We start from the raw sequence: 55,149 nt of genomic DNA, 5'->3' as shown, positions 1-55,149 counted from the left end.
TGGGCGCGCGATGTACCGCTGATGGTGCCGCAGGGTCCGGACGCGACAGCAAGCGCGCTGGATGACCCGTTTCTGTGGCTGGGCATGCTGGCTGCCGCGACCGGACGCATCGTGGTCGGCAGCGCGGCCATCGTGCTGCCATTGCGGCAGCCGCTGCAGGTGGCGAAGTCGGCCTTGAGCCTGGACCGGATCAGCGGCGGACGGTTCGTGCTGGGCCTGGGTTCGGGGGACCGCCCGGAAGAGTTCGCCGCATTCGGCGAGGATCTGGAGGGCAGGGCGGCGACCTTCCGTGCGCGTTGGACCTTGTTGCGCGCGGCGCTGTCACCGGAGGCCGATGAGCGGACGGCCGTACTGCAGGCGACGGGTGGTTTTGACGTGCTGCCGGCGCCGGCAACCCGCATCCCGATGCTGGTGGTGGGTACCGCGCGGCAGAGCCTGCAGTGGATCGCGCGCGAGGCCGAAGGCTGGGCCACCTATCACCGCGAGGAGGCCGCGCAGGAAGGACGCATCGGCCTGTGGCAGCAGGCGCTGGTGCAGCGTGGTGGGCCAGCCAAGCCGTTCGTGCAGTCGATGCTGCTGGATCTGCAGGCCGATCCGCAGGCGCCAGCCGAGCCGCTGCCGCTGGGCCTGAAGGTCGGCCGCGATGGCCTGCGTGACTATCTGCTGCGCGTGCATGCGCAGGGCGTGGCGCACGTGATGTTCAACCTGGTCGACAACGGGCGGCCGATGGACGCGGTGTTGCGTGAGATCGGGGAGCAGGTTCTGCCGAATATGCCCCGGTAGGTGTCCACCTGGGTGCACGCGCTTCATCGTTGCCAACGCTGCGCTCGCCGGTGTGCTGGAAGTCCGCATCTGCGTACCATTCGCATTTGATACCCCGCTGCCGGAGCCCCGTGTGACCCAACGTTCCCCCATGCACCCGAGCGGACGCCTGTTCGCCGCGGTCGCTTTCATCGAGGCCGTGACCTGGGCCGGCCTGCTCATCGGCATGTGGATGAAGTACGGCCCCATGGCCAACGTGGCGCTGGTGAAGCTGTTCGGACCCCTGCACGGCGTGGCGTTCCTGCTCTATGTGGCGGTGACGCTGTTCGCGGCGCTGCGCCTGCGCTGGCCGTGGTGGGCCAGTGCGCTGGCGCTACTGGCAGCCATCCCGCCGCTGGTGACGCTGCCATTGGAATGGTGGTTCAAGCGCCGTGGCCTGTTGGGCCTGCGCGCGGTGCGCTGAAGTCGCTGTTGCGTGCCCGTTCAAGAGAATGGGTATCAAATGCAAATACGAGCCGTTATCATTTGAGGATGGCGTCCGGTCCTGAGCAGGGCCGGCGCCGGGCGGGGCGCAGGTGCGCCCGGCGATCCCTTCCTGTTACGGCTGGTGTTCCATGCACGCACGTCCCGTCGTTCCCGGCTTGCCGGCGCTGGTAGTGGCCGCCCTGATCGGCACCATGGCGATGATGTCCTTCGTCGCCGTGATCGGTCCGGTGGTCCGCATGCTCGGGCTGTCCGAGTGGCATGCCGGACTGTCGGTCACCGCCGCGGGCGCGTTGTGGATGCTGGCCGCGCGCCCATGGGGCCAGCTCAGCGACCGCATCGGCCGCAAGCGCGTGCTGATGCTGGCGATGAGCGCCTACACCGTGGTCTACATCGCGCTGGCAGTGTTCATCGACGTTGCCCTGCAGGCGGTGCCGCCGGTACTGGTATCGGTGCTGGTGCTGGTCGGTGCGCGAGGCCTGATCGGCCTGTTCTACGCGGCGGTGCCGCCTTCCGCAGCCGCGCTCATCGCCGACAAGGCACCGACCGGCCAACGTGCGAAATTCCTCGCCCGCCTGGGCAGCGCCAATGCGCTGGGCATGGTGCTCGGGCCGGCCGCTGCCGGCTGGCTTGCCTATACCAACCTTTCGCTGGCGCTGTACGTGGCCGCGTTGCTGCCGCTGCTGGCACTGGCATTGCTGGCCTGGCGGCTGCCGGCTACACCGCCGGTGGTTGGCGCGTCCGCACAGCGCCGCGCGCCGATGAGCCGCCTCGACCCGCGCCTGCGCCTGCCGCAGCTGGCGGCGCTCATCGCCATGGTCTCGGTGACCATCGCGCAGGTGACGGTGGGCTTTTTCGCGATTGATCGCCTGGGCCTGGATGCTGCCGCTGGTGCAGGCATGGCCGGCATCGCGCTGACCGCGGTCGGCATCGGACTGATCCTGGCGCAGGCGCTGGTGATGAAGCTGGAGGTGCATCCGCGCCGCTGGATCATCCTCGGCGCGCTGATTTCCGGCATTGGCTTTGCTTCGGTGGCGGGCGTGCAGCAGGGCTGGCAGTTGCCGGCGGCGTACGCGCTGGCCGCGTTCGGCATGGGCTTCGTATTCCCCTCGTTCCAGGCGCTGGCCGCCGACGCGGTGGAAGCGCACGAGCAGGGTGCCGCAGCGGGCACGGTCTCTGCCGCGCAGGGGCTGGGCATGGTGGCCGGGCCGATGCTCGGCACGCTGTTGTATCGCGGCGGGCCCAGCCTGCCATATCTGCTGGTCGGCGCGCTGCTGCTGTTGCTGTGCGCGCTGGCTGCAGCGCATCGGATGAAGGAGACCCCATGAACGATTCCCTGATGCAGGGCGCGTGGCCGGAGGCTGCGCCCGCGCCGCTCGAGAGCACTGACGACGCGTCGTTGTTCCTGCTGCAGCATGCCGGCCAGCATGTGCACGCACGCGGTTGCCGCCTCGCGCTGCCGGGTGGCGCGCTGGCAACCCTGGCGGAGCGCGTTGCGGCCTTCTTCGCCCAGCAGCGTGGCGGTCCGGGCCTGCTGGTCGGTGCGGTGCCATTCGAACCGCGTGCCGACGACGCGTTGTACCAGCCCGAGCGCCTGCTGCCGGCCCTGCCGTTGCAACCACGGGCGGCGCCGGCGCTGCAGGGCCCGCTGCAGGCGGAGCCCGCAGCGCAGGACTATGCAGCCGCGGTTGCCGAGGCAGTGAAGGCGCTGCGCGCGCCCGACCAGGACCTGCACAAGGTGGTGCTGGCGCGCAGCCTGCTGGCGCACAGCCGCCATGCGCTGTCTCCAGAGGTGCTGCTGGCGCGGTTGGGCGCGGATCCCTCGGTGGCGACCTATGCGGTGCCGCTTCCGGTTGAACCGGGGCACGCACCGGCCTGGCTGGTCGGCGCAACACCGGAGCTGCTGCTGCGCAAGCGTGGCGCCGAGCTGTTGTCGCACCCGCTGGCCGGGTCCGCGCGCCGCAGTGCCGATGCCGCCGAGGACGAGCGCGCCGCGCAGGCGCTGCTGGCTTCGAACAAGGACCATGACGAGCACCGCCACGTGGTCGAGGCCATCATCGAGGGCCTGGCGCCGTACTGCAGCCACATCGATGCGCAGCCGCGCCCGGTGCTGCATGCCACCGCCAGCATGTGGCATCTCGGCACCCGCATCCACGCCACCCTGAAGGATCCGCAGACATCGGCGGCCGAGCTGCTGGCGCAGTTGCATCCAACGCCGGCGGTCTGCGGTACACCCCGGCTGGCGGCACTGCAGCGTATCCGCGAGCTTGAGCCGGTGCCGCGTGGCTTCTACGCCGGTGCGGTCGGCTGGCTGGATGCGCAAGGGGATGGTGACTGGTATGTGGCGATCCGCTGCGCACGCCTGCAGGGCACGCAGCTGCGCCTGTACGCCGGCGCCGGCATCGTTGCCCAGTCGCAGCCCGAGGCCGAGGTCGCCGAAACCGCGGCGAAGTTTGCCGCCCTGTTGAACGCGTTGGGCGTCCACGACGCCGCGCCCGTCATCGAGCCTGCTGCATGAACACGCCCACTGTTTCTTCCCGCCTGCCACTGCAGCAGGCATGGCCCGATGCGCTGGTGGCGCGATATCGCGAGGCGGGCTACTGGCGCGGCGAGACCTTCCCGGCGTTCCTGCGTGAGCGTGCGGAACGCTACGCTGATGACATCGCCGTGGTCGCTGGCGATGTGCGCCTGAGCTACGCGCAGCTGTGGCACGAGGCCGGTCGCATCGGTGCCGGACTGCTGGCACTCGGCCTGCAACCCGGTGAGCGGGTGCTGGTACAGCTGGGCAACACCGCCGGGTTCATCGCCACCGTATGCGGGCTGTTCCGCGCCGGCCTGGTGCCGGTGTACGCGCTGCCGGCGCACCGCATCACCGAGCTGGTGCACTTCGCCAACAAGGCCGAAGCCAGTGCCTACATCACTGCCGACCTGCACGATGGCTTTGATCATCGCGGGCTGGCGCGGGCGCTGCAGGCCGAGGTGCCGGCGCTGCGCCACGTGGTCATCGATGGCGATGCAGCAGAGTTCACCGCGCTCGAGGCGCTGCAGGGAGACCGCAACCAGCTGCCGGCCGACCCGGACCCGCAGTCGGTGGCGTTCCTGCAGATCTCCGGCGGCAGCACCGGGCTGTCCAAGCTGATTCCACGCACCCACGACGACTACATCTACTCGTTCCGTGCCAGCAATGACCTCTGCGGCATCGACCGCGACAGCGTGTACCTGGTCGCGCTGCCGGCCGCGCACAACTTCCCGATGAGCTCGCCCGGTTTCTTCGGCGCGCTGTATGCAGGTGCCCGCGTGGTGCTCAGCCCCGGTCCGGGGCCGGACGTGGCCTTCCCGCTGATCGCGCGTGAGCAAGTGACCTGCTGTGGGCTGGTGCCGCCGCTGGCGCTGTTGTGGGCACAGGCCGCCGCCACCAGCAAGCACGACCTGTCCAGCCTGCAGGTACTGCAGGTAGGCGGGGCCAAACTGGTGCCGGAAGCCGCACGGCGGGTGATTGACGGCCTGGGCTGCACCCTGCAGCAGGTGTTCGGCATGGCCGAAGGCCTGGTGAACTACACACGGCTGGATGATCCGGAAGAACTGATCGTAGCCTGCCAGGGCCGGCCGATCAGCCCGGACGACGAGGTGCGCGTGGTCGATGACCATGACCAGCCGGTGCCGGAAGGCGAGGTAGGGCATCTGCTGACCCGCGGCCCTTACACCATCCGTGGCTACCACAACGATGCGGTGGCCAATGCGCGTTCGTTCACCGACGACGGCTTCTACCGCACCGGCGACCGCGTGCAGCAGCTGCCCGGAGGCTACCTGGTGGTGCAGGGCCGTGCCGGTGACCACATCAACCGGGCGGGCGAGAAAATCTCCGCCGAGGAGATCGAAGATCACCTTCTGGCCCACCCCGGCGTGTTCGACGCCGCCGTGGTCTCCATTCCTGACGAGTATCTCGGTGAGCGCAGCTGCGCGTTCGTGATCCAGCAGGGTGAGCCGATCAAGGCCCCGGCACTGAAGGCCTGGATGCGCGGGCGCGGCCTGGCCGCGTTCAAGGTGCCCGACCAGGTCGTGTTCGTCGACAGTTTCGATACCACCGCGGTCGGCAAGATCAGCCGCCGCGAACTGCGCGCGCAGCTGCGTGCGCGTCATCTGCAACAGACAGGAGGAACGCGCTGATGGCGCTGCCCCGTATCACCGATTACCCCTTGCCGACTGCCGCCGAACTGCCGCAGGCGCGCGGCCCGTGGCGCCCGCAGCGTGATCGTGTCGCGCTGCTGGTGCACGACATGCAGCGCTATTTCCTGGCCGCATTCGAGGCCGGCAACGCACCGCTGCGGCCGGCAGTGGACAACATCGCACGGCTGCTGGCGCATTGCCGCGCGCACGGCATTCCGGTGTTCTACACCGCCCAGCATGGCGACCAGGACCGCCGTGACCGTGGCCTGCAGGCCGACCTGTGGGGACCAGGCATGCGTCGCAGCGCCGACCATGAACCAATCATCGAGGCACTGGCACCGCAGCCTGGCGAGCACGTGCTGGTGAAGCACCGCTACAGCGCGTTCCAGCGCAGCAACCTGGAGACGCTGATGCGGGTGCGTGGACGCGACCAGCTGCTGGTCACTGGCGTGTATGCGCATATAGGCTGCACGGCCACCGTGGTCGAAGCCTTCCAGCGCGACATCGAGGCGTTCATCGCGGCCGATGCGGTAGCGGATTTCTCGCGTGCTGACCACGATCAGGCCCTGCACTGGATTGCCCGCACCTGTGGCGTACCGATGACCACCGACCAGTTGCTGGAGGTGCTGTGATGGCCGCCACGGGTGAGGTGCTGGATCTGGAGCGGATGCGTGCCGACGTGGCGCGCGTGCTGGAATGTGCCCCGGCCGAGATCGGTGACGACGACAACCTGATCGACCTGGACCTGGACTCGATGCGCATGCTCGGCCTGGTCCTGGCCTGGGGCAACACCGGCCTGCCGCTGGAGTTCTCGCAGTTGGCCGAGCACACCACGCTGCGCCAGTGGTGGGCTGTGGTGCAGCAACTGCAGGCCGCGCAGAACGCATGAACGCCGCTGCGCTGGCCACACCGGTGGCATTGACCGAGGCCCAGGCCGGACTGTGGTTCGCACAGCGGCTGGCACCGGACAATCCGTCATTCAATACCGCGCACGCGGTGTGGATCGACGGCCCGTTGGACGTGGCCGCGTTCATTGCAGCGGCAGACCAGGCTGCAGGCGAGGCCCAGGCCTTCGCATTGCGCTTTGCCGAAGGGGCCGATGGCCAGCCGCTGCAGTGGCATGACCCGGCACACGTGCCGCTGCTTTCGGTGCGCGATGTTTCCACCGCGGCGGATCCCGCCGCTGCGGCACGCAACCTGATGCACACCGACCGTCTGAGCCCGGTCGATCCCACCCGTGACCGGATCAGTCAGCAGGTGTTGTTTGACCTGGGCGGGCAGCGCTGGGTCTGGTACCTGCGCGTGCATCATCTGGCCGCCGATGGCTACGGCATGGCGCTGTTCACCGATCGCGTGTGCGCGTTGCATGCCGGTCGCATGGCTGAACCGCTGCCAGGGCTGGCGGGCGTGCTGGCGGATGACGCCGCCTATCGTGCCGACCCGCGTCGTGCGCAGGCCGGGCACTGGTGGCGCGAGCAGTTGCAGGGGGCGCCGGCGGGCGTGGGCCTGGCGGGTACCGTGGCGGCCAGCGACGATGCGCTGCGCTGGGTGCAGCCGCTCGATGCGGCCTTCCGTGAGCAGCTGCTGCAGGCCTCGGCACGTTGGCTGCAGCCCTGGCCGGATGTGCTGGCCGCGCTGGCGGCCGAGTACCTGCGGCGGATGAGCGCCGCCGATGAAGTGGTGCTGGGCGTGCCCTACATGGGCCGGCTCGGCAACGCGTCGGCGCGGGTGCCGGCGATGGTGATGAACGTGTTGCCGCTGCGCGTAGCGGCCGGCGAGGGCAGCGTCGAGGCCTTCACCCGCGGCCTGGGCCGGCAGCTCAGCCAGGGTCGCAAGCATGGCCGTTACCGCAGTGAGCAGCTGCGCCGGGACCTGGGGCTGGTCGGCGCGCAGCAGCGCCTGCACGGTCCGCTGGTGAATGTGCAGCCGTTCTACAAGCCGCTGGCGCTGGCCGGCGCGCAGGCAACGCTGGAGGTGCTGTGCACCGGGCCGGTGGATGATCTGACACTGGGCTTCCGTGGCGATGGCCAGCACCTTCTCGATCTGGAGATCGAGGCCAATCCCGCGATGTACAGTCGCGAGGATGTCGAGGCGCATGCAGCGCGGTTGCTGCATTTCGTGTCGGCAGCATTGCAGGCTGACGATATCGCAGCCGTGCCTCTGGCGACGCTTGAGGAGGCGCAGCAGGTGCTGCACGGTTTCAATGCCACCGCGCATGCGCTTCCCGAGACTACCCTGGTTGAACTGCTGCAGCAGGGCATGGATCGGGATCCGCACGCGCCGGCGCTGGTGTTCGGCGACACTACGCTCGACTATGCAACGCTGGAAGCACGCAGTTTTGCGCTTGCCGCACAACTGCGCGGCATGGGCGTCGGCCCGGGCAGCGTAGTCGCGGTGGCATTGCCGCGCTCGCTGGAACTGGTGCTCGCGCTGGTCGCGGTGCTACGCACAGGCGCGGCCTATCTTCCGCTGGACCTTGCCCATCCCGATGAGCGGTTGGCACGTATTCTTGCGTCGGCGCAGCCGGTGTGCGTACTGGCTGCGCCAGACGTATCGGTGCGCATGGCCGGTGTGCCGGTGCTCGCGCCGGAGCAGTGGACCGCGCTGAGTTTTGCAGCGCCATGGGCGGATCCTGCGCCCAGCGATGCCGCCTATGTGATCTATACCTCCGGTTCGACCGGCGAGCCCAAGGGCGTGGTCGTCGAACACCGCGCGATCGTCAATCGCCTGCTGTGGATGCGCGAGCACTACGGCATCGGCGCCGATGACCGCGTGCTGCAGAAGACCCCGGCCACCTTCGATGTCTCGGTCTGGGAATTCTTCCTGCCGCTGCTGTGCGGGGCAACGCTGGTGGTTGCCAGGCCCGATGCGCATCGCGATCCCACTGAACTGGCGCGCTTGATCCGGGGCCATGGCATCACCACCGCGCATTTCGTGCCGTCGATGCTCGACGCCTTCCTCGCTGCGCCGGCCTCCGAAGGTTTGCAGCTGCGCCGCGTATTCACCAGTGGCGAGGCGCTGGACGCTGCGTTGCGCGACCGCTTCCATGCGCGCGTGCGCGCAGAACTGCACAACCTGTACGGCCCGACCGAGGCCGCAGTAGATGTCAGCTATTGGCCGGCGTCAGCGCAGGATCGCTCGCGGCCGGTGCCGATCGGCTTCCCGGTCTGGAACACCCGCCTGTACGTGCTGGACGCCCGGATGCAGGCGGTGCCGGTCGGTGTGGCCGGTGACCTGTACCTGGGCGGCGTGCAGCTGGCACGCGGCTATCTCGGTCGCGACGATCTGACCGCCGAACGCTTCCTTGCCGATCCTTTCCTGGCGGGCGAGCGCATCTACCGCACCGGCGACGTGGCGCGCTGGCGCCGCGATGGTGCGGTGGAGTACCTGGGCCGCAGCGACCATCAGGTGAAACTGCGCGGCCTGCGCATCGAACTGGGCGAGATCGAGGCGGCTTTGCGCGAACTGCCGGGCATGGAGCGGGTGGAAGTGCTGCTACGCCAGGATGCTCCCGGCGAAGCGCGTCTGGTGGCCTATGTGCCGACCGCGCTTGCCGATGCCGTAATGCTGCGCAGCCACCTCGCCACGCGTGTGCCGGACTACATGGTGCCCTCGGCCATCGTTGGTGTGGACCACTGGCCGGTGACCGCCAACGGCAAGCTCGACCGCAATGCGTTGCCGAAGCCACCGCAACGTGAAGTTGCCGGCTTGGCGCCGCGCACGCCGTTGGAACAGGAGCTGGCGTTGCTGTTCGCACAGGCGCTTGGGCGTGAGGCGCCGGTGGCGGTGGATGCGGACTTCTTCAGTCTCGGCGGTGACTCGCTGTCGGCGGTGCACCTGCTGCTGGCGATCGAGCAGCGCTGGCGCTGCGATCTGGGTTTGGGCGCCTTGTTTGCCCAGCCCACCGTGGCCGCGCTGGCGGTTCGTATTGCCGCGCCACCCACGCTGGCCGATCACGCGCTGGGGCCGGTGATCGCGCTGGCCGCAACCGACGCTGCCGGGCCCACGCCGCTGTTCGTGCTGCACCCGGCCGGTGGCATCGCCTGGAACTACCGCACGCTCGCCCGGGCACTGCAACCAGCCCGCCCGGTGTATGGCCTGCAGTCGCCGGCACTGGACGCGCGGCTGCCACTGCCGAGCAGCATCGAGGCGATGGCCAACGACTACGTACAGCGCGTGGTCGCACTGCAGCCGAAGGGGCCGGTGCATCTGCTGGGCTGGTCGGTGGGCGGCATCCTCGCCCAGGCGATGGCGGTGCGGCTGCATGAGATCGGCCGCGACGTCGGCGAACTGGTGTTGCTGGACGCCTATCCCAGCGAGTGCTGGCGGGCCGAGCCTGAACCGGACGCCATCGCCGCACTGCGGGCACTACTGGCGATTGCCGGCCACGACCCGGATGCGCATCCGGTACTGGACAGCCGGGAACGCATACTCGCGTTCCTGCGTCGCGGCGGGAGTGCACTGGGCAGCCTGCCGGATGTGGTGCTTGACGGCGTGGTGCGCGCGGTGACCGGTACCAATCGGCTGATCCGTGAACATATCCACCGGCCGTTCGAGGGCACGCTGGTGCACGTCCGCGCTGGCCGGGATCACCAGGCGCGGCCACAGCTGCAGTCGGCGTTGTGGCGGAGCCACGCGCGCAAGGTGCAGGCACTGGAACTGCCGTTCCTGCACGCCGAACTGACCGGCCGCGATGCGGTGGCGCAGCTGGCACCGTGGTTGTCGGCGCGGTTGCGCCACTGGGACGAGCAACAGGAGACCGCAACATGCAATTGACCGGTTTTGAAGGTCGTGTGGCGCTGGTGACCGGTGCCGCCGGGGGCATCGGTGAGGCACTGGTACGGCTGTTGGCCGCGGCCGGTTGCACCGTGGTGGCGACCGATCGCGAGGCACCCATGTTCGCGGATGCACGTGTGCAGGCGTTTGCTCTTGACGTGACCGACAGTGCGGCCGTCGACGCCTTGGTGGATCGGGTCGAGTCCAGCATCGGGCCGATCATGCTGGCCGCCAGCGTGGCCGGTGTGCTGCATGTGGGCGGCGTGACCGAGACCGGCGATGACGACTGGCGCCGGGTGTTCGCGGTGAACACCGACGGCGTGTTCCATGTCGGGCGTGCCCTGGCGCGGGTGATGTCGCCGCGCGGGCAGGGCGCGATGGTTACCGTCAGCTCGAATGCGGCCGGTGTGCCGCGACACGGGATGGCCGCCTATGCGGCATCCAAGGCCGCCGCCACCATGTTCACCCGCTGCCTCGGGCTGGAGCTGGCGCCGCTGGGAATCCGCTGCAACATCGTCGCCCCGGGATCGACGTTGACCCCGATGCAGACCGGCATGTGGCAGGACGAGCACGGTGCCGAGCGGGTGATCGCCGGCAGCCTGGAGACCTACAAGGCCGGCATTCCACTGCGCAAGCTGGCCACCCCCGAGGACATCGCGCACTCGGTGATGTTCCTGCTCTCCGATCAGGCCGGGCACGTGGCCATGAGCGACCTGTACGTCGACGGCGGCGCCACCCTGCGCGGTTGAACCCCGACGGCCGCCTGCCGGCAATGGTAGTGCCGGCCGCTGGCCGGCAACCTACGGCCCCCGGTAGTGCCGGCCGCTGGCCGGCAACCTCATTCACCTTCAGACATCTCCCAACCCCCGTCGAGGCATGGCCCGACAGCCAACGCCCAATGATCGACCCGCCATGGGGCATGAGCAGCCATCGCCTCCGCCTGGGCCGTCACTCGATCATCGGCCAGGTCTACGTTCTGACAACTACCACGCATCAGCGCCGCCGGCTCTTTGAAAGCGAAGCTGCAGCAGCATGTGTGATCGACCAGTTCGATTACATCGAGCAGCGCGGGCTCGTACGGTCACACGCATGGGTCGTCATGCCGGATCACGTCCACTGGATGTTCGAGCTGCGCGCAGCCCACCTTCCAGACATCGCACGCCGGATGAAATCGTCGAGCGCGCTTGCCCTGAATCGCTTGGCGGGCCGTCGAAGTACGGTGTGGCAGCCCGGCTACTTCGATCATGCCGTGAGGGCCGAGGAGTCGATGGCGCGGCAAGCGCTGTACATCCTGGGGAATCCGGTACGCGCCGGTCTTGCTGGGCAGATTGGCGAGTATCCGCATGCGTGGTCGGACTGGGTGTGATGCCGGCCAGCGGCCGGCACTACCACGGCAGAACCGAAGCGCAGCGCAGATCGCGCTACGGCGCAGAGAGCACCCTCGATGGTAGTGCCGGCCGTTGGCCGGCAACCCCATGGACCTGCGGCCATCAATCAATTGCCGGCCAGCGGCCGGCAGTACCAAGGCAGAACCGAAGCGCAGCGCAGATCGTGTTCCCGCGCACAGAGCACCCGCGATGGTAGTGCCGGCCGCTGGCCGGCAACCCCATGACCCGCGCGGAGACGCGTAGCTGCCGGCCAGCGGCCGGCAGTACCACGGCAGAACCGAAGCGCAGCGCAGATCGTGTTCCGGCGCACAGAGCACCCGCGATGGTAGTGCCGGCCGCTGGCCGGCAACCCCATGACCCGCGCGGAGATGCGTAGCTGCCGGCCAGCGGCCGGCGCTACTCCTTCGGCGTCTGGCGCGGCTTGCGCGTGCGCTTCGGCTTTGCGCTATCCGCACCGCTGGCGGCGCCATCCTGCAGTGCCTGCAGCCAGGACAAGATGTCCACGTAGTCGATGAAGTGGCGCAGGTAGCCGGGGCTGGTGGCCTGCATCGTGTCCAGCATGCGCTGCACCAGCACCGCCGAGTTCAGCGGGCCGCCGTCAGCCGGGGCCTCTGTGCGCAGGGAGCGGCGCACCTGCAGTTCGCTGCGCAGCTCCGTCCACTCGCGCTGCACCTGCTGCAGCATCGGCACCTGCGGGTAATGCGGCAGCGAGCGCGACCCTGCATCAAGGTCGCGCACCAGTGCGCGCAGGCCTTCGAGCGCTGGCGACTTACTTGGCATCCGGGGCCTTGGGCTTGGGAATCGGCGCGATCTCGACGCGACGGTTGCGTGCGCGGCCTTCCTCATCGGCATTGGAACTGACCGGCTGCTCGCTGCCGAACGCAGCGGCGAACACGGCGTCAGCCGGTACGCCATCGGCGATCAGGGTGCGGGTCACGGTCAGCGAGCGCTGCGCCGACAGCTCCCAGTTGTCGGCGAAACGCCGGTTGCCTTCGCGTACCGGCGCGTCATCGGTGAAGCCGCTGACCATCAGGATCTCTTCGCGGCTGCCCAGGTAGGCGGCCAGCGGTGCGGCCAGGCTGCGCAGCAGCTCCTGGCCTTCCGGCTGCAGCTGGTCGGAGTTCAGCGCGAACAGCACGCTGCCGCTGATGCCGATGCGGCCATCCACCAGCGTCACGCGGCCGGCCGCCAGCGGTCCAGCCAACGCTTGCTCCAGCGTCTGCAGGCGCTTGGCTTCGGCCTGGCGCTGTTTCACTTCCTGGTCCAGTCGCTGCGACAGCTCCAGCTGCACGGCGACCACACCGACCAGTATCAGCACGAACGCGCCCAGCAGCACCGACATCAGGTCGCCGAAGGCTGCCCAGATCGGGGCATGCGAACCGCCGTCGACCTCCAGCTCGTCGCTCATGCGCTGCCGGCCTTGCCGCGGCGCGCGGCCAGTTGCTGCAGTTCTTCCATCACCTGCTTCTGCGACAGCAGGCTGAGGTCGACCACCTCGCGCGCCTGGGCTACGTAGTAGGCCAGCTGCTCGTCGCTGCGGGCCAGCGAGGCATCCAGTGCGCCGCCGATCTGTTCCAGGCGGCCGGACAGCTCGGTGGCGGCACTGCCGAACTGCGCGACCGCTTCGCCGAACGTGCCGGCCAGCTGGCCCACTTCGGCAGCGCTGCCGTTGAGCGCTGCGGCAATGCCATCCAGCTTGCCGGTCTCTGCGGCGATATGGTCGGTGAAGCGATTGCCAACGCGCTCCAGCAGCTCGGCCGAGCCACCGACCAGTGCGTCCACAGCGGTGCGCTGCTCGTGCGAAGCGTGATTGATCGCATCCAGCAGGGTCTGCACGGTGGCCAGCAGGCGGCCGCGCTCTTCCAGCATCGCGTTGTCACGCACCAGGCTCTCGGACAGCGTGCTGCGCAGCTCGTTGATGACGTCGGCAGCAGCCTTCGGAGCGGCCGCGGCGGTCTGCAGCAGGGTAGACACTTCAGCCAGCGTGGCGCTGGCCTGCGCGCGACCGTTCTCGCCGATCTGCTGTGCGGTGGCCGCCAGGGTGTCGCAGACCTGCTGCTGCTGCGCGGCCAGGTGTTCGCCGTTGGCCTGCAGGCGCTCGGTCAGGTCGCTGGAAACGTGCTGCAAGGCTTCGCTCCAGCGCTGCAGGCGCTGTTCGTCGCCGGCCTGCAGCTGCGCCTGCAGCGCGGCGTGGGCCTGCTGCAGCTCGGCGTTGATCGCGTCCCAGCGCGCCTGGCGCTGCTGCTCGCGGCTGTCCAGGCCAGCCTGCAGTTCGGCGTGCGCGGCCGCGGCAGCGGCCTGCGCGGCCTGCCACTGCTGCGAACGCTGCAGTTCGTGGTCCTGCAGCAGCGCCTGGCTGGTGCTGTGGTGCTGCTCCAGCGCCTGTAGCAGCGCCTGCGCGCGCGCGTCCAGATGCTCGCTGGAGGCCAGCAACGCCTGCTGCTGGCGTTCGACCAGCGCGCTGTTCAGTGCCTGCTGCTGTTCGGCGGCGGCGCGCCATGCCTCGGCATTGCCGCGGGCATCGGCCTGCAGGCGCTCGCCGAGACGCGCGACCAGTGCTTCGGCGTGCGTGCCCTGGCCATCGCTGAAGGCCTGCAGGTGCTGGCGCAGATCACTGACCAGCGCCTGTTGTGCCTGGGTCTGCTCGCTCACCACCTTGGCCCAGCTGGCCTCGGTGGCGACGCGGCTGCGCTCGAAACCCTCGCTCAGGCCGGCCAGCTGCTGCTGCACGGCCTGCTCGACGCGGGCATGCAGTGCTTCGCCGTGATGGGCCAGGCCAGCCAGGGTGGTTTCGGCCATCGGCTGCAGCGCACCACCGATGGCGGCGGCGCTGGCTTCGGCCCCTTCGCGCAGCGACTGCTGCAGCGAGACGGCCAGGCGTTCCTGCAGGGCCTGGCTCTGGGTCAGGAACTCGACCTGGCCGGCCAGCAGGCGCTCATTGGCGGCCGCACTGTGCTGTTCAAAAATGCTGGTCATCGCCTGCAGGCGGTCGACCAGCGCCGGCAGCGCCGCAGACTGTGCCTGCAGCAGGCGCAGCGATTCGGCGCGCTGCCAGGCCTGCGAGTACGGATGCAGCTCGCCGGCAATGGCGCGGTCCAGCTGCTGCACGGCCTGCAGGCGGTCACGACGCAGCAGTGCCGCCAGCAGGCCGAGCATGGCCGAGCTGGCCACACCGGCGATCGAGGTACCGAATGCCACCGCCAGGCCCTGCACCGGCGAGGCCAGCGAGCCGCGGATCGCGGCCATGTCGGTCGCACTCTGCAGCGCCAGGCCGGTGCCACGCAGCGTGTCCATCATGCCCAGCAGGGTGCCGAGCATGCCCAGCAGCACCAGCAGGCCAACCAGGTATGGGGTCAGCACCGGTGCGGGCAGGGCGGTGCGCTCGCCTTCCACGCGCAGGCGCACGGCGTTGCGCAGGCCCAGCGGCACGCGTTCCAGCCAGGCGGCGAGGCTTTCCTTCGCGCTGGACAGGTCGTTCAGCGCGCTGCGCAGGCCGTTGCTGGCCTGGCGGTAGCGATACAGCTCCACGCCACCGGCGATGTAGCAGGCCGCGATGATCGCCGCCACCGCTGCACCCAGCGGATGCACCGAAACGTAGCCAATGCCGATCCAGCACACGGCCAGCAGGCCGACAAGGAAAACAACGACATGGAAAGCAGTTCTGGACATGGTGTTCCGGTCAGTGGGAGCGCAGGGCGTCTTGCAGCCCTTCGATCGGGTGGAAGCGCAGCTGCAGCTCGGCGAGCAGCAGGGTGCGCATGTCATGGCGGAAGGCCGCGCGCCAGCCGGGCTGGCCGTGCACGCGTTCAAACCGGGCGCCGAGCACCGCCGGCGCCGTGGCCAGCAGGCTGTGCTCGCGCGGGGTGAGGGTCTGTTCCATCACCGCATCGACCTCGGCCAGCCGCGCCAGCTCGGGTGAAACCTGCACCAGCTGGTCGCGCAGGCGGCCGCGCAGGCGCCCGGTGGCCGTCTGGATGGCCTGCTGCAGCACCCGATAGCGCTGGCGCAGCGAGGCGAAGTTGGGTACAGCGGCGGCTTCGGCCAGGTCCAGCAGGCGCTCGGCTTCGGCATCCTCACTGATCGAGGCCAGCAGGCTGGCGTGCGCCTGCGCGCAGTCGGCCAGCACATCCTCGAGCGCTTCGGCGGCTTCACCGGGCTCGGGCAGGCGTCCGCCGAGCGCCCCGGACAGGGCCACGGCGCGGCTCCAGTCCACCCACTGGCCGAGGCGATCGGTCAGGGCGGGACTGGTGGCCGGCATCGCGCCGTCGCTGAGACGGGCGAGCAGGCGGAGGAACTCCGGTCCACCCAGGACCGGCTGCGCTGCGTTCGCCATCAAGGGGTGAGGGGCCAAAAACCGTTGATTTTACAACCAGATGACCCGGCCTGGATGAAGGCGGGGCCGGGGGGAGGGGCCCGCAGGCGCGACAAGGCTTAGAATGTCCGGCTGCACCCATCCGTTCGACCCCTGGAGTTCCCCAATGACTGTTGCGCAGTTCTACCCGATCGGCACCCCCGGACAGCCCTGGGGCGACGCGGAACGCGCACAGTGGCGGGCCCGCCAGCAGCGCCAGCGCAGCTACCACGACGATGTGGTGGCCGCGCTTGAACGCCTGGACGACAGCTTCGATGTGATCCAGTACGGTCAGCTGGACTACGCGCCGGACCATTACCCGCTGTTCGCCGTGGTCAACCACGACTGGAACCCGGCGCTGCCGACCGCGCTGGTCACCGGCGGCGTGCACGGCTATGAGACCAGTGGCGTGCATGGCGCCCTGCAGTTCCTGGAACAGCAGGCCGAGCGCTACCTGGGCCGGCTGAACCTGATCGTGGCGCCGTGCGTCAGCCCATGGGGCTACGAGCGCATCCAGCGCTGGAACCCGGATGCCATCGACCCGAACCGCAGCTTCCGTGACGGCGGCCAGATCGAGGAAGCCGCCGCGCTGATGCGCTGGGTGGCCGAGCGCAAGCCGAACCTGCTGGTGCACCTGGACCTGCACGAGACCACCGACAGCGACCTGCACGAGTTCGATCCGGCCCGCTGCGCCCGCGACGGCAAGCCGTTCGAGCGCGACACGATTCCGGACGGCTTCTACGTGATCGGCAACAGCGAGGATCCGCAGGCCGAGTTCCAGAAGGCCCTGATCGCCGCCGTCGCCCCGGTCACCCATATCGCCCCGGCCGACGCCGAGGGCAACCTGGTCGGCCTGCCGTTGCAGTCGCCGGGCGTGGTCTGGGGCGAATCGCGTTCGATTGGTGCCTGCGCCGGCTTCACCGATGCACGCTTTGCCACCACCACCGAGGTCTACCCGGACAGCCCGCGCACCAACCCGCAGGAATGCAACGACGCCCAGGTGGCGGCGGTATGCGCCGGCCTGGATTTCGCCCTGGCCGCACAGTAACGCGCCACGTTCCGGGCGGTGACCGGCATCAGCCGGTGCCGCTTGGCCGGCGCGGTGGCGAGCGGCGCGCCGGTCGTCGCCCGGCAGCCGGCGAAGACATCCAGATCGCGCTGGTACACGCTGCTGCTGACACCGAACAGGCCCAGCAGGGAATGGAAGACATTGTCGTGGCTGTAGGCGCGGCGCAGCGCATTCCCACGCAGGCAGGCCATGTCCAGGCCCGCGTTGCGGCTGAACTCCGTTGAGAGCCACATCACCATCGGCACCTGGGTCTGTTCGCGCGGGGCGATGAAGTAGGGCGTGCCGTGAAGGTACATGCCGCGTTCGCCGAGCGACTCACCATGGTCGGAGACATAGATCAGCGCAACGTCGCGGTGGTCCGAATAGCCCTGCAGCAGGTCGATGGTCTCCGCCAGCACCTGGTCGGTATGCACCAGGGTGTTGTCATAGGTGTTGACCAGTGCCTCGTTGCTGCAGTGCTGGATCTGGTTGCTGTCGCAGGTCGGGCTGAAGGCCCGCGACGCTGCGGGATACCGTTCAAAGTAGGTCGGCCCATGGCTGCCGAGTTGATGCAGCACGACCAGGGCATCGCCATGGATGGCGTCGAGGCGTGCGCCGAGCCGATGCAGCAGCACGTCGTCATAGCAGGTGCCGTCGGCGTTGACGCACTGGCCGGCCACCTTGAGTGCGGGCATGTCCTCGGTCGGCACGCGCTCGCACACGCCCTTGCAGCCGCCATTGTTGTTGTTGCGCCAGAGCACGCCGACGCCGGTACGCTGCAGGATGTCCAGCACGTTCTCCTCGGTCGCCGCGCGGACGTCGTCGTATTGCTGGCGGGTCATCTGCGAGAACATGCACGGTACCGAAATCGCCGTTGCGGTTCCGCATGAGGAAACATCACTGAAGCTGATGACGCCATCCTTGCGCGAGAGCCGGGGATTGGTCGCGCGTGGGTAGCCGTTGAGCTGGACGTTCTGTGAACGCGCGGTCTCGCCGACGACCATGACCACCAGCTTCGGGCGCGGGCCCGGAACGCGCCGCGCGTCCGTGCCGATCGGGCGCAACGGTTGCTGGCGGGTGCTGTAGAGGCTTTTCAGGTAGCCGTGGGTATGGCGCACCACGTTCAACGGCAGTACCTGGTCGCGGATGTAGCGGTTGTTGCGCAGCAGCGAGGAGTAGTCCTTGTAGAACGAAAAGCCGATCACCAGCAGCACCACAAGCGACGCCAGGACGTTGGCCGGCCACACCAGCAGCGAACGTATCGAACCGGCCCCGCTGGTGGTGCGCACCAGGGCGAGCCCGGCAGCGGGCAGCACGCCCAGCGCCAGCAGGGTCAACAGCAGCGCCAGCGACAGATAGGCGTTCAGTTCGGCCTGATTGGTCTCGAACACGTTCTGCACCATGCTGCGGTCGATCAGCACGTTGTAGTGCAGCATGAAGTAGCTGCAGGCGGCGCTGACGACAACGAGCAGCACCAGCAGCGGCCTGCGCAGGAATGGCAGTGCCAGCAGTGGCGTCAGCAGCAGGTTGAACAGGCAGAACAGCAGCGGCGGCAGGCTGGCCAGGAACAACATGCGGCGCAGGCTGTTGAGATCGATCAGCCCCCAGAGCGTCTTCCAGAGGGCAATGTTTCCAATCGTGGCGAAGAACAGTGCGGCGGCCCAGACCAGAACGATTGGATGGGACCGCGGGAAACGGAGGCATTGACGCACGAGCAGGTTCCGCGGAACAGGAGTGCGCGCAGTATCGAAACGGCCTTATCAGGAAGTTGTCAGGATTGCCGGGCTAGCCCAGCAGGATCACGCCCCACACCGCACCCACCATCAACAACGCGGTGGTCTGCGCGGCGCTGCCCATGTCCTTGGCGTTCTTGGACAGCGGATGCTTCTCCAGCGAGATGCGATCAACCACGGCTTCAATCGCCGAGTTGAGCAGTTCCACCAGCAGGCTGATGAAGCAGACCGCCAGCACCAGTGCCCGCTCGACCGTGCTGATGTCCAGCACGAACGCAGCCGCCATCAGCAGCGCGTGCAGCAGCAACAACTGGCGGAACGCCGCCTCGCCGCGAAAGGTGGCGATGAAGCCATCGCGCGAATGGATGAGGGTGTGGAAGATGCGGCTCAATCCGGTCTTGCCGTGCGGGTACTTGCCGCTGTCCTTGGGGTGCTGCATGCCGTCTCCAGAGCGGGGGAGCAGCCCGGAGCATGTGCAGCCCGATGTCAGGAATCCGTCAGATGCGGGGGGCGGGGCCAGCGCAGGGTGAACCGGCACCCCTGCCCGGAGGATTGCACGGTCATCGTCCAGCCCAGGTGCTCGACGATGCGCTGCACGATCGACAACCCCAGCCCCTCGCCGCTGTGCGCGCCACCGGCCACGAAGCGCTGGAACTGCCGTGGGTCGATGCTGGACGGCAGGCCGGGTCCGGTGTCAGCGACGATGAGTGCGGTGTCGTGGAGGGTGATCCGCACTTCGCCGCTTTCGGTGTACTGGCAGGCATTGCGCAGCAGATTCCAGATGATGCTGTGCGCCAGATCCGCGTTGGTGACCAGCACGGCGTCATGCCGGGCATCAAACGCAACGGTCACCGGCTTGCCGGAAAGCCAGGGCTGGCAGCGTTCCATGCAGGATTCGAGCAGCGGACGCAGGGCCACCGCGTTGCGCGGCACGGCGCCGGGGGCGCGCGAGAGCAGCAGCAGGCAGGTCAGCTGGCGCTGCATCTCCTGGGTGGTACGCAGGATGCGTGCCGCGCTGGGAACCAGGTGGCTGTCGGCCGGAAGCTGGCAGGCCAGCGTTTCGGCAGCACCGCCGATGATGGCCAAGGGCGTGCGCAGCTCGTGGCTGGCATCGCCGCTGAAGCACTGCTCGCGATGCAGGAACCGTTCGAGCTCGTCACTATGGCGGGCAAAGGCGCGCGCGAGCACGCCGATCTCGTCGCGTGCGTCCTGGTAGGGAAAGGGCTTGTGGCCGTCCTGCACCGCGTCGGCCAATCGTGTGATGGGCGCGATGACGTGGGTAGCGACCTTGCGGCCGATGAGGAAGGCGCCGAGCACGCAGACCGAAATGACCAGTGCCGCAAAGGCATTGATCAGGTGTTCCAGATAGCCATAGGGTGCAGCGTCCTGCAGCAGGTAGTAACGTTGGCCACGACTGTCGAACACACGCAGGTGCCACTCGTTGGGCGCCTCTTCGCCGTGGTAGCCCGGGCCGTACTGGCGCAGTACGAATGGCACGTCCTGGGCATCGAACAGCTGGGTCCCTGGTGGCAGGGCGGGGTGTTGGCCACGATCCAGCGCGGCCTGCAGCCTTTGCACTTCGCCGTGCTGGGTCCGTGCGACGACAGCAGCCCGGACCTGGTCATAGTCGACCTGTTCGGCCAGTACGATGAAGCCCATGGCACAGGCCATCAACAGCACGAACGAGATCGTGATGCGGGTGCGCAGGCTCAGGCGGCGGTGGAGGGAGGCAGGGCTCACGCCTGCATGCGCCAGCCGACGCTGTGCACCGTGGTGATCAGCGCGGTGTCGAAGCTGCGGTCCACCTGCAGGCGCAGCTCATGGATGTGGGTTCGCAGCGCGCCGCTGTCCGGCGGCTCGTCGCCCCAGACCAGGTATTCCATTTCCTGCTTTCGCACCACCGCGGGAGCCGCACGCACCAGGCACATCAGCAGCTTGTGCGACGTGGGCGTCAGCGCAATGCAGCGGCCTTGCCGCCAGGCCTGTGGCGAGCGCGTGTCCACCTGCAGGTCCTTCCACGCCAGCACGCTCTGGACCTGGCGCCCCTGTGCCCTTCGTACGAGGGCCTTGATCCGTGCATCCAGTTCCGTCAGCGAGAACGGTTTGACCAGGTAGTCATCCGCGCCCAGGGCCAGGCCCTGCACGCGGTCTTCGACCGGATCGCGTGCGGTCAGCATCAGGATCGGCACCGGGTTCTGGAACTCCTGGCGCAGCTTCTGGCACAGCGTCATGCCGTCCAGGCGCGGCAGCATCAGGTCCAGCAGGATGGCGTCGTAGTCGTGCTGCGTGGCCCGGCGCAGGCCACTGGCGCCGTCGCGCGCGTCGTCCAGCACGTAGCCGAGCGGTTCAAAGAAGGCATACAGGTTGGCAACCAGCTCGGGGTTGTCTTCGATGATCAGCAGGCGGGTCATGGCATGCGTCCTTGCGCGTGGCCGAACTCTGCCCGATCGATGGCCGAATGCCAATGCCCTTGCTGAATGGATCGCGGCCTGGGTTCGGCCCGGTCAAGCGACGTTCAATCGCCCGGGCTGCGTGAATCGCGGATCGAGTAGATCACCGAGAAGATCTTCCAGCCCTGCTCGGTGCGGACCAGCTGCCACATTTCCTTGCCCCAGTTGGTCTTCACCCCATCGTCGTGGAAGCTGTAGTCAAACGAGACCGAGGCCACATCGCCGTCCGTTTCGATCTTCGTGTTGGAGAACTTCTCCTCCTTCGGCTTCGGCGAGGCCATCGCCCCGTCGATCAGCGCGATGAAGTTGTTGGCGGGAATCTGCCGTGCCTTGATCGCATCGGGCTTGGCCTTGCGGATGTCCTGCAGGCGCACATCCTCGGAAACGAACTGCCAGCCGATGTCTTCCGGTTTGTCAGAGAAGAACAGGCCCATGTAGGTCGGCTTGTCCTTGTTGATCAGCGAGGTCCGGAACGCTTCGACCACCTGTTCGATCGCCTTGACGTCGGCGGGGGCATTCTGCGTGGCGTAGGCCGGCAGCCACGCCGGGAGCAACAGGGCGAGGGCGACGAAGCGTGCACGTGCGTTGGGCATCATGGGGTCCTGGGGAGAAATAGGGTGGCGCGGGCGCATCACCGCGCGTAGGTTCGCCAGAAGAGCACGTGGTCTTCGGTCCTGTTGATGGCGACGAAGACTGATTTTCCGGATTCGGGCGCGCAGCGAAAGACGCGATACGACGACTCGAGCGTCCCGTCGCCCGGCCACCAGTATCGATCGAACGCAACAGGATCGCTGTGACTGAATGTCGTTGCCTGGCAATCCGCAGGCAGCCGCAGTGGTATCGCAGGAGGCTTGGTGAAGGCCAGCGCGCTGGTGTTCGAGTCGAGGTCGTGCACCTCGCGCAGGTCGGTCGCCTCGTGGGGCACCCAGCCGGGAATCCATCCCTTGTTCACCATGTCGGAGTCAAGCGCCTCGCGCAGCGTGTCGAACGAACTATCCATCACCAGGCCGCAGGCGCACAGTACACTGCAGAGCGTCACGAAGATGGCGCGCCGGATCACTCCTCCAGGGCTGATCATCGTTGTCGTCCCCGCCGGTAAGCATCCTGACCCGCTCTTCTGGCGCCAGACGCTTGAGCCGCTCTCGCAGTTCCAGTCGCAGGGCCGGTCGCTGGATTTGGAATGGCGCCGCCCTTGGGCCCGTACCGCTTCACGAACAGACCGTGCTCCTGCGTGATCCTGTCCTTCCGGCGCTTGCCTGCCATCGACGGGTGTCCCTGCGTTCATCCTGAATCATCGGTCGGCGCACGCTAGCACGGTTGCCGGGCGCTGCAACAGGTCCGCTTGTCGTTGAAGTTTGACGTCGAAGAGCGTCTGCGCGGATGATGCGCGGGCGCGCGGCGCAGGAGGGGATCTGTCAATGAGGACACTGATGTGGGGGCTGGTCGGGCTGTTCGTGGCGTACGTGGCCGGTTGCTCGGCGATCTCGGCGTGGCATTCCCACGCGCTTGCCTCGGTCCCGGTCGGGGCGAGCAGGGCCGAGGTACTGCGGGCGCTGGGGCACCCTGACGTGGTGGAGCACGCCGGTGCTCCCTTTACCCGCTATGCCAGCCGTGGATGCAGTGGTCGCTGTGCGCAGCGATGGTGGTATGAGAACCGGCTGCGCCTGGATACCCAAGCCTGGTCGGTAGAGCTGGATGCTTCCGATCGCGTGCTCGCAACGTCGCGCTGGACATCACCGTAGAAGACCGCGACGAGCGCATGCGTATCCATCGACCTTTCATCTTCATCGCAAGCCTGGCCCTGATGGCGTGGTGCGGGCTGATGGGCGTACTGGTGCTCATCCATGGCTTCAACGAGCAGGGCCTGCGCTGCGGCAGGCTGTGCTCACTGGAGATATCGATCCGCCTGCTCTTTGGTGATCGGGGATTCGAAATACTGGTGGCGATGGGGCTATTTGCCACAGCGCTGATGTGCGGGTATCTCGCGCTGCGGGAGGGCCTGCATGGCGGGCCGCGGAGGCGGGCGGGGCGCCGTGGGCGCAGACACCGTCGACCGGGGCGGCCCCGGTCGTAAGGTGTCTGCACCGAGGCAGATCGCCCCGCGTGGGACGTTGCAGGTCGCTTCAACGATGCAGGGCGTCGACGATCAAGCCGGTGGCGATCTCCACCAACAGGTACTCGTTGTCGGACTGGCGCACCCAGCGCCGGTCGCGGCCCGGCTCCCGCAGGTGATAGCGCGCGTAATCGTCTACCCAGTAGCGGCGGTCCACTTCGGCCCACGGCAGGCGCTCGCCACGTCGCCAGGCCTTCTTCTGCCAGCCCGGCGGCGGCGCATCGCGGTTATGCGGGCCGCCCGCATGCGGCGGCGGGCCGTTGCCGCGGGCGTGGTGCGGCGGATCGGCGAATGCGGGGGCCGCAGCGAAAGCGGTGGCGGTGGTCAAGGCGATGGCCAGCAAACGTGTTGTCTTCATGGATATGCCTCCGTCATGGCCGCAGCATGCGGCGCTGTGGCAGGAATATAGGGCAGTCAGAGTGAATGAATACGGGTGTAGGCGGTACGTTCCTGAACAGACGGCGCGGCGTGCAGTCGCTGCCCTGAACGGGTCACCGGGCACCGCCCGCGGCCGAATCCGTTGCGGCCCAGCCTCCGCCCAACGACAGGAAAAGATCCAGCTGGCGGTCGACCCGGTCCGCGCGTGATGCAGCCAATGCGGACTCCGCATCTGCCAGCGCGGCCTGGGCCGAAAGCACATCGAGGAAATCGATCCTGCCGTAACGGTACAGCTGCTGCGCCTGCCCGGCGGCCCGCGCTGCATCCCCACGCGCCTGCGCCAGGCTGCGCTCGCGTTCAAGCTCCTGCGTGCAGGCAGAAAGCGCGGTCTCGGTCTGCCGCAGAGCCTGCAGCACGACGCCGTCAAAGGACGCGAGAGCGGCATCTGCATTGGCGCCGGCCGCCGCGATGCGGGCCTTGGCTACGCGGCGGTTGGGCCAGTGCCATGACAGCACGGGACCGATGCTCGCACCGAAGCCGTCGGCCGACAGCAGATGCGCCGGTGTGCCGGCCACGCCCGAAGAGGCGCCCAAGGTGATCTGCGGATAGAGACCCGCCGTCTCTACGCCGATCATCGCCGTGGCTGCGGCAAGGCTGCGCTCGGCGGCACGTATGTCAGGGCGTCGTTGGAGCAGCTGCCAACCATCACCGACCGGCAGCGCCTGCTCCAGCTCCGGGGGGCGTGGGCAGGCTTCGGCCTCCCTGGGATAGTCCGCCGGGAGCCTGCCCATCAATGCGGCCAGTTCGAACAGTGCGGCCTGGCGTTCCGCCAGCAGGTGCGGTACCGCCGCCGCGCTGCGATTGATGGCGGCACCGGCACGGCTGACATCGAAGTCCGTTCCGCGCCCGCCTGCAGCCAGGCGTCGGGTTGCGTCCAGGGTGGCGCGCTGCACCGCCAGCACCTGCCGGGTTGCAGCGAGCGTGTGATTTCGGGTGCACACCTGGAGATAGGCACGGGTGACGGCCGCAGCGACGACCACGCGGACCTGGTCGCGTGCCGCAGCAACCGCCTCCGCGTCGGCGTTGGCGGCTTCGATGCCGCGGCGGATGCCACCTGCAAGATCCAGTGGATAGGAGAGGTGAAGGCCCAGCGCGTACGACTGCGGGGCGGCCGACGCCTGGGTGTAGCCACCGGCATGGGTGAGCGTGCCCGATGCATCCACGTCGGCCTGTACGGCACCGCGCGCGCGATACTCCAGCACGGTAGCGCTGGCGCGCCGAAGGTTGGCATCGGCGGCGCGCAGGTCGGTATTGGCCGCCAGTGCTTCGCGTACGTAGGCGTCAAGCTGAGGGTCGCCATACAGGTGCCACCATCGATCCGGTGGCGCGTCGTGGCTGAACGATGCGTCCTGGCCTGAGACGAACGCCCGCGCAGCCCGTTGTGAAGCTGCGACGGCGTTCGCAGGCAGGTGATAGTCGGGGCCGGATACGCAGGCCGTCAGGGGCAGCAACAGGGCAAGCAGCCCACCACGTACTGTCCGCACGCTCACTTGCAGGCTCCCGGTGCCGAGGGCGTGATGGTCACACTCGCAGTGCGACCCACGATCAGGCGCGTATCCGGCGGCGCATCATCGATACGGATGCGTACCGGGATGCGCTGTGCCAGCCTCACCCAGGTATAGGTCGGCGCTACGGCAGGCAGCAGGTTGTGCGTGCTGGAGCGCTGATCGTCGGCAATGCCGGCGGCGATGGTCTCCACGTGTCCGCGGACATCGCGGGTGTCGCCCATCAGCCGCGCCACGGCGGCATCGCCCTCGGTGATGCAGCCCAGCTTGGTTTCCTCGAAGTAGCCCTCGATACGCAGGCTGCCGGTGTCGATCAGCGCCAGCGCCTGCGCGCCCGGTTGCAGGTAATCGCCCGCATGCAGGTCCAGGTTGGTGACGATGCCGTCGGTGCTCGCGCGCACCTCGGTGCGTTGCACGTTGAGCTGGGCAACGCGCTGTTCGGCCCGTGCCTGCGCCAAGGCGGCCAGCTCGGTGTCGACCTTGGCCGCATTGCGTTCGCGTGTCTCCGAGGCGACCAGGTTGCCCAGTGCGTTGTCCCGCGTCGATTCGCGGCGGGCCAGCGCCAGCGTCGCGCGTGCGCTGCTGACCGCTGCGTCGGCCTTCTCAAGCGCGGCAGCCAGGCGTGGCTGATCCAGCACCAGCAGCAGTTGTCCGGCGCTGACCCGCTGGTTGTCGTGCACCAGCACCTGGGTGACCAGCCCCCCCATGTCCGACGCAACGCGCACCACATCGGCGCGGACCCGTCCATCCCGCGTCCACGGGCGTGTTTCGTAACGCTTCCAGATGGACAGCGCGGCGACGACAGCAATCGCGAATACAACCAGCGTAGCGCTCCAGCGCCCGATGACAGCAAGCAGGTGTTTCATTTCATTTCTCGAGCAGGGGCGAGAGCCGGATCATCAGCTCCGCCAGGATCACGAACAGGGACAGGCCCACCAGTGGTCGCGCGGCGAACAAGCGGTACAGACCGAGACTGGCGAGCAGGCGCGAGGTCAGCATCGACAGCGCCAGCGCGGCGGCGGCCACGGCGAGCAGGCCGGGGATCAGCACGCCATCAATGGAGAGATCAGAAAACATGAGGTCAGTGCCGAAGGGTGAGAGCAGGCGCCAGCAGGTCGCGGCGCAATCCGCAGAGCAGGTGCGACAGATGCTCACGATCATCCCCGCTACTGGCCACTGCTGCCTCGCGCATGCGGTCGAGCAGTTCCAGAAGATGGGCGTCGACGCTGCGTGGCGCGTGGGCACGAACCCTGAAATGTGCGGCGACGCGTTCGATCAGCGCCGCATGAAGCACCCGGACCTGCGGGTTTTCCTGGCACTTGTCCAGTGCGCGGAGTTGGTTGGATGCACGTACCGCACGCACGTCCGCAAACAATGCCCGCAGGTCGTCTGCGGCACTGGAACCGCCCCGCAACCGGGGAGCGAGCAGCCCGATTCGATCCAGCATGCGGCTGAGCCAGGCCCGGGCCACGCCACCTTGTCCGGCGGCGTGTCGTGCGATATCCCGACGGATCGAACGCTCCAGCCGTGCGCGGTTGCGGCCCGCATCGGCGGTCTGGAACAGCTGCATGCTGCACAGTGCCACTGTCGTACCCACGAACAACGCTACGCTGTTGTTGAGTGCGCCGACGATGTTGACCGTATTGGTCGCGCCCAGTCCCGCGATGAGCGGAAACGTCAGCACCACGCCCAGGGCAGCCATGATGAAGGGAGGCCGGGCCAGGAACGATCCGCACAGCAGCAGCGCAGGCGCCAGCGCGGCAGTCAGGCCGACGACATCGGACAGCGCGGGGAAGATCAGCAGACCGTAGAGCAGGCCGACGCCAACGCCGATCAACGATCCCACCAGATAGCGCATGACATGCGGCGCAGGCGCTTCGATCGTGCCGAACAGCACGCACGCCGTGCCGATGATGGACACCGCCGTGGCGCCGTCCGACCAGCCGGTAACGATCCACAACACGCAGCTCAGCAGGATGCCGACGAACGCGCCCAGCGCGCTGCGCAGGGCAAGCCGATGATCCCGGTGAAGTACCGCACCCTGCGCATGTCGCGCAAGGCGGGCAGGTACATGCCGGCGCCAGTCGGGCCGGGCAGTGCATAGTTGTGCCTGCAGCACGCGGCAGTCGGCGTGGGCGAGGTCGAGCTCGGCCTGTTGCGCGGCGAGGCTGGCCCGCAGCAGATCGCGCCAGCCCCTTGCATCCATTGCGCTGGCCTGTGGTGAACGCAGCCGGGCGATGGAATCTTCCACCGCGCTGGACAGCATCAGGACGTCCAGCATCCGGTCATGCAGGGCACGCAGGATCTGCACCTGGGCCACGCCTTGGGCACTGTCGAAGGGCAGGTGGATCGACAGCACATGCAGTTCGAGCAGGTCAGCTGCCACTTTCGAGCGGTCCGTCGCCAGCACCGTGTCCGATGCACCGGCGCACATGTCGCGCGTCCATCGTTCCGCATCATCCAGCACGGCAGCAACCCGCGCGTGCACGCGCATCGAGACCCGGCGCGGCAGCACCAGCGTATGTACCAGCGTTGCGGCGAGGATGCCGATGGCGATTTCCTGCACCCGCGTGATGGCAATGGTGAACACGTCTCCCGGCACCATCACCGCAGGAAAGCCGATCAGGCTGGTGGTATAGCCGGCCAGCAGGAACGCATAGGCACGCGGCGTGCGGTCGAGCATCGCCAGGTACAGGCACAGCGCCATCCAGGTGGCGAGCGCGGCGCTCAGCACCAGGGGTGCATTGGCGAAACGTGGCACCAGCACGACGGTGGCGACGGCCCCGCCCACGGTACCGAGCAGGCGGAACAGGCCGCGGCTGAGTGTTGCCCCGGACAGGGGCTGCGACACCAGATAGACCGTGCCGATCACCCAGAACGGGCGATTCAGGCCGATCCGCAGGGAGACATACAGCCCCAGCGACGCGGCGAGCAGGCATTTGAGCGAGAACAGCACCGCCTCCTGGTCGGTCCTGAGGGCAGGGCTTTTCAACCAGGCGAATGCCTGGAACACGTGGAGACGGGCAGGGGTGGGGGCGTGCATGCGGCTCATGCTAGTGATCGGCCGCACTGGCGAATTTCGCTACAATGACAATCAATCGCTAAAACCGGTCAATGTGAGAATGGCTCGCATTTCGCTCCCCGGCTTTGACCTGGACCCTGACGAGACCGATCGCCCGGCGGTTGCCAGCCGCCTGCAGGTGGCCGAGCACGACGCGGAAATTCCGGTGCATGAGCACCGCAAGGGCCAGCTCATTCTTGCGCTGCATGGGGCGGTGACCTGCGAAGTGGCCAATGCGTTGTGGATCGTGCCGCCCCAGTGTGGCGTCTGGATTCCGGGCGGCATGCCGCACAGCAACCGCGCCACCGCCAACGCGCGCCTGTGCTACCTGTTCGTCGAGCCCGGCATCGTCGACCTGCCGGCGCAGTGCGTGACGCTGGCGATCTCGCCGATGCTGCGCGAGATGATCCTGCACCTGGCCGACGCGCCGCTGGACTACCCGCATGGCAGCCACACCGACCGGCTGGCGCGGGTGTTGCTGGACGAACTGGTGCAGATGCCGGCCGAGCATCTGTCGCTGCCGGTCAGCCATCACCCGAAGGTGCGGGCGTTGGCTGCAGCGCTGTCGGCGGATCCGGCAGACCGCAGCACCATCGGCCAGTGGGCCGTGCGCCTGGCCCTGGGCGAGCGCACGTTGACCCGCCTCATCGAACGCGAAACGGGCTTGTCCTTCGGTCGCTGGCGGCAGCAGCTGCACCTGCTCATCGCCATTCGGGAACTTGCCGCGGGCGCACCGGTACAACGCGTTTCCGAGACGCTGGGTTATGAGTCGGTGACGGCTTTCATCACGATGTTCAAGAAGGCGCTTGGCCTTTCCCCGGCGCGGTACTTCGCGGTTCGGCTGCGCGGGCAGTAGCGGGGAACAACCCGGGAAGCCCCTGCCTGGAACAGCTACTTCGAGGTGCCGGAGACCGATTGAATCGTGGCCACCACCGCAGCAGGCTCCTCGCGCTGGAGGGTGTGGCCGGTTGCCAGGTAGCGGTACGAGCCGCGCGTGAATCCCGAAAAGAGCAGGGCGTGCTGTGCTTTCCAGAGTGCCTTGCCCTCTGCGGTTTCCTCGAAGAACAGCGGTTCGGCAGCCAGCTGGGTTGCAGTCAGCAGCGCTACCGGCACGTCCGGCATCGTGCGCGGGGTTTCCGCACCGGGTGCATCCAGCTGTTCGGTCAGGACGGCGTAGTCGGCGGCCATGGCCGGCGGCAGCATCGCCCGCAGCTGGGCATCATCTGCCTGCACGCGTGCACTGTCGGCCTGCTTGAACGCATGGCGCTGACCCATCGTGGCCGGCGGCCTTCGGCCCGGCGACCGGCTGGACCTACGGCAACGGCCGCCAGCTGCAGCGTCCGTTGGATCTGGATTACCGCCCGCAGGCGGTGCATGACCCGGCCGCCGGTGGCCTGTCGCTGGGCTATGGCTATGACCCGGTCGGTTCGATCACCGAGCTGAAGAACGGCACAGGCTCAACGGTACTCGCCAAGTACGCCTACGACGCGCTGGGCCGCCTGACCCAGACCCAGGACGGCGCGACCGGCACGCCGATTGAAACCTATGCCTACGACGCCACCGGCAATCGCACCGCGCTGACCACCTCGGCAGGCACCGCCAGCTACACCTACCCCGCAACCAGCCACCGGCTGACCGCCGTGGACGGCGAAGCGCGCAACCATGACGCAGTGGGCAACACCACCAGCATCGGCGGCAAGACGTTCATCTACAACGATGCCAACCGCATGAACGCGGTGAAGCAGGGCAATGCCGTGCTGGAAAGCTACGCTTACAATCATCGCGGTGAGCGCGTGCTGCGTACCCCGGCCGGTGGCGCAGCGCAGATCACCCTGTACGACGAAGCAGGGCAGTGGCTGGGCAACTACTCGGCCACGGACCAAGCGCAGCAGCAGGCCATCTGGCTGGACAACTACCCGGTGGCACTGATGAACACGCCGGCTACCGGCGTGCCGGAGCTGGCCTACGTCCAACCAGATCATCTGGGCACGCCGCGCGTGGTGATCGATCCGGTACGGAATGTCTCGATCTGGGAGTGGAGCAACAAGAGCGAAGTGTTCGGCAACCAGATTCCGAGGGCTGACCCGGATGGCGATGGTGTGGCGTTTGGGCTTGCGCTGCGCTTCCCAGGCCAGCAGGCGACGGCTGCGAGTGGGATGCTCTACAACTACCAGCGTGAATACGACCCGGTGGTGGGGCGGTATTCGCAGAGTGATCCAATTGGGCTTGGTGGAGGTGTTAGCACCTATACCTATGCAATCGGCAATACAATTTCGCACGTTGATCCACTGGGTTTGAAAGACTCCCAGCCTGGAGTGACTGTGACAGACACTGGCGCATATACGGTCGATTGGCGCTATTACGTGAATAGGACATTGGAAGCTCTTGGCTTTCCGGGGGCATTTGTCGCGGGAGCCAGCGACTTCGGCGGGCAGTATGCCAATCAACGGTCAGCCACACACGTGGTTGGTGGGTCTCATAACGGATGGGGTGGCCAGGATAAGTACTTCCACTGCATGGCGAACTGCGAGGCTGCACAGAAGGGTATGGGCGGATCAGCTGCTGCTCAGTGCATAAGCAACGGGCGCGAGTGGTTCGATCAAAGCATCAAGGGCGACTCTGCCGCTGACTCCGCTGCGGATCAGTTGGCAAATCGCCTCGGACGATCATCTGGACAAATGAGTCGTACGGGGAGTTGCTCGCAGATGTGCGGGAGCTATCGTCCCGGTGGAAACTTCCCCTACTGATGATTTGGACGCCTCAAATGTACGCTCCCAAGCTGCTCCCAGTCGTGATGCTGTCAATCGCACTTTCTGGTTGCATGGAAGTTGCCAGCACCGAGTATGCAGACCGCAATCAAGCCGTCTCAAGACAAGTAATCGGTGAATCGAAATGGTTGCCTTCATGGTTGCCTGAGGATGCAGTCAACATACGCGAGTCGCACGACATGGACACAAATGAATCGTGGCTGGTTTTCCGCCTGACCAGCGGGGTTCTTACTTTGCCCGAAGAATGTAGGCTGGTGAGCAGGCCGGAGATGTCCGACGCGCGAGTCATGCGGAGATTTCCTCCGTTTGCCCGCAACGCGTGGTCGCGAGCGTCAAGCTATGGCGGCAAGTTCTATCTGTGTCCGGAGGGAAATGCTGGCCGCTGGGTCATGCGCGATGAAGAGCTGGGCCTTGTTTACAGCGGAATAAAGTTATAGGTGGCTGGGCGGTCTCACCTAGTAAGCGAAATGCGTGAGTGGCACGTGGCGATCTCCTTTCCCGGTGCCTGATTCGGCACTTTCCGGCCGAGCGTCGTGTGGGTTCGGGTATGTGTCAAATCGACCTTGCCACTTGTCCGTGTTCACGAATGGGAGGGCCGTGTAAGAAGATCGGATGGTCCGGCAAGCTTCAAGCACCCAGGCGTTCGGCAGGAAGATTGCTGGGCCGCGGTGACGACTGTGCGGGAGGACCTATGGGATATCGGCTCCATGGTCTATTGTGGCTGCAGCGCAGGCGGTGGATAGAGGCGAAGGGAAATGAAAGACAAACTGAGAGAAAGAGAGGCGCTGTCGCCAACTGGCTTCTATGACCGATACTATGCGGAGAGTGGCCTGGATCAGGAAATCGTAGTGGAGCTGCTGGAGCATGTTGCAGACGAGCTTCGTTTGCCCTCCGGGAAGCTCCGTCCTGGAGATCGATTTTCGAAGGAACTGTCGCCTGGTGAAGCTCATGGTTGGGACTCGGGGTATGGGGTGTTGATATTCGAGCTTCAATCGCTCGCAAAAAAACGTGGTATTGCAGTCGATCGGCGGGTGGATTCGCTCGACGACTACATTCGTATCATGGCGGGTATCTATTGATGAGATTGATGCGTCCCTGAATGGCCATCGGCGTGAGACGTCGCAGTGCATACTGAGGATTCGGGGATGCCAAAGTGAGGTGTGCCGCCGCTGTCATTACCGGTCTGGTTCTGGCGGGCTGTGCAACATCGGGTGGCGATATGGTCGTGCGCGTCTCGGGAAGCGTGCCGCCAGGTCAGGGTGACGTTCGCGCTCTAGATTGTGAGCTGAGTATGCTCGGGGAGGACGAAGGTGTAGTTTCGTCGAAACCGGTTGGAAGCACATTCTCGTCCCCATGATGGTCGTTGCAGGGCCGGAACCCAGAAGCTACCAATTCGCCGTCGAATGCAGGGATGGCCGGAGGTTCGCATCCAAAGAAGTACAGATCAGTAGTCGGCGGTCATATGCCCGGGATCTCAATCTTGGGGAGCTTCAGGAGCGGTGACCGGCGATCGTCCTCGCGCATCCCAGAGCTCTGATCGGGAATCTAGTCCATGAGATTCATTTACGTGTTGCTCTTCATCCTTCTCACAGGTGCGGCGCTGTTTTCATTTCGCAAACTCCAACGAGGTGAGCTGGGCGAGAAGCCGGTTTATGCCGCTTTGCAAAGCGCCGAGCTGGAGTACAGACGCCAGCCGGTTGGCGACCTGATCTATGAAGAAGGGGGCGGGCATCTGCTCGCCGGGTTCTCTGTAGACGCGCAAGCGAGGGTTTGGGTTGCGTTGGACACAACGAGGGACAATGGGGATCTGTTTGTCGTCCCTATGCACGGGGAACAGAGAATCTCTTGTCAACTCGTCGATCAACTGGTGTCGGCCAATGTTGGATCAGCACAGGCTAGGCACGCGTTGAAGTCGTCTTGCGTGAAGTAGGGCGTTGCGAGGCTGAAGAAATTCCCCGTACACGCCGCAGCAATGATGGCGGCGGTGATTCGGTCGTTCTGTTGTATGGGTTTGGGGAATTCCAGTAGATGAAAGATTTCAACGCGCTCGAATGGTGTGACGCCACGTTGCTGGCCATCAACATTGATAGGAGCAAACCTGGCGTATGCGACGAGGTAAAGGTCCACGTGCGCTGGCCGGACGGCCGGCAGGCAACCGTCTGCTTCTCGGAAGCCTACGGGTGCTCGGCGCTCATGAACTTCGGCGTACTGGGGGAGGAGGGAATAGAGTTCGCCAGGGTCGAGGACGACGAGCCGGGGCTTGCTCATCTTCTTGATCGTTGGAAGGCGGTCGGCTATCCGTTGTCCGGCCTGAAGTGTTTCCGTATCGAGACCACCTCGACCGGAAGCGTAATTCTTATCTACGCCAGGACATGGCGGATCGAGCATCTGCCGATGGCGGGTGCAGTGCCCTGAAGGACATTCCGTGCCCAGATTCCTCACGCCCGACAAGGTCTCCCTCATTCAGGGGAAGCGGCCTGAGAAGACCGAGCGGAGATGTGCTTGGGGTCATGATTTTTGACTCTGCGGCGGCGTTGGCCGCCACACCTTGCATATTGGGGCCTTGATGATGGTGAGGATCCTGACAACACTACTTCTGATTGGAGTCGGACTTGGATTCTCTGGCGGCGCATGGGCTCTAGGAAAGCGGCCCTTCAAGATGCTCCAGTTCTGCGTGCATGACCAAGACGGCTTGAAGCGGTTCAAGCAGACCCTCAGCTCTATTGCCAAGGACGAAGGAATGCAGTTCTTTGATGGCAGCGCTGAATTGGATCGCCAGCTTGCCAGGGCAAAGGTGGACGTGAAGCGCCCCGTCGTCTACGTCGGAGTGAAGCGGGAAGATGGCTCTGGACTGGAGGCGGGGAATCTCGGATTGGATCGCTTCGAGATAGCTATCGGCTTTTCTGAAGGGAAGATGCCCGCCGAGGCACGGTCATTTTCTGTCCGCGTCGAACGCGCTTTGGCAGATCGCTGGAATGTACACGCAGTTCCCCCGGACAAGGGCGCTGCGCTGACGGCGTGTCGGTCGGGAGGCGATTCTCGCTGAAGGGCGTTGCGCATGGCATTCACCCTTCGGGCTGCAACCGCCCCACCGCCTGCGCGCACAACGACTGGCAGGCCATGACCAATCCTTCCATCACCCGGTCGCCCACGTACTGCCCGGGTTCGCCGTTCTGCCGGGTGCGTTCGGCTGCCAGCAGCATTTCCAGCACTACCCGCAACCCGTTCAGAGCGCAATCGGCATCGGCGAGGGCGAGGCAGCGGCCGGGCAGCTGGTGACGCTCCGGCCAGGGTTGTCCGTCGGCCGCCGCACCGGAGCCGATGCGGTGGAGATTGGCAATGAAGGTGTTCCTGTCCACTGTTGGCGCAGCCGGAGGCGAACCGTCGTCGCCGGCGGTGCTGCGGTGGGCGTGCAGATGCGGGAGGTCCGATTCGTTCATGGCAAGGCTCCGTGCAGGGCAATCGGTAGCCGCCACCCATAAAAGTGGCGGACGGTACGTGGTTCGAACACCGGGTTGATGTCAGTCCGGTGGGCCCGAAGGCCCCCACGCACCGCCCGCCATAGCCGGCAGACGGATTGCCAGCCGGCGCCACGCTAGGGTGGCGCCGGCTGGCAAGCGCATACATCAACATCAACTCGGGTGTTCGAAGCCCGGCCACCCTTTTCCGGTGGCACGCCATCTGAGCCCCTGGCGCTGTGCAATGCCAATCAGAAGAGTTGTAAACATCACTCGATTGGAGACGCTTTTGACATTGTCCTACGCTGTTAAGCCCCGCCGGTGCTGGCTGGCGTAGTGATCCGCCCGCAACGTGCAATCTGCGACAGGTGTCGAGGTTGTCACGGCGAACGGGACGGGCGGGGAGGGCCTATCACGACAGGCGGTGCCAATTCAGGCTGCGGGCTGTCCCGGGTTGACGCTTTCAACGCCCCAGCGCACTCTGCGGGCTGGGGTCGACAACCCGTTCAGGGGCAGGGCTGCAGGGTGGTACCAGGAGGCGGAACAGCCATGAGCCAACTCACCGACAGCTTCGGACGCAGCTTTCCGTACCTGCGCTTGTCGCTCACCGAAGCCTGCAACTTCCGGTGCAGCTACTGCCTGCCCGACGGGTACCAGGCCGATGGCCACCCGCGTTTCCTGCAGGTGGATGAAATCGGCCGTCTGGCGCGGGCCTTTGCGGCGTTGGGGATGAGCAAGATCCGCCTGACCGGCGGCGAGCCCAGCCTGCGCAAGGATCTGGATGAGATCATCGCCACCGTGGCGGCGGTGCCGGGCATCCGCAAGGTGGCCATCACCACCAATGGCACGCTGCTGCCGAGGCGCCTGCCGGGTTGGCACCGGGCCGGCCTGACCGCGCTGAACGTCAGCATGGACAGCCTGCAACGCGAGCGTTTTCACACCATCACCGGGCACGACCGCCTGCCGGAGATCCAGCAGGGCCTGGCCCTGGCGCAGGCGTTGGGCCTGCCGGCGATCAAGCTCAACGCGGTGCTGCTGCGTGGCCTGAACGACGACGAGCTGCCGCAGTGGATGGAGTACCTGCGCGATCGCCCCTTCAGCGTGCGCTTCATCGAACTGATGCGCACCGGCGACAACGAAGCCTATTTCCAGCGCTACCACCTGCGCGCGGACGTGGTGATCGAGCAGTTGCTCGCCGCGGGCTGGCACGAGCGGCCGCGCGCGGCCGATGCCGGCCCGGCGCGCGAGTTCGGCCACCCCGACCATCGCGGCAGCATCGGCATCATCGCCCCGTATTCGCGTGACTTCTGCAAGGGCTGCAACCGCCTGCGGGTGACCGCCAAGGGCGACCTGCGGCTGTGCCTGTTCGGCGAGTTCGGCGTACCGCTGCGCCCGCTGCTGCAGCGCGATGAGGACCACGACGCGCTGCTGGCACGCATCACCACCCAGCTTGGCCTGAAAGCGGCCGGGCATGGACTGCACCAGGGCCAGACCGGGCTGACCCCGCACCTGGCCTCCATCGGAGGATGAGCAACACGATGAGTGGGGAATTGAACGCGGCCTTCCACATGGCCGATGTCCGCAACAAGCGCATCAGCCGCCGCCGTGCGGTGGCGGTGGGCGAGCTGCATGCCGGTCCAGTGGCCTATCCGCTGATTGTCGAGCGCCGCCTGCCCAAGGGCGATGCGCTGGTGATGGCCGAGATTGCCGGCCTGCAGGGCGCCAAGATGGCCTCGATGCTGATGCCGCTGTGCCACCCGCTGCCGCTGGAACTGGTGCAGGTGTTCTGCGCGCCGGTACCGGAACGGCAGGCGATCCGCGTGTGGTGCGAGTGCGCCAGCGAGGCGCGCACCGGCGTGGAGATGGAGGCACTGGCCGGCGTCAACGCGGCGCTGCTGACCCTGTACGACCTGAGCAAGCCGGTGGAGCCGGCGTTGCGCATCGAAGGCATCCGCCTGCTGTTCAAGGAGGGCGGCAAGCGCGGTGTCTGGCTGCACCCGGACGGCATGGACGAGGCCGAGCGTGAGCGGTTCAAGCCGCGTGCGCCGAAGGGCCTGGAAGGCGCGGCCTGCGCGGTGATCACGCTGAGCGATCGCGCCAGCGAAGGCACCTATGAGGATATCTCTGGACCGACCCTGGTGACCGGGCTGAAGAAGCTGGGGGGCGAGGTGGTGGCCGCCGAAGTGCTGCCCGATGGCATCGAGCCGTTGGCCAGCCGCCTGCAGTCCTTGGCCGCCGAGGGCGTGCGCCTGTGCCTGTGTACCGGTGGTACCGGGCTGGGCCCGCGTGACCTGACCCCGGAGGCGCTGCGTTCGTTGAATGCGCGGCCGGTGCATGGCCTGGCGCAGATGGTGCGGGCACTGAGCGCACAGCACACGCCGATGGCCTGGCTGAGCCGCGCCGAGGTGGTGCAGCTGGGCAACATGCTGGTGTTTGCATTGCCGGGCAGCCCGAAGGCGGCGGCGCAGTGCCTGGACATCCTGGCGCCGGTACTGGGCCACGCCCTGGCGATGGTCGAGGGGGATGGCCACGCATGATCCCCTACAGCGATGCCTTGCAGCACCTGCTGGACGCGGCCAAGCCGCTGCCGGCCGAACGCCTGCCGCTGCACGAGGCCGCGGGCCGCACGCTGGCCCGTGACATCCACAGCGCACAGTCGCTGCCGCCGTTCGACAATTCGGCGATGGACGGCTTCGCGCTGCGCGCCAACGGCGCGACGTTCGAGGCTGGTACCGAATTTGCCGTGCAGGGCTGGCAGGCAGCCGGCGATGCCGGCGCCGAAGGCGGCGAGGGCGCCTGGGAAATCATGACCGGCGCGCGCATGCCGGTTGGGCTGGATACGGTGGTGCCGGTCGAGAATGTGGAGATCCTCGCCAGCGAAGATGGACGCCCGACCCGCATTGCCCTGAAGGGCGCGGTGAAGCCGGGCCAGAACGTGCGCCTGCGTGGCGAGGATGTGAGCGACGGCGAGCGCGTGCTGCAGGCCGGGCAGGTGCTGGACATCAACGCGCGCACCTTGCTGCATGCGATCGGCGTGGGCGAGGTGGCGGTGGTGGCGCGGCCAAAGGCAGCGGTGATCGCCACCGGCAAGGAGCTGGTGACCGAGGCGGCGCAGGCGCTGGAATCCGGGCAGATCCGTGACAGCAACCGGCCATACCTGGTCGGCCGCCTGCAGGCCGCCGGTGCCGAGGTGGTCTGGCAGGGCACGGTGGGCGATGAGGTGGCCGCCTTCAATGCCGTACTGGATCAAGCGCTGGACGCGGGTGCGCAGCTGTTGATCAGCACCGGCGCGGTGTCGGCCGGCCGCTACGATTTCATTCCCGACGCGCTGCGCGGCCGCGGTGCGCGCATCGTGTTCCACAAGGTGGCGATCCGCCCCGGCAAGCCGTTGCTGTTCGCGGTGCTGCCCAATGGCACGCTGTATTTCGGCCTGCCGGGCAACCCGGTGTCGGCTGCGGTGGGCCAGCGCTTCTTTGTCGAGCCGGTGCTGCGCCGCCTGCTGGGGCTGGCACCGGAGCAGGTGCTGATGTTGCCGCTGCAGGCCGACGTGCGCACGCCGCCGGGCCTGCGCTTCCATGCGCGGGCCCGGGTGGAAGTGGACGCGCAGGGCCGCCTGAGTGCGCGCGTGCTGGCAGGGCAGGAGTCGTTCCGTTTGATGTCCATGCTGCAGGCCAACGCCTGGGTGGTGCTGGACGGCGAGGGCGGTCTCGCCCCTGCCGGCACGCCAGTGCGCGTGCAGGGCTGGGGTCATCAGGACCCTGTGCAGCTGGCGAGCCAGGAGCCGTGATGAGACAGGTGAATCTGCAATTGTTCGGTGCGTTTTCCGATCTGGATGCCAGCCGCGAGATCGCCGTGGATGTAGCCGGTGGCACCGTGGCCGATCTGCGGCAGGCGCTGCGCGAGCTGCTGCCGCTGCGTTGGCCCGGTTTCCGCGCGGGCCTGCTGGACTATTCGGCATTCGCCGACCAGCATCGGGTGCTGCGCGACCATGACGCGCTGCCCGACGATGGCCGGGTGGCGATCCTTCCGCCGGTGAGCGGGGGCTGAGCGATGAGCGAGATGATCATCGCCAAGGTGGTGGATCGCGCGCAGGCGGCGATCGATCCGGCCGAGGGCATCGCGGCGGTTTCCGATCCGGGCTTCGGCGGCATCGATGTGTTCATCGGCAAAGTGCGCGACGTCAATCTGGGCCGGCGGGTGACCGGGATCACCTACGACCTGTTTGAACCGCTGGTGCTGAACGAATTCAAGCGCCTGGCCGCCGAGGTCGAAGCCACGTTCGGTCCGAAGCTGAAGCTGTATGTGGCGCATGCCAAGGGCCGGCTCGGCATCGGCGATGTGGCGGTGGTGGTGGCCGCCGGCAGCCCGCACCGTGACGAGGCGTTCCGGGCCTGCCGGCAGTTGATCGAGGTGGTCAAGCACCAGTGCCCGATCTGGAAGCAGGAGCATTACGAGGACGGCGACAGCCAGTGGAGCGAAGGTTGCAGCCTGTGCCATGCGGACAGCGAACCCGGCCATGACCATGCGCACGATCACGAACATCCCCATTGATGGCATCGTGCTGGCCGGCGGCCTGTCCAGCCGGATGGGCCGCGACAAGGCGCTGCTGCCCTGGCACCGCCGCACGCTGCTGGAACACATGCGCGGCCTGCTGCTGCAGGCCGGCGCCGGGAGGGTATGGGTGAGCGGCGACTACCCAGCTTTTGGTGGCATCCCGGACCGGGTCGCACGCTGCGGCCCGCTGGGCGGCCTCTACAGTGTGGCGATGCAGATGCCAGACGGCCCCGCCTGGGTGGTGCCGGTCGATACGCCGCGGGTGACACCCGCGCTGTTGCAGCGGCTGCAGGCCGATCAAGGGCGTGCCTGCACGGTATTCGACGATGAACCGTTGCCGATGCGGTTGCGGATCGATGATCATTGCCGCCGCGTGCTGCAGGAGCTGATTGAGGATCCGACGGCGCGTCGTTCACTGCGCGCGCTGCAGGAATGCCTGGGCGTGACACGGATGCTACTGGCGCCGGAGGATCAGGCGTTGCTGCTCAACTGCAATACCCCGTCGGAGTGGGAGTCCATCACAGCATGAAGGTCCAGCTGCAACAGCAATCGATGCGCCTGCGCGTGGATGAGGAAGAACTGGCACGATTGCTGGCAGGCGAGTCGGTCGAGAACCTGACCCGTTTTGGCGGCAGTGGCGGCTGGGGCGTCGCGCTGTCGCTGCATGCCGGGGATCAGGCGGTGCTGCTCGATGGCGGGACATTCTGCCGGTTGGTGCTGCCGCGCGAAGCGGTTCAAGCACTGGCGGAGAAGCTGCCTTGCCGCGATGGCCTGGGCTTCGGTATCGCGTTGGATGACGACAGCATGCTGCAGCTGCAGTTCGACGTGGACGTGCGCGACAGCATGCGGCAGCGTGGCCCGCAGCGGCGTTCCGAACCCGCGCCAGAGTAGGTGCACGTTGCGCAGGGCCGGGCGGTGCGCTGTCGTATGATGAGGGCCTTCGTTCCTGCCTCGCTGCAATGCCTCTGAACCCCTCCGCTCCCTCTGCGTCCCGGCCGGCCACGCCCAATCCGGCAGCAGCCGATGACGGAGACGCGCTGCACTTCTGCAGCACCTGTGCGTTCTCCGACGCCTGCATGTCGCAGGGCTACGACAAGACCGCGCTGGGCGAATTGCATGTGCTGGTCGACCACGTCGGCCCGTTCCAGGCCGGCGACTACCTGTTCCGTGCCGGCGATCCATTCGACTCGATCGCCGCGGTGCGTGCCGGCATGGTCAAGACGTTCGTCGATGACAGCCAGGGCAACGAGCAGGTGCTGGGTTTCAGCCTGCCGGGCGAGGTGATCGGGCTCAATGCCATCCATGGCGCGCGCTTTCCCTGCAACGCCGTCGCCCTGGACACCGTCTACCTGTGCCGGATCTCGTTCCCGCGATTGAGCCTGCTGGCCACGCGCATGCCGGGGTTGCAGGCGCGGCTGTTCAGCCTGCTCAGCGCCGAGATCGGCAAGGTCGCCACGCTGGCCGCCAACCATCGCACCGAGGAGCGCATGGCGGCGTTCCTGCTGGATCTTTCCGAGCGCTATGCCCGGCGCGGATTCTCCGCCACCCGTTTCAACCTGAGCATGGCCCGCACCGAGATCGCCAACTACCTGCGGATGGCGCCGGAGACGGTGAGCCGGGTACTGCGCCGCTTGAGCGACGACGGTGTGATTGCGGTGAACCAACGTGAGATGCTGTTGCTGGACCCGGACCGGCTGGCGGAACTGGCCGTAGCCCGGGACGCCGGACTGGACTGATCAGGCAGGGGGCTGGGCATGAAGCGAGCGGCATTGTTGTGGCTGGGCCTGCTGGCCACGGTACAGGCCTGGGCGGCCGACCTGACGGTGTCGGCGGCGTCGAGCCTGACCGAGAGCTTCCGCGAACTGGGTGCGGCCTATGAGAAGACGCACCCGGGAACCAAGGTCGATTTCAACTTCGCCGCCTCTGGCGTACTGCTGCAGCAGATCAGCCGCGGCGCGCCGGTGGATGTGTTCGCGTCGGCCGATGAAGCCACCATGGACCAGGCCCAGCAGCAGGACCTGCTGGCGGCCGGCAGCCGCGCGGTGTTCGCGGTGAACGCGCTGTGGGTGGTGGCGCCGCCGCAGGCCAGGGCCGCGCCGCGCAGCTTGAAGGACCTGGCCGGTGCCGGCGTGCAACGCATCGCACTGGGCAACCCGGACAGCGTGCCGGTCGGCCGCTATGCCAAGGGCGCGCTGGAAGCGGCCGGCCTGTGGCCGTCGGTGCAGGGCCGGATCATCACCACGCAGAACGTGCGCCAGTCGCTGGATTACGTGGCGCGCGGTGAAGTGGATGCCGGCTTCGTCTATGCCACTGACGCGCAGGCCATGCCGGACCGGGTACGCCGTGCCTTCGCGGTACCGGTGTCCGGGCGCATCGCCTATCCGCTGGCGGTGACCAGGGCCAGCGCGCAGCCGGCAGAGGCCAAGCGGTTTGTCGCCTTCGTGCGTTCGGCGCCGGGCCAGGCGATCCTGGCCCGGCACGGATTCGGCAAGCCCTGACGCATGGATCTGGACTGGAGTGCATTGGGATTGTCGCTGAAGGTGGCCGGCTGGGCCACCGCGATCAACCTGGTGCTGGGCGTGGCGCTGGGCGCGCTGCTGGCGCGTCGGCGCTTTCCCGGCCGTGAGCTGCTGGATTCGCTGTTGACCCTGCCGATGGTGCTGCCACCAACGGTGCTGGGGTACTACCTGCTGGTGCTGATCGGTCGCAACGGCCCGATCGGCGCGTGGCTGCAGTCGTGGTTCGGCATCAACCTGGTGTTTACCTGGCAGGCCGCGGTGATCGCGGCGGCGGTGGCTTCGCTGCCGCTGGTGTTCAAGCCGGCACGCGCGGCGTTCGAGGAAGTGGACGGACAGCTGGAGCAGGCCGCGCGGACGCTGGGTGTGTCCGAAGCGGCGGTGTTCTTCCGCGTCACGCTGCCGCTGGCCTGGCGCGGCATTCTTGCCGGCCTGTTGCTGGCGTTTGCACGCGCGATGGGTGAATTCGGCGCGACGTTGATGGTGGCCGGCAGCATTCCGGGCCGGACGCAGACGTTGTCGATCGCCATCTACGAGGCGGTGCAGGCCGGTCAGGACGGCAAGGCCAATGCGCTGGTGATCCTGACCTCGGTGGTGTGCATCGTGATCCTGTTGCTGGCTGCGCGGTTGGTGGGCGGACGTCGCCGGGAGCTGCGTGATGTGGCTTGACCTGCAGGTGCAGCGTCGCCTGCAGGCGGCCGGCCAGGATTTCGTGTTGGACGTATCGCTGCAGTGCACGCAGCGGCAGGTGGTGCTGTTCGGACCCTCCGGCGCCGGCAAGAGCCTGACCCTGAAGGCGGTGGCCGGGCTGCTGCGGCCGGGCCAGGGCCATGTGCGCCTGCAGGGGCAGACCCTGTTCGATACGGCCACCGGCGTGGACCTGCCACCGCAGCGCCGTCGGCTGGGCTACGTGTTCCAGGATTACGCGTTGTTCCCGCACCTGAGCGTGCGCCAGAACGTGGCGTTCGGGCTGCAGAAGGGATGGCTGAATCCGCGGGTCGGCCAGCGTTTCGATGCGGTGGAGCAGTGGCTGCACGCATTCCGCATCGACACGGTGGGCGATCTGCTGCCATCACAGATTTCCGGCGGACAGCGCCAGCGTACCGCGCTGGCGCGCGCGCTGGTGACACAGCCGCAGGCGCTGCTGCTGGATGAACCGTTTTCCGCGCTGGACCACGACCTGCGCCAGCACCTGCGCCAGGAGCTGGAGACCGTGCTGGACAGGGCCGGCATTCCGCTGCTGTTGATCAGCCATGACCCGCAGGATGTGGCCATGTTCGGCCAGCAGGTGGCGCGCGTGGTGGACGGCCGCATTGTCGACGGTTGACCTGCACCTGTAGAGCCGAGCCCATGCTCGGCTGCTCTGCGCGACAACGCCAACAGCAGCCGAGCGTGGGCTCGGCTCTACAGGATCAACGGATCAGTACAATTCACAGTGCGTGCGGCCTTCATTGCGCAGCGTGTCCCAGTGGCCTTCGCCGCCGATGGCATCGATGGCCTCGCGCACCGCGCTTTCCAGGTGGCGCTTGTTGCCGCACAGGTACAGATGCCCACCGCGGGCCAGCACATCGCGCACTTCATCGCCGCGCTGCTGCAGCACATGCTGCACATAGATCTTTTCGGCGCCATCGCGCGAGAACGCGGTATGCAGGCCGGCCAGCACGCCACGCGTACGCCAGTCCAGCAGCTGGTCACGGTACAGGTAGTCGTGCTGGCGGTGCTTCTCGCCGAACACCAGGTGCACCTCGCGTTCGCAGCCGTTGGCCTGCAGTTCCTGCAGCAGGCCCATCAAGGGTGCGATGCCGGTACCGGTACCGACCAGCAGCAGCGGTGCCTCGCCGGTATCGGGCAGGTGGAAGCCGGGGTTGGAGCGGCAGTACACACGGGCATGGTCGCCTCCATGCAGGAGGCTGCCGGTGGCAGTGCCGAAGCGTTCGCGGCCGCGCAGGGTGTAGCGCACTTCGCGCAGGCACAGGCTCAGCTGGTCGTCGCACGGGTGCGAGGCGATCGAATAGGCGCGCGGCAGCCGCGGTGACAGCAGTTCGCGCAGCCGGGCAAGCGGCACGCTGTCCGGCGTGGCGTGGTCCTGCAGCACGTCCAGCAGGTCCAGGCCGTGCAGGTAGGCGTCCAGCTCGCGCTTCTGGCTGACCTTCAGCAGGCCCTTCAGTGCCTCACTACCGCCCAGCCGGGCCAGTTCGCGCAGCACGCCCTTGCTCAGCAGGCGCAGCTCGCGGTCGTGCAGGGCGGCCACGGCGGCGGTGTCGCCGTACCAGGTGGCCAACGCCTGCAGCAGGGCAGGATCGTTCTCGGGTACTACGTGCAGGGTGTCGCCCGCGCGATAGGCCATGCCACTGCCGGCAATGTCCAGTTGCAGGTGCCACGCGGCCGGGTCGCTGCTGTTCAAGCGGCGGCGTTCGAGGATGCGCGCGGCAAAGGCATTGTCTTCGCCATAGGCGGTGACCTGCAGGTGCAGGTGCTGGCCAGCGCTGAGGTCACCCTCCAGCACCTGGCCCAGCACCGGCTGCCATTGCTGGAAGAACTGCTCGTAGCCCAGATCGGCGTCCACCCGCTGCAGCAGCGGCCGGGCCTGGCGCTCGCTCAATGCAGCATCCAGCGCCTTGGTGAAGCCGCAGAAGCTCGGGTAGCCGGTGTCACCAAGGCCGAACACCGCATAGCGCAGGCCGCGCAGCGTCGGGGTCTGGCGCAGTGTTTCGAAGAACTGCTCGCCATTGGCCGGCGGTTCGCCATCGCCGAACGAGCTGGAGATTGCCAGCAGCACATCGCCTTGGCCGAGACTGGCCACGTCGATGTCGTTGAACGGGAGTACCTGCGGCCCGTGCAGCTGCAGGCCCGCGCCCAGGCGCTGGGCCAGGGCGCGGGCGTTGCCCGACTCGGACGCAAAACCCACCAGCAGGCGGCTGAAGGGCGTACTGGTCGGGAGAGCGTTCACGCGGCCTCGTAGAAGTCGTCGAACTTTTCCTTGCTGAACTCGACCAGGTCGTAGTTCTGCATCAGGTCGTTCACCACGCGGCGGATGCTGATGTACGAGGTGATGTTGCCGTCGGCGTCGAACAGCGGCTGCACGGTGGTGTCGACCACGTAGAGCACGCCGCCTTTGCCAAGGTTGGGCACGATGCCGGTCCAGGTCTTGCCGGCCTTGATGGTGTCCCACATGTCCTTGTAGACGGCCTTGGGCACGTCCGGGTGGCGCACGATGCTGTGCGGCTGGCCGATCAGTTCCTCGCGGGCGAAGCCGGTGAGCGTGCAGAACAGGTCATTGGCGTAGGTGATGTTGCCCTGCAGGTCGGTGGTGGAGATCACCATGACGTTCTGCATGGCGTTCAGCAGCTGGGCGTTGTCGGGGGTGTAGCTCATCGCAGGGTCCTTGTGGATGCCGGCAGTGCCGGCGTGTTCGGGTCCTGCATAGAAATACGCCCGCGCGGCGGCGGGCGGTTTGACATTGGTCAAGCGCGTCGCTCGATGGCCTGCGACCGGGTGTCGCAGGAAGAATCCCTGTAGAGCCGAGCCCATGCTCGGCTCACGGGGCAAACGGGATTGCCGGCAGCCGGGCGCGGGCTCGGCTCTACAGGAGAGACACGGGCAGGAGGCGGGCGCCTGTCATGTGTACTGAGCTCATGACGCCTTGTCACAAAGAAATCGCCATGGCTTCACGGTTGATTGATCGCATGGAGGGCTATTGTCGTCCTGAGCCTCTCGCTGACGTCCCCCACGTCCTGCGTCGACTTCCTTCCCAGCACAAGCGCCCGTCCGGGCGCCGCTGGCGTCTGTCTGCCTGAAGCATCCGAGATCATCCCCATGGCCCGCGCCGCCCAGTCCGCTTCACCCGTTGCGATCTCTCCGCTCACGCCCGTGCCGATCGGCACTCGCCGCGGCCACTCGCAACCGTTGGATCTCCCAGAACTGGTGCAGCGCGTGCTGTTCGTCGCCACCGAGATGGCTGACTTCATCAAGGCCGGCGGACTGGGTGATGTGGCCGCGGCGTTGCCGCGTGCGGTGCGCGGTGCATGTGATTCGCGCGTGCTGCTGCCCGGCTACCCGGAGGTTCTGCAGCGCCTGCCACAGCTGCGACCGGTGGGGCGGGTCAGCGCCCGAGCCGGGTTGCCCGCGTGCACGATCGGCATGGCGGTGCAGGCCGACGGCCTTCCTATCTACGTGCTGCTGTCGCCTGGGCTGTACGAGCGCGAGGGCTCGCCCTACGTGGATGGGCAGGGACAGGAGTGGAAAGACAACGCGGTTCGCTTCGCCACGCTTTCGCATGCGGCTGCGGAGATTGCGGCCGGGCGCGCCGGGCTGGACTGGGCGCCGCAGCTGCTGCACCTGAATGACTGGCCGGTGGCCATGGCTGCCGCCTACGTACGTTGGGACCGGACAGCCGTGCCGACCCTGCTGACCATCCACAACCTGGCCTACCAGGGGCTGTTCCCCTACGCGCTTGCGCCGGTGCTGGGCGTGCCGGCCGAACACCTGGATGAACTGCACTTCCACGGGCAGATGTCGTTCCTGCAGGGCGGCATCACCAATGCCACGCGGCTGAACACGGTCAGCCTGCGCTACGCGCAGCAGATCACCGCCCCGGATGACGGCTGCGGGCTGCATGACCTGTTGGCGCGCCGGGCGGCCGGCGGACACCTGAGTGGCATCGTCAACGGCATCGACGCCAGCTGGGATCCACGCCGCGACATCCACCTCAAGGCCCATTTCGGCATCGGCGAATGGACCGGGCGCGCCACCAACGCGCATGCGGTGCGCAAGGCGTTCGGGCTGGCGCCGTCGACCGGCCCGCTGTTCGCGGTGGTCTCCCGCCTGGTGCACCAGAAAGGCCTGGACATCACCTGCGATGTGGCACCGCAGATCGTGGCGGCCGGCGGCCAGCTGGTCATCATCGGCGGCGGCGAGCCGCAGGTGGAAGCGCAGGTGCAGGCGCTGGCCCGGCGCTACCCCGGACGGGTGGGCGCATTCATCGGCTTCGAAGAGGCGCTGGCCCGCCAGATGTTTGCCGGCGCCGACTTCCTGCTGATGCCTTCACGCTTCGAACCCTGCGGGCTGAGCCAGATGTACGCGCAGCGCTTCGGCTGCCTGCCCATCGCACACGCGACCGGCGGGCTGGTGGATACCGTCGAGGATGGCGTGACCGGATTCCTGTTCCACGGCGCCAATGCCGAGGGCCTGCGCCGCTGCGTGGAACGGGCGATGCGCACCTTCCGCCTGCCCGGCCTGCTGCAGGCCATGCGCCGCGCCGCCATGCTGCGGCCGGGTGGCTGGGATGCGGCCGGTCGCGCGTATCTGGCCCTGTACCAGCAGACCTGCCAGGTGGCCGCATGAGCCACGACAGCCTGCATCTGGCCGCCCTGGAGGATGAAGCGATCACGGAGACGGGATTGGATCAGCGTATCGCCCCGGCGCTGCAGGACCTCGTCCACGCGCGCCCGGCCGATGCATTTGCCTGGCTGGGCCCGCATCGCCAGCCAGAAGGCGGACGCCAGCTGCGCGTGCTGGTGCCGCATGCGCAGCGCGTCGAGGTGATTGCAGACGATGGGCGGCGCTGGAACCTGTCCCCTGGCCCGTTGCCCGGCCTGTTCGAGGGCGCGGCCGGTGACGCGGCGATACCGCTGCTTGCCCTGCATTTCGAACAGGGCGTGGAGCAGGTGCACGATGCCTATGCGTTCGGTCCACTGTTGGACGAAGCCCTGCTGCAGCGGTTCCATGCCGGTGATGCCGATGCGGCGCGGCAGCTGGGTGCGGTGCCGATGCAGGTGCAGGGCATTGCGGGCGTGCGCTTCGCGGTGTGGGCGCCCAATGCCCAGCGGGTCGCCGTGGTTGGCGATTTCAACGGGTGGGACGGCCGACGCCATCCGATGCGGCTGCGTCACACCGCCGGCGTGTGGGAGCTGTTCCTGCCGGGCGTGCAGGCCGGTGCCCGCTACAAATTCCGCATCGTCGGCGCCGACGGCCGGGTGATGCCCGACAAGTTCGATCCGATGGCGCGCTGGGCCGAGCTGCCACCGGCGACCGCATCGCGGGTGCCTTCGGCTGGGCAAATGGAGTGGCACGATGATGCTTGGTTGGCGGCCCGCCGCCTGGCCGGAACCTGCGCGCCGCTGTCGATCTACGAAGTGCATGCCGGTTCCTGGCAGCGCAGCGACGATGGTGCGCCGCTGGACTGGGATGCCCTGGCCGACCGTTTGATTCCGTACGTGGCCGGTCTTGGCTTCACCCATATCGAGCTGTTGCCGGTGAGCGAGCATCCCTTCGGCGGTTCCTGGGGCTATCAGCCGCTGGGGATCTACGCGCCGACGGCACGCCATGGCACGCCACAGGCCTTCGCACGCTTCGTGGACCGCTGTCACCAGGCCGGCGTGGGAGTGATCGTGGACTGGGTGAGCGCGCACTTCCCCAACGATGCGCATGGCCTGGCCGGGTTCGATGGCACCTCGCTGTACGAGCATGCCGACCCGCGCGAAGGGGTGCACGCCGACTGGGACACGCTGATCTACAACTACGGCCGCAACGAAGTGGCCGCCTACCTGATCGGCAGTGCGTTGGAGTGGGTGGAGCGCTTCCATGTCGACGGTCTGCGCGTGGACGCCGTAGCGTCGATGCTGTACCGGGATTACAGCCGTGCCGAGGGGGACTGGGTACCCAACGAGCAGGGCGGGCGCGAGAACCTGCAGGCGGTCGCTTTCCTGCGGCGGATGAACCAGACGCTGCGGGAGCGCTTCCCGGACGTGCTGGTGATCGCCGAGGAATCCACCGCGTGGCCGGGGGTGACAGCGCCGGTGGAGGAGGGCGGGCTTGGCTTCACCCACAAGTGGAACATGGGCTGGATGCACGACACCCTGCAGTACCTGGGGCGCGATCCGGTCCATCGTTCGCATCACCACAGCCAGATCAGCTTCGGCCTGGTCTACGCCTTCTCCGAACGGTTCGTGCTGCCGCTGTCCCACGACGAGGTGGTGCATGGCAAGGGCGCGCTGCTGGCCAAGATGGCGGGCGAGCCGGCACAGCGGCTGGCCCAGCTGCGCGCGTATTACGGCTTCATGTGGGCGCACCCGGGCAGCAAACTGCTGTTCATGGGCGGCGAGTTCGGCCAGGGCCATGAGTGGTCGCACGATGCGGCACTGGACTGGGCACGGGCGGCCAGCAACGAGGGCCAGGGCCTGTCGCGCCTGGTGGGCGACCTCAATAACGTGCTCCGCGCCGAACCTGCGTTGCATCGCGACGAACGCGACGAACGCGGCTTCGACTGGAGCGTGGCGGACGACAGTCGCAACAGCGTCTACGCCTTCATCCGCCGGGATCCTGCCGGCAGCGGCCGCACCCTGCTGGTGGTGAGCAACTTCACCCCGCTGCGTCGCGACGGCTACCGGGTCGGGGTGCCGCAACCGGGGCGCTGGAGCGAACGGCTCAACACCGACAGCGCGTATTACGGTGGCGGCAATGCGGGAAACCTCGGCGCAGTGCATACCGAGCCGAGGCCGATGCACGGCCACGCGCAGTCGCTGCGGCTCACGCTGCCGCCGCTGTCCACGCTCTACCTGCAGGTTGATGCATGACCACAGTGGCCCCGCGCTTGGGCGCTTGGCCGGTGGCCGGTGACGGGGTGGAGTTCCGCGTGTGGGCACCGGGCGCAAGGACGATGGCGCTGTGCCTGCAAGGCACCCAGCGGCCGATGCAACGCGACCCGGACGGCTGCCACTGGCTGCGAATACCGGCATCGCATGGCGACCGCTACCGGTTCCGCCTGCCTTCTGGCCAGGACGTGCCCGACCCGGCCTCGCGCTGGCAGCCGGACGGCATCGACGGCGACAGCGCGGTGGTGCTGGATACGGAGGCAGCGCGGCCTGCCCGGCAGGGGCATGCCTGGCAGGACCTGGTGATCTATGAGGTGCATATCGAGGCCGGGGGCGGCTTCGCGGCGTTGACCGCGCAACTGCCGATGCTGGCCGCGCTGGGCATCACCGCCATTGAACTGATGCCGGTCGCGCAGTTTCCCGGCCAGCGCAACTGGGGCTACGACGGCGTGTTCCCGTATGCGCCGGCCCATGCCTATGGCGGGCCGGCAGCGCTGAGGGCCTTCATCGAAGCGGCGCACGATGCAGGGCTGTCGGTGCTGCTGGATGTGGTCTACAACCACTTCGGACCCCAGGGCAACCACCTGCGCGACTACGCGCGCGGGTTCTTCCGTGACGACCGCAGCACGCCGTGGGGCGAGGCCATCGACTTCCGCCAGCCCTGGGTGCGGCGCTTTTTCATCGACAACGCGCTGATGTGGTTGCGCGACTACGGCTTCGATGGCCTGCGCCTGGACGCGGTGCACGCCATTGACGATGACCGTTTCCTGCAGCAGCTGGCCGATGAGGTACGTGCGGTGGCCCCGCACGCGCACCTGGTGCTGGAGAACGAGCGCAACCAGGCGCGGTGGCTGCGCGGCGCCTACCAGGGGCAGTGGAACGATGACTTCCACAACGCGCTGCACGTGATGCTGACCGGCGAGCAGGAAGGCTATTACGCGGCCTATGCCGGTCGCGCCGAAGCACTGCTGGCGCGCTGCCTGGCCGAGGGATTCGCCTGGCAGGGTGAACCGGACCTGCGCGGCGACCCCCGCGGCGAACCCAGCGCCGACCTGTCGCCCGCGCGTTTTGTGGTATTCGCGCAGAACCATGACCAGGTGGGCAACCGCGCTTTCGGCGAGCGCCTGTCGATGCTGACCGATCCTGCGCCGCTGCGCGCGGCGCTGGCGCTGACCCTGCTGACGCCGATGATCCCGCTGCTGTTCATGGGCGAGCCGTGGCAGGCGCAATCGCCGTTCCTGTTCTTCACAGACTACGCGCCGCCGCTGGACGAGGCGGTGCGTGAAGGGCGTCGACGTGAGTTCGCTGGTTTCAGCGCCTTTGCCGACGCCGCCGCGCGCGCGCGTATTCCGGACCCGAACGATGCGGCGACCCTGCAGGCGTCGTACACGCCGCCGCCCGGCGATGATCCCTGGTCGCAGCACTGGCTGCGCTGCTCGGGTGAATTCCTCGGCCTGCGCAGGCGCTATCTGCAGCCGGGCCTGCTGCAGGCGCGGTCGCTGGGCGCGCGCGTGCTGGGCCAAGGCGCGGTGCAGGCGGGCTGGCAGTTGCCATCGGGCCAATGGTGGATCGCGATCAACGTGGGCCCTGTGCCGGTGGCGCATGCGGTGCCGGCCGGCGAGTACGTCGTGGGGCCGGACGCTGCCGGGATGCTGCCGGCAGGCGGCGGCATGCTGGCCTGCTGGGTCGCCGCATGAATACGGATGCAGCGGTGCGGGAGACGGCCCGCCGTGCGGGCCTGCTGGTCCGCTGGACCGACGTGGCCGGTGCCGCGCGCGAGGTCGCACCGGACGTGCTGCGCGCCGTGCTGGAGGGGCTGCAGTGCGAGGCGGTGCCCGAGCACGCTGGCCTGCGCACGGCCTGCTGCGGACAGCTGCTGGTGATGCCGGAGGCAGCCGGTGCAGCGTGCTGGGTGGATGAGCAGGGCGCAGCGTTGCCCGCCCGTGCCGATGCGCAGGGCCGCTGGCGCGTGCCGGACCAGCCGGGCTACTGGCAGTGGCGCCGGGGCGACCAGCAACAGGCGGTTGCGGTGGCGCCACAGCGTGCCTGGTGGCCGCGGGGCACGCTGCGCGGCTGGGGCCTGTCGGCGCAGGTCTACAGCCTGCGCGCGCCCGGTGATGCCGGCATCGGTGACAGTGCCGGCTGTGCACGATGGAGCGAGCTGCTGCACCGGCACAGCGGCGACGCACTGGCGTTGAGCCCGCTGCACGCGGGCATGCCACCGGGCCCAGGCTACAGCCCCTATTCGCCCAGCGACCGGCGCTGGCTCGACCCGCTGCAGGTCTCCCTGCCGCAGGTATTGCCCGATGCCGCCAACAGCGTGCTGGGCGGGGACGAGGCGCTGGCGGCGGCGGTGGAAGCGGGGACTGCCGCACGTCGCATCGACTGGCCGCACTCGGCGGCAGTGAAGTGGCGCTGGATACGGCAGGTTCGCCAATGGGTTGCAGCGCAGGCACCGTCGCAGCACGCGCAGATCGAAACCTGGCGTGCCATGCAGGGCGATCCGCTGCGGCACTATTGCCAGCATGCCGCCGACCGGTTCACCGGCAGCGCGGACGACCATGCGTTTGCGCAGTGGTTGGCACAGCAGGGCTGGGCGCAGGTACACGCCACGCTGCGCGACGAGGGCGCTTCGATCGGGTTGATTGCCGACCTGGCCGTGGGCTGCGCGCCGCAGGGCGTGGAGGCACGCACCGGGGGTGCTGATCTGCTGCAGGGATTTGAGCTGGGGGCACCGCCGGACGCGTTCAATCCGCTCGGCCAGGCCTGGGGCATCACCAGCTGGTCACCGATGGCGTTGCAGCGCGAGGGCTTCGCACCCTACCTTCGCGTGCTGCGCGCCGTGATGGCCGGCCGCGGAGGCTTGCGCATCGATCACATCCTGGGCCTGCTGCGGCTGTGGGTGTTGCCCCGTGGCGCGGGCGCCGGGCAGGGCGTGTACCTGCGCTATCCGTTCGATGATCTGATCAACCTGCTGGTGCTGGAGTCCTGGCGGCATCGCTGCGTGCTGATCGGCGAAGACCTGGGCGTGGTTCCGCCGGGCATGCGCCAGCGGCTGGCAGCCCGGGGCATTCTGGGCATCGAGGTGCTGCCGTTTGCCCGAAACGGCGCGCGCTTCCTGCCGGCGCCGCAGTGGCGCCGCGATGCAGTGGCCATGCCCTCCACCCATGACCTGCCACCGCTGGCCGGCTGGCTGCGCGGGCGTGACCTGCGCTGGCGTGCACGCCTGGGTGAGCTGGCGGATCTGCCAGCGGCACTGCGCGCGCGCGCCAGCGACGCGCAGGCACTGTCTGCGGTGGTTGGCGGCGAGGGCGCGCCGCTGGACGCCAGGGCGTTGTCTCTGGTCGCCCACTCGGCGTCCCGGCTGGCGTTGCTGCCGCTGGAAGACGCGCTGGGCGGTCGCGCACAGGTGAACCTGCCAGGCACCGTCGACGGCCATCCCAACTGGCGCCGCCGCCTGCCGCCGACGTGGGATGCTGACGCGGCCGATGCGCGCGTGGCGCGCCTGAGTGCCACGCGCCGCAGGACCGGGCAATGACGGGGTTGCGTGCCACCGCGCGCCTGCAGCTGCACGCAGGCTTCGACCTCGGGGCGGCTGCCGCGCAGGTGCCGTACTACGCCGCGCTGGGCGTCAGCCACCTTTACCTGTCACCGATCGCTGCGGCGGTGCCCGGGTCGACGCATGGCTACGATGGCGTCGACCCGGCTCGCATCAATCCGGAACTGGGCGGTGAAGCGGGCTTCCTGCAGCTGGCGGAAGTGACGCGCGCGCACGGCATGGGCCTGATCCTGGACATCGTGCCCAACCATCTGGCGGCGTCCCCGCACAGCCAGTGGTGGAGCGATGTGCTGATGCACGGGCCTCGAAGCCCGCACGCAGCTTGGTTTGACATCGAGTGGGAGGCGCCGGGCTGCGAGGGCCGGCTCTGGCTGCCGGTACTGGACCGGCCGTTGCACGACGCGGTACGCGACGGCGTGGTGCGCGTGGTGGTGGACAACGCGCGGCCCGTGCTGCGCCACCATGGCCTGGCATTGCCGTTGTCGCCGCGCAGCCATCCGCTGGAACCCGCGCAGTGGCCGGCGTGGGCCGAACGCTGCAACCGCAGCGTTGAACGGTTGCACACGCTGCTGCAGCGGCAGCACTATCGTCTGGCCTGGTGGCGCACGGCCGGCGATCAGGTGAACTACCGGCGCTTTTTCGATATCAACGAACTGGCCGCGCTGCGGGTGGAGCGCGAGGATGTGTTCGAGGCAGTGCATGCGCTGCCGCTGCGGCTGGTACGCGAGGGATGGGTGGACGGCCTGCGCATCGACCACGTGGATGGTCTGGCCTCCCCGGGCGCGTACCTGCAGCGCCTGCGTCAATCGCTCGACGCCGCCTGCGCGGCCGGCGGTCGTGAGCCGCAGGCCGTCAGCCTGCATGTGGAGAAGATACTGGCCGAGGGCGAGCAGCTGCCCGACGACTGGGCCTGCGACGGCACCACCGGCTATGACTTCATGGACCAGGCCGGGGCCTGGTTGCACGATCCGGCGGCTGCACCCGCGCTCTCGCGCACGTGGCAGGCGCTGGGCGGTGACCCGCGCAGCTTCGACCGGATCCAGCAGGACGCCCGCGCCATGTTGCTGCGCCAGGGCCTTCATGCCGACTTCCAGCGGCTGCTGCGCAGCGCGCAGCAGGTCCTGCAGCCGCGGCTGGCCGAAGCCGATATCGGAGTGGCTGCGCTGGCCCGCGCATTGGCTTCCGTGCTGGGGCATTACCGCACCTACCGGCCCTATTCGCTGCAGGGGGCGGGTGAACGAAAGGCGCTGGCGGACGCTGCCGCCGCAGCGCGCCAGGCACTGGACGGTGCCGCACGCGCGGCGCTGGACCTGTTGCTGGCAGCGCTTGCCGGCGAGGCGCAGGCCGAGCGCGTGCTGCGTGCGCGTTTCGGTCAACTGGCCGCGCCGTTGAATGCCAAGTCGGTGGAAGACACCGGGTTCTATCGCTATTTCAGGCTGCTCTCGCGCAACGACGTCGGCAGTGATCCGCAGCGGCTGGGCATGGAGGGGCGCGCGCTGCTGGAACACGCCACTGCGCGCCTGCGTCGCCATCCCAGGGCGTTGCTTGCGCTTGCGACCCACGATCACAAGCGCGGCGCGGATAGCCGCGCGCGACTGGCGGTTCTCAGTACCTGCACGTTCGAATGGCGGGACGCTGTGCGGCGCTGGAACCGGATGTCGACCCGCGCCGGCGCGCCGATGCCGTTGCCGGGTGCCGAGGCCTACGCACTGTGGCAGGCGCTCGTGGCCGCATGGCCGATGCACGGTGCCCCTGGCGCCGACTTCGCCTCAAGGATGGTGCAATGGCTGGCCAAGGCATTGCGCGAGGGCAAGCGGGTCAGCAGCTGGTCAGACCCGGATGTGGCCGTGGAGGAGGCCGCCGCGCAGTGGCTGCACGCGCTGCTGGACGCAGCGCCCTTGCAGCCGGTGCGCGAGGCGCTGGCGACGTTCGTGGCGCGCATCGCGCCGGCCGGCGCCTGCAACGGCCTGGCGCAGCTGTGCCTGCAGCACTGCCTGCCCGGCGTGCCCGACCTCTACCAGGGTGGGGAAGGCTGGGACCTGAGCCTGGTGGACCCGGACAACCGGCGTGCCGTGGACTATCCAACGCGGCAGGCGTGGCTGCGCGATACGCGCGGGTGGCCCGCGCTGCTGGAAGACTGGCGGGACGGTGGCATCAAGGCATTCCTGCTGCGGCAATTGCTGGAGTGCCGCCGCAGGCACCCGCACCTGTTCCTGCATGGCCAGTTGCAGCCGCTGTCCGCGCCTGCGCGCTCGCCGTGGCTGGCGTTCACGCGCAGGCATCAGGCGCAGGTGCTGCTGGTGATCGTGCGCCGGGGTTCGCCCGCCGCCGTGCCTGGGCCCAGCCTGCACGCCGCGCACGACGTCGGCACCGGCGTAGCACTGCACGGTGTGCCGACAGGCCCCATGCGCAACCTCCTGGACGGGC

The 55,149-nt window shown here is 67.7% G+C and carries 54 protein-coding genes and 2 pseudogenes (2 of these 56 only partly in view); 37 read left to right on the top strand and 19 right to left on the bottom strand.

The features are described from left to right. The 10 genes from AC5P8R_RS07130 to AC5P8R_RS07085 all read left to right on the top strand — a co-directional run. Nucleotides 1–783: the 3' portion of a TIGR03571 family LLM class oxidoreductase gene (locus AC5P8R_RS07130; RefSeq protein ID WP_495223200.1), read on the top strand. Its footprint begins 153 nt before the window's first position; the window shows 783 of its 936 coding nt (coding positions 154–936); its start codon lies off the left edge, out of view; its stop codon occupies nucleotides 781–783. A 130-nt stretch (nucleotides 784–913) separates the two neighbouring features. Next, a complete protein-coding gene (locus AC5P8R_RS07125; protein WP_041863547.1) occupies nucleotides 914–1,225 on the top strand; it encodes a DUF3817 domain-containing protein in 312 nt (103 codons plus the stop codon). A gap of 151 nt (nucleotides 1,226–1,376) precedes the next feature. Continuing rightward, nucleotides 1,377–2,573 carry an MFS transporter gene (locus AC5P8R_RS07120; RefSeq protein ID WP_495223199.1) on the top strand — a complete coding sequence of 399 codons (1,197 nt, stop codon included), beginning with the start codon at nucleotides 1,377–1,379 and terminating at the stop codon, nucleotides 2,571–2,573. Further along, nucleotides 2,570–3,763: an isochorismate synthase gene (locus tag AC5P8R_RS07115; RefSeq protein ID WP_014647421.1), complete on the top strand. Its 1,194-nt coding sequence runs from the start codon at nucleotides 2,570–2,572 to the stop codon at nucleotides 3,761–3,763. The genes AC5P8R_RS07120 and AC5P8R_RS07115 overlap by 4 nt, the downstream gene beginning before the upstream one ends. Then, entirely contained in the window at nucleotides 3,760–5,412 is a 1,653-nt protein-coding gene (locus tag AC5P8R_RS07110; protein ID WP_495223198.1) for a (2,3-dihydroxybenzoyl)adenylate synthase, read from the top strand. Before AC5P8R_RS07115 ends, AC5P8R_RS07110 begins: the two co-directional genes overlap by 4 nt. Further along, nucleotides 5,412–6,044 (top strand): isochorismatase family protein, encoded by a 633-nt coding sequence (locus AC5P8R_RS07105; RefSeq protein ID WP_134808983.1) that lies wholly within the window; start codon nucleotides 5,412–5,414, stop codon nucleotides 6,042–6,044. Before AC5P8R_RS07110 ends, AC5P8R_RS07105 begins: the two co-directional genes overlap by 1 nt. Further along, entirely contained in the window at nucleotides 6,044–6,301 is a 258-nt protein-coding gene (locus AC5P8R_RS07100; protein ID WP_075077147.1) for a phosphopantetheine-binding protein, read from the top strand. Before AC5P8R_RS07105 ends, AC5P8R_RS07100 begins: the two co-directional genes overlap by 1 nt. Continuing rightward, the gene (locus AC5P8R_RS07095; RefSeq protein WP_495223197.1) at nucleotides 6,298–10,188 is read left to right on the top strand and encodes an enterobactin synthase subunit F; all 3,891 of its coding nucleotides are present in this window, start codon (nucleotides 6,298–6,300) and stop codon (nucleotides 10,186–10,188) included. The genes AC5P8R_RS07100 and AC5P8R_RS07095 overlap by 4 nt, the downstream gene beginning before the upstream one ends. Continuing rightward, nucleotides 10,179–10,937 carry a 2,3-dihydro-2,3-dihydroxybenzoate dehydrogenase gene (locus AC5P8R_RS07090; protein WP_014647416.1) on the top strand — a complete coding sequence of 253 codons (759 nt, stop codon included), beginning with the start codon at nucleotides 10,179–10,181 and terminating at the stop codon, nucleotides 10,935–10,937. Before AC5P8R_RS07095 ends, AC5P8R_RS07090 begins: the two co-directional genes overlap by 10 nt. Nucleotides 10,938–11,107: 170 nt before the next feature. Then, nucleotides 11,108–11,554 carry an REP-associated tyrosine transposase gene (locus AC5P8R_RS07085; protein WP_329857509.1) on the top strand — a complete coding sequence of 149 codons (447 nt, stop codon included), beginning with the start codon at nucleotides 11,108–11,110 and terminating at the stop codon, nucleotides 11,552–11,554. A gap of 418 nt (nucleotides 11,555–11,972) precedes the next feature. Here the strand turns inward: AC5P8R_RS07085 and AC5P8R_RS07080 are convergent, their stop codons facing one another. The 4 genes from AC5P8R_RS07080 to AC5P8R_RS07065 are packed head-to-tail and all read right to left on the bottom strand — an operon-like array spanning nucleotide 11,973 to nucleotide 15,909. After that, nucleotides 11,973–12,422 (bottom strand): DUF2894 domain-containing protein, encoded by a 450-nt coding sequence (locus tag AC5P8R_RS07080; RefSeq protein ID WP_495223196.1) that lies wholly within the window; start codon nucleotides 12,420–12,422, stop codon nucleotides 11,973–11,975. Next, nucleotides 12,346–12,984, bottom strand: coding sequence for an OmpA family protein (locus AC5P8R_RS07075; protein ID WP_014647413.1), 639 nt, complete (start codon nucleotides 12,982–12,984; stop codon nucleotides 12,346–12,348). The genes AC5P8R_RS07080 and AC5P8R_RS07075 overlap by 77 nt, the downstream gene beginning before the upstream one ends. Next, nucleotides 12,981–15,245, bottom strand: a complete 2,265-nt coding sequence (locus tag AC5P8R_RS07070; protein WP_495223195.1) for a DUF802 domain-containing protein — start codon at nucleotides 15,243–15,245, stop codon at nucleotides 12,981–12,983. Before AC5P8R_RS07070 ends, AC5P8R_RS07075 begins: the two co-directional genes overlap by 4 nt. Before the next feature lie 10 nt (nucleotides 15,246–15,255). Beyond that, entirely contained in the window at nucleotides 15,256–15,909 is a 654-nt protein-coding gene (locus tag AC5P8R_RS07065) for a DUF3348 family protein (RefSeq protein WP_014647411.1), read from the bottom strand. Between the two features lie 145 nt (nucleotides 15,910–16,054). Between AC5P8R_RS07065 and AC5P8R_RS07060 the strand changes: the two genes are divergently transcribed. After that, nucleotides 16,055–16,975, top strand: coding sequence for a M14 family metallopeptidase (locus AC5P8R_RS07060; RefSeq protein WP_142234867.1), 921 nt, complete (start codon nucleotides 16,055–16,057; stop codon nucleotides 16,973–16,975). Here AC5P8R_RS07060 and AC5P8R_RS07055 read toward each other — a convergent pair. The 6 genes from AC5P8R_RS07055 to AC5P8R_RS07030 form a co-directional block, all read right to left on the bottom strand. Next, entirely contained in the window at nucleotides 16,879–18,687 is a 1,809-nt protein-coding gene (locus AC5P8R_RS07055; RefSeq protein WP_495223194.1) for a phosphoethanolamine transferase, read from the bottom strand. The genes AC5P8R_RS07060 and AC5P8R_RS07055 overlap by 97 nt on opposite strands. Nucleotides 18,688–18,760: 73 nt before the next feature. Next, a complete protein-coding gene (locus AC5P8R_RS07050) occupies nucleotides 18,761–19,147 on the bottom strand; it encodes a diacylglycerol kinase (RefSeq protein WP_014647409.1) in 387 nt (128 codons plus the stop codon). A gap of 47 nt (nucleotides 19,148–19,194) precedes the next feature. Next, a complete protein-coding gene (locus AC5P8R_RS07045) occupies nucleotides 19,195–20,448 on the bottom strand; it encodes a sensor histidine kinase (RefSeq protein ID WP_495223192.1) in 1,254 nt (417 codons plus the stop codon). Then, nucleotides 20,445–21,119: a response regulator transcription factor gene (locus AC5P8R_RS07040; RefSeq protein WP_032962486.1), complete on the bottom strand. Its 675-nt coding sequence runs from the start codon at nucleotides 21,117–21,119 to the stop codon at nucleotides 20,445–20,447. Before AC5P8R_RS07040 ends, AC5P8R_RS07045 begins: the two co-directional genes overlap by 4 nt. Nucleotides 21,120–21,223: 104 nt before the next feature. Continuing rightward, nucleotides 21,224–21,754 (bottom strand): Cif family virulence factor, encoded by a 531-nt coding sequence (locus AC5P8R_RS07035; RefSeq protein WP_069116506.1) that lies wholly within the window; start codon nucleotides 21,752–21,754, stop codon nucleotides 21,224–21,226. A 35-nt stretch (nucleotides 21,755–21,789) separates the two neighbouring features. Next, nucleotides 21,790–22,236, bottom strand: coding sequence for a YbbD-related protein (locus AC5P8R_RS07030; RefSeq protein ID WP_495223190.1), 447 nt, complete (start codon nucleotides 22,234–22,236; stop codon nucleotides 21,790–21,792). Nucleotides 22,237–22,576: 340 nt separating this feature from the next. Between AC5P8R_RS07030 and AC5P8R_RS07025 the strand changes: the two genes are divergently transcribed. Together AC5P8R_RS07025 and AC5P8R_RS07020 are read left to right on the top strand one after the other, a co-directional pair. Further along, complete coding sequence (locus AC5P8R_RS07025; RefSeq protein ID WP_136092954.1) at nucleotides 22,577–22,900, top strand: hypothetical protein; 324 nt, start codon at nucleotides 22,577–22,579, stop codon at nucleotides 22,898–22,900. 17 nt (nucleotides 22,901–22,917) lie between these two features. Then, nucleotides 22,918–23,232 carry a hypothetical protein gene (locus AC5P8R_RS07020; protein WP_495223188.1) on the top strand — a complete coding sequence of 105 codons (315 nt, stop codon included), beginning with the start codon at nucleotides 22,918–22,920 and terminating at the stop codon, nucleotides 23,230–23,232. A 49-nt stretch (nucleotides 23,233–23,281) separates the two neighbouring features. On the opposite strand, the gene AC5P8R_RS07015 is transcribed toward AC5P8R_RS07020, so the two are convergent. From AC5P8R_RS07015 to AC5P8R_RS06995, 5 genes are all read right to left on the bottom strand, one after another. Next, the gene (locus AC5P8R_RS07015; RefSeq protein ID WP_495223187.1) at nucleotides 23,282–23,629 is read right to left on the bottom strand and encodes an RcnB family protein; all 348 of its coding nucleotides are present in this window, start codon (nucleotides 23,627–23,629) and stop codon (nucleotides 23,282–23,284) included. Nucleotides 23,630–23,762: 133 nt separating this feature from the next. Beyond that, a complete protein-coding gene (locus tag AC5P8R_RS07010; protein WP_495223185.1) occupies nucleotides 23,763–25,199 on the bottom strand; it encodes an efflux transporter outer membrane subunit in 1,437 nt (478 codons plus the stop codon). After that, nucleotides 25,196–26,080: an HlyD family secretion protein gene (locus tag AC5P8R_RS07005; RefSeq protein WP_014647402.1), complete on the bottom strand. Its 885-nt coding sequence runs from the start codon at nucleotides 26,078–26,080 to the stop codon at nucleotides 25,196–25,198. Before AC5P8R_RS07005 ends, AC5P8R_RS07010 begins: the two co-directional genes overlap by 4 nt. Nucleotide 26,081: 1 nt before the next feature. Continuing rightward, entirely contained in the window at nucleotides 26,082–26,291 is a 210-nt protein-coding gene (locus AC5P8R_RS07000; RefSeq protein ID WP_014647401.1) for a DUF1656 domain-containing protein, read from the bottom strand. A 4-nt stretch (nucleotides 26,292–26,295) separates the two neighbouring features. Further along, nucleotides 26,296–28,170: an FUSC family protein gene (locus AC5P8R_RS06995; RefSeq protein ID WP_495223182.1), complete on the bottom strand. Its 1,875-nt coding sequence runs from the start codon at nucleotides 28,168–28,170 to the stop codon at nucleotides 26,296–26,298. A gap of 166 nt (nucleotides 28,171–28,336) precedes the next feature. Between AC5P8R_RS06995 and AC5P8R_RS06990 the strand changes: the two genes are divergently transcribed. Next, entirely contained in the window at nucleotides 28,337–29,131 is a 795-nt protein-coding gene (locus AC5P8R_RS06990) for an AraC family transcriptional regulator (protein WP_014647399.1), read from the top strand. 35 nt (nucleotides 29,132–29,166) lie between these two features. Here AC5P8R_RS06990 and AC5P8R_RS06985 read toward each other — a convergent pair. Then, nucleotides 29,167–29,559 (bottom strand): annotated as a pseudogene (locus AC5P8R_RS06985) (alpha/beta fold hydrolase); the annotation flags it as partial. On the opposite strand from AC5P8R_RS06985, the pseudogene AC5P8R_RS06980 reads away from it, so the two are divergent. The 7 genes and pseudogenes from AC5P8R_RS06980 to AC5P8R_RS06950 all read left to right on the top strand — a co-directional run. Further along, nucleotides 29,559–30,576 (top strand): annotated as a pseudogene (locus tag AC5P8R_RS06980) (RHS repeat-associated core domain-containing protein); the annotation flags it as partial. The pseudogenes AC5P8R_RS06985 and AC5P8R_RS06980 sit on opposite strands and share 1 nt — an antisense overlap. A 14-nt stretch (nucleotides 30,577–30,590) precedes the next feature. Further along, a complete protein-coding gene (locus AC5P8R_RS06975; RefSeq protein WP_164072070.1) occupies nucleotides 30,591–31,022 on the top strand; it encodes a hypothetical protein in 432 nt (143 codons plus the stop codon). 17 nt (nucleotides 31,023–31,039) lie between these two features. Further along, nucleotides 31,040–31,480 (top strand): YbbD-related protein, encoded by a 441-nt coding sequence (locus AC5P8R_RS06970; protein ID WP_495223180.1) that lies wholly within the window; start codon nucleotides 31,040–31,042, stop codon nucleotides 31,478–31,480. Nucleotides 31,481–31,798: 318 nt separating this feature from the next. Then, nucleotides 31,799–32,122 carry a hypothetical protein gene (locus AC5P8R_RS06965; protein WP_169410444.1) on the top strand — a complete coding sequence of 108 codons (324 nt, stop codon included), beginning with the start codon at nucleotides 31,799–31,801 and terminating at the stop codon, nucleotides 32,120–32,122. A 473-nt stretch (nucleotides 32,123–32,595) separates the two neighbouring features. After that, a complete protein-coding gene (locus AC5P8R_RS06960; RefSeq protein WP_049439435.1) occupies nucleotides 32,596–32,973 on the top strand; it encodes a hypothetical protein in 378 nt (125 codons plus the stop codon). Between the two features lie 98 nt (nucleotides 32,974–33,071). Beyond that, complete coding sequence (locus tag AC5P8R_RS06955) at nucleotides 33,072–33,458, top strand: hypothetical protein (RefSeq protein WP_111205423.1); 387 nt, start codon at nucleotides 33,072–33,074, stop codon at nucleotides 33,456–33,458. Nucleotides 33,459–33,735: 277 nt separating this feature from the next. Beyond that, on the top strand, nucleotides 33,736–34,089 hold the full coding sequence (locus tag AC5P8R_RS06950; RefSeq protein WP_495223178.1) for a hypothetical protein: 354 nt from the start codon (nucleotides 33,736–33,738) through the stop codon (nucleotides 34,087–34,089). A gap of 19 nt (nucleotides 34,090–34,108) precedes the next feature. Here the strand turns inward: AC5P8R_RS06950 and AC5P8R_RS06945 are convergent, their stop codons facing one another. Next, on the bottom strand, nucleotides 34,109–34,483 hold the full coding sequence (locus AC5P8R_RS06945) for a hypothetical protein (protein WP_049439438.1): 375 nt from the start codon (nucleotides 34,481–34,483) through the stop codon (nucleotides 34,109–34,111). Nucleotides 34,484–35,050: 567 nt separating this feature from the next. Here AC5P8R_RS06945 and moaA point away from each other — a divergent pair. The 11 genes from moaA to AC5P8R_RS06890 all read left to right on the top strand — a co-directional run bounded on the left by moaA (nucleotide 35,051) and on the right by AC5P8R_RS06890 (nucleotide 42,898). Next, a complete protein-coding gene (moaA, locus tag AC5P8R_RS06940) occupies nucleotides 35,051–36,031 on the top strand; it encodes a GTP 3',8-cyclase MoaA (RefSeq protein WP_495223177.1) in 981 nt (326 codons plus the stop codon). A gap of 8 nt (nucleotides 36,032–36,039) precedes the next feature. Beyond that, on the top strand, nucleotides 36,040–37,038 hold the full coding sequence (gene moaCB / locus AC5P8R_RS06935; protein WP_262093809.1) for a bifunctional molybdenum cofactor biosynthesis protein MoaC/MoaB: 999 nt from the start codon (nucleotides 36,040–36,042) through the stop codon (nucleotides 37,036–37,038). Beyond that, a complete protein-coding gene (locus AC5P8R_RS06930) occupies nucleotides 37,035–38,288 on the top strand; it encodes a molybdopterin molybdotransferase MoeA (RefSeq protein WP_495223176.1) in 1,254 nt (417 codons plus the stop codon). The genes moaCB and AC5P8R_RS06930 overlap by 4 nt, the downstream gene beginning before the upstream one ends. Further along, complete coding sequence (locus AC5P8R_RS06925) at nucleotides 38,288–38,548, top strand: MoaD/ThiS family protein (RefSeq protein WP_495223175.1); 261 nt, start codon at nucleotides 38,288–38,290, stop codon at nucleotides 38,546–38,548. Before AC5P8R_RS06930 ends, AC5P8R_RS06925 begins: the two co-directional genes overlap by 1 nt. 3 nt (nucleotides 38,549–38,551) lie before the next feature. Next, nucleotides 38,552–39,052: a molybdenum cofactor biosynthesis protein MoaE gene (locus AC5P8R_RS06920; protein ID WP_495223174.1), complete on the top strand. Its 501-nt coding sequence runs from the start codon at nucleotides 38,552–38,554 to the stop codon at nucleotides 39,050–39,052. Beyond that, nucleotides 39,018–39,584: a molybdenum cofactor guanylyltransferase gene (mobA, locus tag AC5P8R_RS06915; protein ID WP_495223173.1), complete on the top strand. Its 567-nt coding sequence runs from the start codon at nucleotides 39,018–39,020 to the stop codon at nucleotides 39,582–39,584. The genes AC5P8R_RS06920 and mobA overlap by 35 nt, the downstream gene beginning before the upstream one ends. Continuing rightward, the gene (locus AC5P8R_RS06910; protein WP_495223171.1) at nucleotides 39,581–39,946 is read left to right on the top strand and encodes a hypothetical protein; all 366 of its coding nucleotides are present in this window, start codon (nucleotides 39,581–39,583) and stop codon (nucleotides 39,944–39,946) included. The genes mobA and AC5P8R_RS06910 overlap by 4 nt, the downstream gene beginning before the upstream one ends. Nucleotides 39,947–40,014: 68 nt before the next feature. After that, nucleotides 40,015–40,791 carry a helix-turn-helix domain-containing protein gene (locus tag AC5P8R_RS06905; RefSeq protein WP_046430997.1) on the top strand — a complete coding sequence of 259 codons (777 nt, stop codon included), beginning with the start codon at nucleotides 40,015–40,017 and terminating at the stop codon, nucleotides 40,789–40,791. Nucleotides 40,792–40,809: 18 nt separating this feature from the next. Then, nucleotides 40,810–41,553 (top strand): molybdate ABC transporter substrate-binding protein, encoded by a 744-nt coding sequence (gene modA / locus AC5P8R_RS06900; RefSeq protein ID WP_495223170.1) that lies wholly within the window; start codon nucleotides 40,810–40,812, stop codon nucleotides 41,551–41,553. A 3-nt stretch (nucleotides 41,554–41,556) separates the two neighbouring features. Next, nucleotides 41,557–42,240 carry a molybdate ABC transporter permease subunit gene (gene modB, locus AC5P8R_RS06895; protein WP_005409908.1) on the top strand — a complete coding sequence of 228 codons (684 nt, stop codon included), beginning with the start codon at nucleotides 41,557–41,559 and terminating at the stop codon, nucleotides 42,238–42,240. Then, on the top strand, nucleotides 42,230–42,898 hold the full coding sequence (locus tag AC5P8R_RS06890; RefSeq protein WP_495223169.1) for an ATP-binding cassette domain-containing protein: 669 nt from the start codon (nucleotides 42,230–42,232) through the stop codon (nucleotides 42,896–42,898). The genes modB and AC5P8R_RS06890 overlap by 11 nt, the downstream gene beginning before the upstream one ends. Nucleotides 42,899–42,991: 93 nt before the next feature. Here AC5P8R_RS06890 and AC5P8R_RS06885 read toward each other — a convergent pair whose 3' ends face one another. Together AC5P8R_RS06885 and AC5P8R_RS06880 are read right to left on the bottom strand one after the other, a co-directional pair. Further along, complete coding sequence (locus AC5P8R_RS06885; protein ID WP_495223168.1) at nucleotides 42,992–44,521, bottom strand: diflavin oxidoreductase; 1,530 nt, start codon at nucleotides 44,519–44,521, stop codon at nucleotides 42,992–42,994. Then, a complete protein-coding gene (locus AC5P8R_RS06880; RefSeq protein WP_005409905.1) occupies nucleotides 44,518–44,946 on the bottom strand; it encodes a PAS domain-containing protein in 429 nt (142 codons plus the stop codon). The genes AC5P8R_RS06885 and AC5P8R_RS06880 overlap by 4 nt, the downstream gene beginning before the upstream one ends. Nucleotides 44,947–45,387: 441 nt before the next feature. On the opposite strand from AC5P8R_RS06880, the gene glgA reads away from it, so the two are divergent. The 5 genes in view from glgA to treY are tightly spaced (each overlapping or abutting the next) and all read left to right on the top strand, a layout consistent with a single transcriptional unit that may run on beyond the window. After that, complete coding sequence (glgA, locus tag AC5P8R_RS06875) at nucleotides 45,388–46,914, top strand: glycogen synthase GlgA (protein ID WP_495223167.1); 1,527 nt, start codon at nucleotides 45,388–45,390, stop codon at nucleotides 46,912–46,914. Continuing rightward, nucleotides 46,911–49,145 (top strand): 1,4-alpha-glucan branching enzyme, encoded by a 2,235-nt coding sequence (locus AC5P8R_RS06870; RefSeq protein ID WP_495223166.1) that lies wholly within the window; start codon nucleotides 46,911–46,913, stop codon nucleotides 49,143–49,145. The genes glgA and AC5P8R_RS06870 overlap by 4 nt, the downstream gene beginning before the upstream one ends. Beyond that, complete coding sequence (gene treZ, locus AC5P8R_RS06865) at nucleotides 49,142–50,860, top strand: malto-oligosyltrehalose trehalohydrolase (protein WP_329890549.1); 1,719 nt, start codon at nucleotides 49,142–49,144, stop codon at nucleotides 50,858–50,860. Before AC5P8R_RS06870 ends, treZ begins: the two co-directional genes overlap by 4 nt. Beyond that, nucleotides 50,857–52,701 carry a 4-alpha-glucanotransferase gene (locus AC5P8R_RS06860; protein ID WP_495223165.1) on the top strand — a complete coding sequence of 615 codons (1,845 nt, stop codon included), beginning with the start codon at nucleotides 50,857–50,859 and terminating at the stop codon, nucleotides 52,699–52,701. The genes treZ and AC5P8R_RS06860 overlap by 4 nt, the downstream gene beginning before the upstream one ends. Next, a protein-coding gene (gene treY, locus AC5P8R_RS06855) for a malto-oligosyltrehalose synthase (RefSeq protein ID WP_495223164.1) crosses the window boundary here: on the top strand, nucleotides 52,698–55,149 show its 5' portion. Its footprint extends 122 nt past the window's final position; only the first 2,452 of its 2,574 coding nucleotides appear in the window; its start codon is at nucleotides 52,698–52,700; its stop codon lies beyond the right edge, outside the window. Before AC5P8R_RS06860 ends, treY begins: the two co-directional genes overlap by 4 nt.

This window comes from Stenotrophomonas sp. YJH_SMC_73 (assembly GCF_059370155.1).
This window is presented reverse-complemented; position numbering and strand designations above follow the sequence as displayed.

Bases quoted from the DNA above. Each gene is read 5' to 3' on its own strand.
- AC5P8R_RS07020 (WP_495223188.1), top strand. From the start codon at position 22,918: ATGCGTATCCATCGACCTTTCATCTTCATCGCAAGCCTGGCCCTGATG.
- AC5P8R_RS06910 (WP_495223171.1), top strand. From the start codon at position 39,581: ATGAAGGTCCAGCTGCAACAGCAATCGATGCGCCTGCGCGTGGATGAG.
- AC5P8R_RS06970 (WP_495223180.1), top strand. From the start codon at position 31,040: ATGTACGCTCCCAAGCTGCTCCCAGTCGTGATGCTGTCAATCGCACTT.
- AC5P8R_RS07060 (WP_142234867.1), top strand. From the start codon at position 16,055: ATGACTGTTGCGCAGTTCTACCCGATCGGCACCCCCGGACAGCCCTGG.
- AC5P8R_RS07100 (WP_075077147.1), top strand. From the start codon at position 6,044: ATGGCCGCCACGGGTGAGGTGCTGGATCTGGAGCGGATGCGTGCCGAC.
- AC5P8R_RS07035 (WP_069116506.1), bottom strand. From the start codon at position 21,754: ATGATGCCCAACGCACGTGCACGCTTCGTCGCCCTCGCCCTGTTGCTC.
- AC5P8R_RS06920 (WP_495223174.1), top strand. From the start codon at position 38,552: ATGAGCGAGATGATCATCGCCAAGGTGGTGGATCGCGCGCAGGCGGCG.
- AC5P8R_RS07075 (WP_014647413.1), bottom strand. From the start codon at position 12,984: ATGAGCGACGAGCTGGAGGTCGACGGCGGTTCGCATGCCCCGATCTGG.
- moaCB (WP_262093809.1), top strand. From the start codon at position 36,040: ATGAGTGGGGAATTGAACGCGGCCTTCCACATGGCCGATGTCCGCAAC.
- AC5P8R_RS06945 (WP_049439438.1), bottom strand. From the start codon at position 34,483: ATGAACGAATCGGACCTCCCGCATCTGCACGCCCACCGCAGCACCGCC.
- mobA (WP_495223173.1), top strand. From the start codon at position 39,018: ATGACCATGCGCACGATCACGAACATCCCCATTGATGGCATCGTGCTG.
- AC5P8R_RS07030 (WP_495223190.1), bottom strand. From the start codon at position 22,236: ATGATCAGCCCTGGAGGAGTGATCCGGCGCGCCATCTTCGTGACGCTC.
- modB (WP_005409908.1), top strand. From the start codon at position 41,557: ATGGATCTGGACTGGAGTGCATTGGGATTGTCGCTGAAGGTGGCCGGC.
- AC5P8R_RS07110 (WP_495223198.1), top strand. From the start codon at position 3,760: ATGAACACGCCCACTGTTTCTTCCCGCCTGCCACTGCAGCAGGCATGG.
- AC5P8R_RS07105 (WP_134808983.1), top strand. From the start codon at position 5,412: ATGGCGCTGCCCCGTATCACCGATTACCCCTTGCCGACTGCCGCCGAA.
- AC5P8R_RS07000 (WP_014647401.1), bottom strand. From the start codon at position 26,291: ATGTTTTCTGATCTCTCCATTGATGGCGTGCTGATCCCCGGCCTGCTC.
- AC5P8R_RS07125 (WP_041863547.1), top strand. From the start codon at position 914: ATGCACCCGAGCGGACGCCTGTTCGCCGCGGTCGCTTTCATCGAGGCC.
- AC5P8R_RS07050 (WP_014647409.1), bottom strand. From the start codon at position 19,147: ATGCAGCACCCCAAGGACAGCGGCAAGTACCCGCACGGCAAGACCGGA.
- AC5P8R_RS06860 (WP_495223165.1), top strand. From the start codon at position 50,857: ATGAATACGGATGCAGCGGTGCGGGAGACGGCCCGCCGTGCGGGCCTG.
- treZ (WP_329890549.1), top strand. From the start codon at position 49,142: ATGACCACAGTGGCCCCGCGCTTGGGCGCTTGGCCGGTGGCCGGTGAC.
- AC5P8R_RS07095 (WP_495223197.1), top strand. From the start codon at position 6,298: ATGAACGCCGCTGCGCTGGCCACACCGGTGGCATTGACCGAGGCCCAG.
- AC5P8R_RS06960 (WP_049439435.1), top strand. From the start codon at position 32,596: ATGAGATTCATTTACGTGTTGCTCTTCATCCTTCTCACAGGTGCGGCG.
- modA (WP_495223170.1), top strand. From the start codon at position 40,810: ATGAAGCGAGCGGCATTGTTGTGGCTGGGCCTGCTGGCCACGGTACAG.
- AC5P8R_RS07005 (WP_014647402.1), bottom strand. From the start codon at position 26,080: ATGAAACACCTGCTTGCTGTCATCGGGCGCTGGAGCGCTACGCTGGTT.
- AC5P8R_RS07120 (WP_495223199.1), top strand. From the start codon at position 1,377: ATGCACGCACGTCCCGTCGTTCCCGGCTTGCCGGCGCTGGTAGTGGCC.
- AC5P8R_RS07085 (WP_329857509.1), top strand. From the start codon at position 11,108: ATGAGCAGCCATCGCCTCCGCCTGGGCCGTCACTCGATCATCGGCCAG.
- AC5P8R_RS06880 (WP_005409905.1), bottom strand. From the start codon at position 44,946: ATGAGCTACACCCCCGACAACGCCCAGCTGCTGAACGCCATGCAGAAC.
- AC5P8R_RS07040 (WP_032962486.1), bottom strand. From the start codon at position 21,119: ATGACCCGCCTGCTGATCATCGAAGACAACCCCGAGCTGGTTGCCAAC.
- AC5P8R_RS07070 (WP_495223195.1), bottom strand. From the start codon at position 15,245: ATGTCCAGAACTGCTTTCCATGTCGTTGTTTTCCTTGTCGGCCTGCTG.
- AC5P8R_RS06870 (WP_495223166.1), top strand. From the start codon at position 46,911: ATGAGCCACGACAGCCTGCATCTGGCCGCCCTGGAGGATGAAGCGATC.
- AC5P8R_RS06890 (WP_495223169.1), top strand. From the start codon at position 42,230: ATGTGGCTTGACCTGCAGGTGCAGCGTCGCCTGCAGGCGGCCGGCCAG.
- AC5P8R_RS07080 (WP_495223196.1), bottom strand. From the start codon at position 12,422: ATGAGGAAGGCCGCGCACGCAACCGTCGCGTCGAGATCGCGCCGATTC.
- glgA (WP_495223167.1), top strand. From the start codon at position 45,388: ATGGCCCGCGCCGCCCAGTCCGCTTCACCCGTTGCGATCTCTCCGCTC.
- AC5P8R_RS06905 (WP_046430997.1), top strand. From the start codon at position 40,015: ATGCCTCTGAACCCCTCCGCTCCCTCTGCGTCCCGGCCGGCCACGCCC.
- AC5P8R_RS06925 (WP_495223175.1), top strand. From the start codon at position 38,288: ATGAGACAGGTGAATCTGCAATTGTTCGGTGCGTTTTCCGATCTGGAT.
- AC5P8R_RS07015 (WP_495223187.1), bottom strand. From the start codon at position 23,629: ATGAAGACAACACGTTTGCTGGCCATCGCCTTGACCACCGCCACCGCT.
- AC5P8R_RS07025 (WP_136092954.1), top strand. From the start codon at position 22,577: ATGAGGACACTGATGTGGGGGCTGGTCGGGCTGTTCGTGGCGTACGTG.
- AC5P8R_RS07065 (WP_014647411.1), bottom strand. From the start codon at position 15,909: ATGGCGAACGCAGCGCAGCCGGTCCTGGGTGGACCGGAGTTCCTCCGC.
- AC5P8R_RS07090 (WP_014647416.1), top strand. From the start codon at position 10,179: ATGCAATTGACCGGTTTTGAAGGTCGTGTGGCGCTGGTGACCGGTGCC.
- AC5P8R_RS07115 (WP_014647421.1), top strand. From the start codon at position 2,570: ATGAACGATTCCCTGATGCAGGGCGCGTGGCCGGAGGCTGCGCCCGCG.
- AC5P8R_RS06955 (WP_111205423.1), top strand. From the start codon at position 33,072: ATGAAAGATTTCAACGCGCTCGAATGGTGTGACGCCACGTTGCTGGCC.
- AC5P8R_RS06965 (WP_169410444.1), top strand. From the start codon at position 31,799: ATGAAAGACAAACTGAGAGAAAGAGAGGCGCTGTCGCCAACTGGCTTC.
- moaA (WP_495223177.1), top strand. From the start codon at position 35,051: ATGAGCCAACTCACCGACAGCTTCGGACGCAGCTTTCCGTACCTGCGC.
- AC5P8R_RS06990 (WP_014647399.1), top strand. From the start codon at position 28,337: ATGGCTCGCATTTCGCTCCCCGGCTTTGACCTGGACCCTGACGAGACC.
- AC5P8R_RS06930 (WP_495223176.1), top strand. From the start codon at position 37,035: ATGATCCCCTACAGCGATGCCTTGCAGCACCTGCTGGACGCGGCCAAG.